This window comes from Mesorhizobium sp. M3A.F.Ca.ET.080.04.2.1 (genome assembly GCF_003952525.1).
Lineage (GTDB): Bacteria > Pseudomonadota > Alphaproteobacteria > Rhizobiales > Rhizobiaceae > Mesorhizobium.
Genome location: NZ_CP034451.1, coordinates 2,195,151 through 2,252,233, shown reverse-complemented (window position 1 = coordinate 2,252,233; position 57,083 = coordinate 2,195,151). Strand labels below are relative to the sequence as shown.

The window sequence follows — 57,083 nt, the reverse complement described above, 5'->3', positions numbered from 1 at the left end:
GGGATCGGGCTGAGCGGCCAGTACGGGATGGATGGCCGCGACCGAAAACAGGCCGAGCGCCAAGAGTTTGCTACGCATGACATGATCCTTTGCTTGCATGCTTCGGATGGCTGGAGGATAGGAGGCGTCTTTTGCCGCTTCGCGTCGCGGCATTGCCGAAGGTTTCCGGAAGAAGGAGATTTGTTTCCGAATGTTTCCAACGGCTTTGCGGAAACGTTCCGTTGCAATTTTCCGTGCCGCTTGGCGGCGTCGCTCCCTATAATCAGGGACGAAAAGGCAAGCGGGCGAAGAATGCAGACACAATCCCACATCCTCGTCGTCGACGACGACCGCGAGATCAGGACGCTGCTCGGGCGCTATCTCGACAGACAGGGATTTCGTGTCTCCGTGGCGGCGGACCGGCGCGAATGCGAGCACAAGCTTGGCTCCGGCCAGTTCGACCTCATCGTGCTCGACGTCATGCTGCCTGACGGCTCCGGTCTCGACATCTGCCGGAGCCTGCGGGACCGCAAGCCGCATATCCCGGTCATCCTGCTGACCGCGCTGAAGGAAGATGTCGACCGCATCATCGGGCTGGAGCTCGGCGCCGACGACTACCTCGGCAAGCCGTTCAATCCGCGCGAGCTTACGGCTCGCATCCGGGCGGTGCTCAGGCGCTCGGCGCCGGACGAAGTCGCCCCACCCAAGGTTCGCGTCTATCATTTCGCCGGTTACCGGCTGGAGCCGGACACGCGCAGTGTGATGAACGCCGACGGAGCCCTGATCGATCTTACCGGCGCCGAGTTCGACCTGCTGCAGGTCTTTCTCGACCGGCCGGGGAGGCTTTTGTCGCGCGACCAGCTGCTCGATCTGACGCAAGGGCGCGAGCGCGACCCGCTCGACCGGTCCGTCGACGTGCTGATGAGCCGGCTGCGCCGGAAGTTCGCCGAGGCGGGCGAGGAGAACCTGTTCAAGACCGTGCGCAATGGTGGCTATCAACTGACCGCGCGCGTCGAGACGGCGGAGACCGGGGCATGACCTCGCTGCGCCGGCGGCTGATCATCCTTCTGGTCGTTTCGATCCTGGGCGTGGTCGGGCTTGCCACCTTCGTCGCCGTCAAGGTCCTCGGTGGGCCGTCGCCGGAGCTGACCATGGGGCCGCTGGCGCAACAGATACAGTACATGGTGCAGCTGGTTCCCGGCCATGTGCCGGGCAGCGGCGATGCGCCGGTGACGATCAGCGATCGTCCGGCGCCGGGTTTCGAGGACCGCAAGCACACGCGAGTGCTGAACGACATGCTGCGCCAGAACGGCCTCGATGTTTCGGCGGTCGTCAGCCGCAACACCGGGCAACCTGGGATGGTCGCGTCGGTCGCGCTGCCCGATCATCGCTTTATGATCGTCAATGTCCCCGACTTGGGCCCGCCGCGCGATGTCTGGTATGTTTTCGCCGGCTGGATGGCGCTGATCGTGCTCGGCGCGACGCCGGTGTCGATCTATTTCACCGGCGTGCTGGTGCGGCCGCTCGAAATGCTCGAAGCCGCCGTCAGCAAGATCGGCTCGGACGGGGTGCTGGCGACCTTGCCGGAAAAAGGCTCGGTCGAGGTGAGGGCCACCGCCCATGCGCTCAACGAACTGTCGGCAAGATTGAGAACGGCGATGGAAAGCCGCATGCGGCTGGTGGCCGCCGCCGGCCACGATCTCAGGACCCCAATGACCAGGATGCGGCTCCGCGCCGAGTTCCTCGAAGAGGACCGCGAGAAGTGGCTGAGCGACCTCGACGAGCTTGACCGCATCTCCGACAGCGCCATCCGCTTGGTGCGCGAGGAGGTCAACCAGGACGCGGTTGAGCCGGTGGCTCTGGAGACGCTGGTTCGCGATATCGAAGTCGAGATGGTCTCGCTCGGTCATGCGGTGACGATCGACCATCTCGACCATGTGTTGGTCAAAGCCGGCGCGCTTGGCTTGCGCCGGGCGCTCCGCAACCTGATCGTCAACGCCGCCACACATGGCAAGAACTGCACGGTCTCGCTATCCGGGCAAGGCAACCGAGCGGTTCTCACCATCGGCGACCGCGGCCCCGGCATTCCGCAGGACCTCTTGAACAAAGCCTTCGAGCCGTTCTTCCGGGTCGACCCGGCGCGCATGCAGTTCATTCCCGGCGCCGGACTGGGGCTGGCGATCGCCAAGGAGATCATCGAGCGTTATGGCGGATCGATAAGGCTTGAGAACAGGCAGGGGGGTGGACTGGTGCAGACAATCATCTTTCCCCGGGAGTAGAACACAAGCCAACGATACCGTCGGCTCCCTCGATAAACATATGATGTCACGTCATCCCGGGCTCGATCTGTCGACAGGGAAAAGGCGCGACTTACGCGCCACGTTCCAGCCCGGACTCGCGCGCGCCGGCGGTGGCAGAGCTGGCGCACCCTATCTGTGCAAGAACGTGGGGCTCTGCTCGCCTCGGAAGTGAAGTCTTCGCTGAAGCCGCAATTTGCCCGCAGTATTTCTCCGCCCATGCGTCCTTTCCAGACATTTTGTGTACCAATGGAAACAGTCGTATCGCGAGAAGAAGGCGAAGGTCTTTGAGACGCTCTCCTATTTCGACTGCGTCAACTTCGCCCGGCAGTGCAAGGCAGCGGCGCTGTTTTTCGGTGGCCCTGATGGACGAAGTCTGCCCGCCCTCTACCGTTTATGGCGCATTCAATGCCTACGATGGCGAAAAGACCATCGTAGAGTACCATTTCAACAACCATGAAGGCGGGCAGGGCTATCAGGAGCGCGAACAGATGGCGTGGCTGAGCGGGCTGTTCGGTGTCGGCCGACGCGAGCGGCCCAGCACTACGTTTCGCCGTCGCAGCGCGCCTCTGCTTGGCGCGCAATCTAAGCTCCAACGGCTATCAGACGCCCCTGTTGCTCTACGCACTTCCATTCTGCAGCAGCACCCCGGCATACGCTTCGAGGGCCTGCCCAACCCAGCCGCTCAACGATGCTGAAGCAGCTTTAACAGCCGCCCTGGCCGAGCCGTGTGGGTTTGGATAGCATCGGCTCCCCTGCTCGGTGTCAGCTTACTCAGTCCTCTGCCCGAGGACCGGACAGGCAGCAAGCGGCCTCAAACCAGTCGCGTTCATACCAGGACAAAGCAATCAGTGCCGCTTTCTTGGCAGGTGACGGCTGACACCGATTGGATTGAATTAGCCCGTCCGGTGACATATTGATTTTCCGTCGCAAACGACTGCCCTCCGGACCAACCAAATCATTATATATCAACACATTACGCTTACTTCTTCAAGAATTAACCGAGCGGTGTCAGATATCATGAGTTATGGATGGAATGATTTTGGGCTCGCTGGTCAATCCGTCTTGTTGACGTCACCTGTGAGACGTAGCGTAAGCCCTTGGATCTCGAAAGCCTCTCCGACGGTGGGTGCGGGGATCGGCGGCAACGGCGTACGAAAGGGGCCGGCGTGACCTATACCGGTCGTGCTCGGCTCAGGAATGACCACTTTGCGCCTGATGTTGCCTTGATGTTTGATTACGATCGACTGAAGGATCAGGCGAGGGTGGTAGGCGAAGCCCTGCAGGCCACGGGTCGACCTCCTCGCGGCAAAGCATTCCTGCATCGGCTATGCCCACGGGCGAGGTTTGTTTTATGGACCTCGTCACAGACCGCGCGTCGAAAATTCCCGCAGGCAACGCTGCACGATGAATCCGAGAATGGCTCAAACTCCTCGGCGTCATGGCAGCATCAACAGGACCGCTTGGCAACATCATAAAGAGGCCGTCTCTCTGTTTCAGCCTCTACGATGTTGACGAGTGTGCATCGGCTCTCGAGGCGGCGTTCTCCAGCTGCCGGAAAGTGAACTCGTCGAAGGATAGTTGCGTCAAGCCCGTCCGGAGAGGCAACGACACCGAGGTCAAACGCCGCTGCAATTGACGTCGAATTCATCCTGTAAGCCGTCGACCGTGCAGCGGCGTGCGACGATGTCCGCTTGGCCGTCCGCCTGCTGGGCTACTCGGGCGGGCCCTTCAAAGTCGGCTAGCAGTAAGTGGTTCGGAAGGAACTGACGATCGTCGGTTCGCGCCTAAACCGCCGGCTGTTGTCGTGCGTCGTCCTCGTACGCGAGGCCTCGGCTGCCGGTCGGGTTGCCGGGCGGCAATGCGCCGTTAAGCAGCCGCTAGAACGGACGGATTTCCTGCCGAAAAGCGCTCGTCTAGCCGCCGCGCGTCTTCCCCAGGCCCAGCCCCCCAATTCGACACGGCTTCTCTCTCTCACAATCTCGACAGGATCGCGCTATCCGCTGCTGGGATTTCCGGTGGTTCCTTGGAAGGCCAACGGCAGATCTAAAACAGGCAACAGGAAAAGCGATGAAAATAGAGGCAGAAGCTTAAAATTTGACATACCCTCCAGCAGAATCGGCCGTTATAACTTGAGTTGAAACTAATTAACCGTCTGTAAACTATCGTTTTTCTGTCCGGCGCTTTGGGCTTTCGGTTTTGGCACGCAGCTTGCACCGATATGTTGCGATGCACAACAACCAGTTTGGGAGCGTGGAACATGAGGGGTAATTTCTCGACAATAACAAAAATGTTTTCGGCCAGCCTAATCGCTGCCGGTCTGTCGATTTCGGCTCCGGCCAAGGCGGCCGACGACACGATCAAAGTCGGCATCCTCCATTCGCTGTCGGGTACTATGGCGATTTCGGAGACAACGCTGAAGGACGTCATGCTGATGCTGATCGAGGAGCAGAACGCCAAGGGCGGCCTGCTCGGAAAGAAGCTCGAGGCGGTCGTCGTCGATCCGGCGTCCAACTGGCCGCTGTTCGCCGAAAAGGCGCGCGAGCTGATCTCTAAGGACAAGGTCGCGGCTGTGTTCGGCTGCTGGACCTCAGTGTCGCGCAAATCGGTGCTGCCGGTGTTCTCGGAACTCGACAACATCCTCTTCTACCCTGTGCAATATGAGGGTGAGGAAAGCGAGCGCAACGTCTTCTACACCGGTGCTGCCCCGAACCAGCAGGCCATCCCGGCCGTCGACTACCTGATGAGCGCCGATGGCGGCTCGGTGAAGCGCTGGGTGCTCGAGGGCACCGACTATGTCTATCCGCGCACGACCAACAAGATCCTCGAGGCCTATCTCAAGGCGAAGGGCGTACCGGCCGACGACATCATGGTCAACTACACGCCGTTCGGCTTCTCCGACTGGCAGACCGAGGTCTCGGCGATTAAGAAGTTCGGCACTGCCGGCAAGAAGACGGCCGTGGTCTCGACCGTCAATGGCGACGCCAACGTTCCGTTCTACAAGGAACTCGGCAACCAGGGCATCCAGGCCGAGGATATCCCGGTCATGGCTTTCTCGGTCGGCGAGGAAGAACTGGCCGGTCTCGACACCGGACCGCTGGTCGGCCACCTCGCCGCCTGGAACTATTTCGAGAGCGTCGATACGCCCGAGAACAAGAAGTTCATCGACGATTGGCACAAGTTCATCAAGAACGACAAGCGCACCACCAACGACCCGATGGAAGCCCACTATATCGGCTTCAACATGTGGGTGAAGGCGGTGGAGAAGGCCGGCACCACCGATCCGGACAAGGTCATCGACGCCATGGTCGGCGTCTCGGTGCCAAACCTGACCGGCGGCTATTCGGCGATGATGCCGAACCATCACATCACCAAGCCCGTGCTGATCGGCGAGATCCAGGCCGACGGCCAGTTCGAGACCGTCTCGCAGACGCCCGGCCTCGTGATGGGCGACGAATGGTCCGACTACCTGCCCGATTCCAAGAACCTGATCTCCGATTGGCGCGCGCCGCTTTCCTGCGGCAACTTCAACGTCGCCACCGGCAAGTGCGGCGGCAAGGGCACCAACTGATCCTCCCAGGTCTGTCCGGTCGCGGCGTGGGACCGCGGCCCGGGCGGGGCCTTCGCGTCCCGCCCGGGCAGAAACTCAAATCTTTGAGATTCGCTGAAGCTGATGATCCTATTGCGCGCAATTGGCTTGACGCTGCTGCTGACGATGGCAGGCCTGCTGCCCTCGAAGGCAGCCGAGGCCGATCTTCGCGCGACCATCGCCAAATTCGCGACGGCAACCAATTTCTCGGCCACGGAAGCGATCGTGCGCGAGCTCGCGGCCAGCGGCGACCCCGCCGTCGAAAAGCCGCTATCGGCGCTCGCTGACGGCAACCTCTATATCCGCAAGGCCGATTCCCAGGTCTTCATCGGCAAGGACGCGGCGAGCGGCGTCGAACTGCTCGATCCGCTGAGCGGCGACAAGTCCGCCGATGCCGCCAAGGCCGATCTCACCAAGATCAAGGTCAATAACGCTCTTCGCCGCGCCATTCGCGACGCGTCGGGCGCGCTGACGCTGCGCGCCAAGGATGCGAGCGTGCGCCTCGCCGCCGCCACGACCATGTTCAAGACGCCTGACGCCGCGAATATCGAGCCGCTCGATGCCGCGATCGCCGCCGAAACCGCCCCTGCCGTCAAGGCGCTGTTCGAGCAGGCGCGCGCGGCGTCGGTTCTGGCTTCCGACAAGCCGGAAGCCGACAAGCTCGCTGCCATCGCGGTCATCGCGGCGCGTGGCAACCGCGATGCGCTTTCGCTGCTGACCTCCGTGGAGACCAGCGCGCAAGGCGCGGTCAAGGACGCGGCGACCGCCGCGATCGGCCATATCAATTCGACGCTGGCGCTGTGGGATGCCGGCCAGAACATCTCGTACGGCATATCGCTCGGATCGGTGCTGCTGCTGGCCGCCATCGGTCTCGCCATCACCTTCGGCGTCATGGGCGTCATCAACATGGCGCATGGCGAAATGGTGATGCTCGGCGCCTACACCACTTTCGTCGTCCAGCAGCTGATCCGCACCTCATTTCCGGGCCTCTTCGACTGGTCGCTGGTGATTGCGCTGCCGCTCGCTTTCCTGGTGTCGGGGCTGGTCGGCCTTGCCATCGAGCGCGGGGTCATCCGCTTCCTCTACGGCCGGCCGCTGGAGACGCTTCTGGCTACTTGGGGCATCTCGCTGATCCTGCAGCAGGCGGTGCGCACCATCTTCGGCCCGACCAACCAGGAGGTCGGCAATCCGTCCTGGATGTCGGGGGCGTTCAACATCGGCCAGTTGGCCGTCACCTGGAACCGGCTGTGGATCCTGGTGTTCGCGCTCCTGGTGTTCGGCGTTCTGCTCTATGTCATGAAGCGAACACCCTGGGGCCTGCAGATGCGCGCCGTCACCGCCAATCGCCGCATGGCCGCATCCATGGGCATCAGGACGCCCTGGGTCGACGCGCTGACCTTCGCGCTCGGCTCCGGCGTCGCCGGGATCGCCGGTGTGGCGCTCAGCCAGATCGACAACGTCTCGCCCAATCTCGGCCGCGGCTACATTATCGACAGTTTCATGGTCGTGGTGTTCGGCGGCGTCGGCAATCTCTGGGGCACGCTGGTCGGCGCCTTCTCGCTCGGCATCGTCAACAAGTTCCTCGAGCCCTATGCCGGCGCGGTGCTCGGCAAGATCGTCGTGCTGGTACTGATCATCCTGTTCATCCAGAAGCGCCCGCGCGGCCTGTTCGCGCTGAAGGGCAGGGCGGTGGAAGCATGATCACGCAGCGCTTCCTCGGCGCCGACCGGCGCGTCGCGATCACGATAGTCATCCTGCTGGCCGCGGCCATCATCGTGCCGCTGCTCAACCTCGCGGTCTCGCCGGCAAGCGCCATTTACATCCCGCCCTATATCGTGGCGCTGGTCGGCAAGTATCTCTGCTACGCGCTGCTGGCGCTGGCGCTCGACCTCGTCTGGGGTTATTGCGGCATCCTCTCGCTCGGCCACGGCGCCTTCTTCGCGCTGGGCGGCTATGCGATGGGCATGTATCTGATGCGCCAGATCGGTTCACGCGGCGGCTACGGCAATCCCATCCTGCCCGACTTCATGGTGTTCCTGAACTACAACGAACTGCCCTGGTTCTGGCATGGCTTCGACCATTTCTGGTTCGCGGTGCTGATGGTGCTGGCGGTGCCCGGCTTGCTCGCCTTCGTGTTCGGCTGGTTCGCTTTCCGCAGCCGCGTCACCGGCGTCTATCTCTCGATCATCACCCAGGCTGTGACCTACGCGCTGCTGCTTGCCTTCTTCCGCAACGACATGGGCTTTGGCGGCAATAACGGCCTGACCGACTTCAAGGATATTCTGGGCTTCAACGTGCAGGCCGACGCGACGCGCTCGGCGCTGTTTTCGGCAAGCGCCGTCACGCTCGCGCTCGCCGTCTTCGTCACCGCGGCGATCGTGCACTCCAAATACGGCAAGCTGCTGATGGCGGTGCGCGACGCGGAGAGCCGCACCCGCTTCCTCGGCTGGCGGGCCGAGAACGTAAAGCTCTTCGCCTTCACCGTCTCGGCCGTCATGGCCGGCATTGCCGGGGCGCTCTACGTGCCGCAGGTCGGCATCATCAATCCCGGCGAGTTCGAGCCAGCCAATTCGATCGAGGTGGTGATCTGGACCGCCGTCGGCGGGCGCGGCACCATCGTCGGCCCGATCATCGGCGCGCTGCTGGTCAATGCGGGCAAATCCTGGTTCACCGGCATGCTGCCGGAATTCTGGCTGTTCGCGCTTGGCGGGCTGTTCATCGCCATTACACTGTTCCTGCCCAAGGGCGTGGTCGGCATGTGGGACGGCTGGCGCGGCAAGGCCAGGGCGCTGCGAGCGGCCTCGCTCGCCGCGGAAGCCGGCACCGATCCGCAGGAAGCGCAGCCGACAATCGTGCGCTCGGCGGCGACGACCCCAGGCGCCTGGTCGCCCCCGGCCCCGAACCGCAGCCGGCGGAGTGAGCGACCATGAGCAAGTCGAACACCATCCTCTATCTCGACGGCGTCTCGGTCTCCTTCGATGGCTTTCGCGCCATCAACAATCTGTCGCTGGTGCTCGACAAGGGCGAGATGCGCGCCATCATCGGGCCTAACGGCGCCGGCAAGACGACGATGATGGACATCGTCACCGGCAAGACGCGGCCGGACGAGGGCGAGGTGTTTTTCGACGGTCAGGTCGACCTCACCCGATATGACGAGGCGGAGATCGCCATGATGGGCATCGGCCGCAAGTTCCAGAAGCCGACCGTCTTCGAGAGCCACAGCGTCGAGGACAATCTGATGCTGGCGCTGAAGGGGCCGCGCTCGATCTTCCCGGCCCTGTTCCATCGCCGCTCGGCCGCCGAGGCGCGGCGCATCGACGATATCCTCGGCATCATCCGCCTCGGCGACAAGCGCGAGGAGCTCGCCGCCAATCTCAGCCATGGCCAGAAGCAGTGGCTGGAGATCGGTATGCTGCTGGCGCAGGACCCCAAGCTTTTGCTCGTAGACGAGCCGGTCGCCGGCATGACCGATGCCGAGACCGAGGAGACCGCGCGCCTGCTCAAGGACATCGCCCGCGACCATTCTGTGATCGTTGTCGAGCACGACATGCATTTCGTGCGCGAGCTCGGCGTCAAGGTCACCTGCCTGCACGAAGGCTCGGTGCTGTCGGAAGGCACGCTTGATTTCGTTTCGGCCGACGAGCGCGTCGTCGAAGTCTATCTGGGGCGCTGAGCATGATCTGGCGGATCTCCTTTCATCGTTTCGACCTTTCCTTCCTTCGGCGCTGGAGAAGGGGCTGAGCATGCTCGAAGTCTCCAACGCCACGCTGCATTACGGCGCTGCCCAGGCGCTGCGCGGTGTTTCGCTGAAAGCCGGCGCGGGCAAGATCACCTGCGTGCTCGGCCGCAACGGCGTCGGCAAGACCAGTTTGATGAGATCCATCGTCGGCCATCACAGGCTGACGAGCGGAAGCGTTGCCTTCGAGGGGAAGGCGCTCGACCGGAGCGCGGCGTATGACCGAGCCCGGTCGGGCATCGCATTCGTGCCGCAGGGCAGGGAGATCTTTCCCCTGCTCACGGTGCGCGAAAATCTGGAATCGGGCTTCGCGCCGCTGAAGCCGGGCGACCGCAACATCCCGTCGCATGTCTTCGAGCTGTTCCCAGTCCTGAACCAGATGCTGTCGCGCCGCGGCGGCGACCTTTCCGGCGGACAGCAGCAGCAACTCGCCATCGGCCGCGCGTTGGTGATGCGGCCGAAGCTCCTGGTGCTCGACGAGCCGACCGAGGGCATCCAGCCTTCGATCATCAAGGATATCGGCCGCGCCATACGCTATCTGCGCGACCAGGCCGGGATCGCGGTGCTGCTGGTCGAGCAGTACCTGGATTTCTGCCGGGAGCTTGCCGACGACGTCAACATCATGGACCGTGGCCAGATAGTGCATACCGGCCCCGCCGAGGATCTGAACAGGCGCGCTGTACGCAAGCTCCTTACTGTCTAGTGATCATCCTTTGACGCGCAGGCGACAGCCGCAAGTGGCGGACCCTACAAAGCCAGCTTAATCGCTCTCTCGCGCGATCAACTCCAGCGGCCAGACCTCGCGGATGACGCGCGCGCCGTCTGGGCCGGCGAAGGTGGGGAGTGCTGCGAGTAGCATTTCGGCGAGCCGCCTTCCCATGGGCTCCAGCGACGGACGGAAGGCGGTTAGCGCCGGGGAGAAGTAGCGGCAAAGCGGCGTGTCGACGATGACGATCACCGCGACGTCGTGGCCCGGCCTGATGCCCATCTCGGCCAGCGCCTTGCAGCCGCCAAGCGCCATCGCGTCATTGTTGAAGATGATTGCGGTCGGCCTTTCCTTGGGGAGCATCACGCGCGGCGTGACCTCGTAGCCACCGGCCTCGTTGATGAAACCGTCGGCGATAAGGTCGGGGTCGATTTCGATGCCGTGCCTCTTCAGCGCCTTACGGTAGCCGTCGAGGAACAGGTAGCCGAAGTTGAGATCAAGCGAAGGGCGGATGGCGGCAATGCGGCGGTGGCCGCGCGCGACCAGCCGGTCGACTGCTTCGTCACCCGCCCTCTCGAAATCGATATCGAGCGAAGGATAGCTGTCGCCCCCGGATTGACTCCGGCCAAGCGTGGCGAATGGAAAGCCGGCCTTGCTGAGATAGTCGATCCGATCGTCTTTCCGCCGTGTGTTAGCCAACACGACCGCATCGGCCCGGCGCGTTTCAACCACGCGGCGCAGCCTCTCCGGTTGGTATTGGCCGGGCTCACCCATGACGACCATCAGATCGAGCCCGCTTTCGGCAAGCCGCGCCTGCAGGCCGGTCAGGAAAGGGATGAAGAAAGGCTCGCCATATTGCTGGTCGCCCGGATGCGGCTGCAGCATGAACGCGATCGACCGGGTAGTGCCTTGCCTCAGACTACGGCCGGACTGGTTCGGCGAATAGTTCAACTCTCTCGCCGCTTCCAGCACGCGCTGGCGCGTATCGGCATTGACGTCGGCGCGGCCGTTCAGCGCCCGCGACACGGTGCCGATCGAAATCTTCAGATGACGCGCAAGGTCATGAATGCTGGACGCCAAGAGCCACTCTCCCTTGCCTTGGCTAGCACCGGCTGTCGCTCAGGCCAAGGCTTCGGGACGATTTTCGCGAACAGCCGGTTGACATTCTACGCCATCGGGTGTGTTCTCGTAAACGTTTACGGAGAAACGTTTACGGTGATGCCGTCGGTGCCGTGACACTCGGCCGGGAGGGGCCGAGAGAGGAGGAGCGCTGGATAATGAAGGTCGTCCTGGTCGGGTGCGGAGCCATGAGCAGGCAGTGGCTCGATGCCGCAAGGCGGATCGAGGGGCTTGCCATTGCCGGCCTTGTCGATCTCGATGCGGAGCGGGCCAAGGCGAGGGCGCGCGAATTCGATCTCGCAAACGCCGTCATCGGCACCAGTCTCGACGCAGTTCTCGATGAGGCGAAGCCCGACGCCGTGTTCGATGTCGTGGTTCCGGCGGCCCGCCGCCAAGTCGCGCTTTCGGCCTTTGCCCATCATTGCCACCTGCTCACCGAAAAGCCGCTGGCCGACAGCCCGGAGAATGCGCGGGCCATCATCGCGGCGGCGCGCCAGGCCGGCCGCGTCCACGCCGTAGTGCAGAACCGGCGCTATGTCGCCAATGTCAGGCGGATCAGGCGGTTCCTGGACTCCGGCGCCATCGGCAAGCCGACCAGCATCCATGCCGACTTCTTCATCGCGCCGCATTTCGGCGGATTTCGCGAGAAGATGCGCCACGTGCTGCTGCTTGACATGGCGATCCATACTTTCGACGCCGCGCGCTACATGGTCGCCGGCGAGCCGGCAAGCGTCTATTGCCAGGAGTGGGAGCCGGCCAGTTCCTGGTACCGGCAGGGATCGTCGGCGAGCGCAGTCTTCGATCTCGGCGGCGGCAAGGTCTTCACCTATGCCGGCTCCTGGTGCGCCGACGGTTTTCGCACGAGTTGGGAAGGCGACTGGCGCATCGTCGCCCAGCGCGGCAGCCTCCTGTGGGATGGCCATGACCGGCTGACGGCGGAGGTGGTTGCGTCCGGCCGCGACGGTATCATCGACAAGACGCAAGCCATCGAGGTGCCACCGCTCGATCCCGCCGACCGGGTCGACGGCCATCTCGGCATCATCCAGGATTTCATGCGCGGCATCGAAACCGGCACCGAGCCGGAGACCCGCGGCGCAGACAACATCAAAAGCCTCGCCATGGTATTCGGCGCGATCGAAAGCGCGGAAACCGGACGGCGCGTAGCGATCGAGATCCAGGAAGGATGACGATGCCAAACCCGCTTCTCGACATCAGGATCGGCACGATGGTGCGGGCCAATCTCGACGATCCGGCGGCCTATATCAGAGAGATAGTGCCGCTTGGCTTCGAGAGCATCCAGCCCTTCTTCTGGCAGACGCTGGGCGGCAAGGACCTGCCCAGGCTGGCCGGCCAGATAAAGGAGGCGATCGGCGATGCCGACGTGGCCGTGTCGTCGATTGGGGTGTTCGGCAATCCGCTCGAAAGCGGCGAGGTCGATCAGGGCGTGCTCCGCGCCTGGGAAGCCGTCATCGATAACGCGCATCTGTTCGGCACTTCGATGGTCTGCGGCTTCACCGGCCGCATCCGCGGCAAGGAGCTGACCGACAGCCTGCCGCGCTTCCGCGAGGTCTGGGGACCACTGGCCAGGCGCGCCGCCGACAAGGGCGTGCGCATCGCCTTCGAGAACTGCGCCATGGACGGCAACTGGGCGAGCGGCGACTGGAACATCGCCCACAACCCGGACGCCTGGGAGCTGATGTTCAACGAATTGCCCAATGACAATCTCGGGCTCGAATGGGAGCCCTGCCACCAGCTCGTATACCTGATCGACCCGATCCCGCAGATCCGCAAATGGGCGCCGCGCATCTTCCACGTCCATGGCAAGGACGCCACCGTGCGTTGGGATGTGATCCGCGAGCATGGCGTGTTCGGTCGCCTGCCTTTCGTGCAGATGCGCACGCCGGGCTTCGGCGACAGCGACTGGACGAGGGTGATCAGCGAATTGCGGCTGGCCGGCTACAAGGGCGCCATCGACATCGAGGGCTGGCACGACCCGGTCTATCGCGGCGACCTGGAGATCACCGGGCAGGCGCGCGCGCTCGACTATCTGAAGCAATGCCGGGGAGGCAATAGCTACCTGCCCAATCCGGTTTGAGCGCCGGCCGGCGGGAGGAGCCGGCCGATCCGAGCAACTGTTGAAAACCCTTGATCGCGAGGGACCAAAAGGGAGGAACGTGCATGAGCATCACGACCAGAAGAACCGTTCTACGCTCGACCGTCGTGGCGGCCGCCACGGCGCTCTGCGCCTCGATTTCCACCTTGCCGGCAAAGGCGCTCGACGCGCAATGGTGCAAGGACGTCCACATCCGCTTCTTCGTCGGCGGCGCCGAGGGCGACGCCTTCGGCACCATCGTCTATAATGGCGCCAAGCAGGCAGCGGCCGATCTCGGGCCGAAGGTCGACTACATCTTTTCCGGTTGGGACGTCGAAAAGATGGTGCAACAGTTGCGTGAAGCGGTCGCCGTCAAGCCCCAGGGCATCGCCATGATGGGCCATCCGGGCGACGCAGCGATCATGCCGCTGGCCGAACAGGCGCATAAGGACGGCATCAAGATGATGTACCAGAACGTTCCGGTGCCGACTGTGGTGGCGGCGTTCGGGGGCGGTTATGTCGGCGCGCAGCAGGAGCAGCAGGGGCGCGCGCTCGGCGCCGAGGCGTTCAAGCTGGCCGGGCTGAAGGCCGGCGACAAGGCGATCATGATCGGTCCGTTCGAGAATGAGAGCCGCGGTGCGCGCGAGCGTGGGACGGTCGCCGCGCTGAAGGAGGCCGGCGTGGATGTCATTCAGATCAATTCACAAACCGAATGGGCAGCCGATCCCAATCTCGCGATCCCGCCGATCACTGCCGCGCTGCTCAACAACCCCGGCGTCAAGGCGGTCGGTTATCCCGGCGGGCAGATGCTCGGCAATGTCGCCACTTATATGCAGGCGGCGGGGAGGAAGCCTGGCGACATTTTCAATTTCGGCTTCGACACCAGCCCACAGATCGTCGAGGCCTTCAAGGGTGGCTGGGTGCAACTGACGGCCGACCAGCAGCCGTTCATGCAGGGCTACATGCCGATCCTCAGCCTTTGCCAGCAGGTGGTGCTGGGGTTGGCTCCCATGAATGTCGACACCGGCGCCGGCTTCGTCACGCCGCAGAACTACGAGATCGTCTCAGAGCTCGCCAAGCAGGCGCTGCGCTGACCTCCCAGGCAGCCGGCCGGGCTTAACCCGGCCGGCGGGACCGCCGGCGAAGAAGCCGCCGAACAGCCATTGCAAGCGAGGATCGCATGGGCGAACGCATCATCGAACTGCGCGACATCAAGAAATCCTACGGCCAGGTCTATGCGCTGGGCGGTGTCAACCTCAGCGTCGATCGCGGCGAGGTGGTCGGCCTGATCGGCGACAACGGCGCCGGCAAGTCGACGCTGATCAAGATCCTGTCCGGCGTGGTCAGGCCGACCAGCGGAGAGATTCTGGTAGGGGAAAAGCCGGTCACGGGATGGAGCGCGGCGCGCTCGCGCGAGGCCGGCATCGAGACCGTGTTCCAGGACCGGGCTCTGGCCGTGCAGCAGACCATCGTGCGCAACATCTTCATGGGTCGAGAGCTAACCGGCTTCATGGGCTGGCTGAAGGTCAACAAGGAGATCGCGGAGGCGAGCCGGCTGATGCGCGAGATCGGCTTCACCTCGAAAGTGTTCACGCCGCATTCGATCGTCGGCCAGCTCTCGGGCGGCGAGCGCCAGGGCGTAGCGATCGCGCGCGCCATCTACAAGCAGGCGGAACTGATCATCCTCGACGAGCCGACGACGGCGCTGTCGCTGACCGAGACGGCAAAAGTTTTCCATTTCGTGCGCCAGGTGCGGGCGAGCGGCCGCTCGATCCTGTTCATCGGCCACAACATCCACCACGTCTTCGACATCGCCGATCGCTTCGTGGTGCTCGACCGCGGCAAGGTCGCGTTGACGGCCGACCGTAGCGAGGTGAAGTCTGCCGAGGACTTGATCAATTTCATGGAAGACGTGGCGCATCCCGGCGGCCTGCCGGGGCTGCACGAGGGCGCGGAGCAGAGAAGGTGATGAGCAAGGCCATGGAACCCGACCTGCAAACTCCCCTCGGAAGAACAAGCGGCCCGGCTGCCAAGGAGTGGAGTCATCCGTCCAACCACTGGCTGCGCGGCTTCGTCCTCGACAACCGCGCATCATTGGGCACGCTTGCCGTGTTCATCGTCATGATGGCGGTTTTCATCATCGCCAACCCGACCGTCTTCACTACCTGGTATCTCTACAGCTCGGTATTGACGACGCTTCCCGTTGCGCTGTTCGTGGTGGTGCCGCTGGTCTTCGTCGTCACCTGCGACGAGATCGACCTGTCGTTCCCGGCAACGATGGGTTTTGCGTCCTGGGTCTTCGCGCTGGTGGTGCAGGCTGGCTACGATCCGTTCCTCGGCATTGCGGCCGCTCTCGTCACCGGCACGCTGCTCGGCTTCCTGGTCGGGTCGCTGGTGGTCTATGGCGGGCTGTCGTCGCTGATCGCCACCCTCGGCATGAACTTCCTGCTGCGCGGCCTGATCCAGATCATCAACGAGGGCAAGTCGACGGCGCTGACCAATCTGGCCGACAGCGCGGCCTACAAGATCCTCTCCAGCCAGATCTGGGGCATTCCGGTGCAGATCTTCTGGGCGATCGCCTTCGTCGTGTTCTCGGCGCTGCTCTACAACCGGCACCGCTTCGGCGCCCAGGTAAGGGTGGTCGGCGACAATCCGGACAGCGCCAGGCAGATGGGCATCGACGTCAAGCTGGTGAAGGTGAAAGTGTTTGTCTTCACCGGCATCGGGGCGGCGATCGCCGGCACGTTCTCGGTGATGATCAACTTCACCTGGTGGCCGACGGCCGGTGACGGCTATCTTTTGCCGGTACTGGCGTCGGTATTCGTCGGCGGCACGCCGACCTGGGGTGGCATCGGCACGGTGGTCGGCGGCGCCATCGGCGCGGTCACCGTGTCGTTCATCCAGACCGGCGTGGTAGCTGCGGGCCTGAGCGGCTTTTACGTGCAGTTCTTCAACGGGCTGATCATCATCCTGTCGCTGCTCGGCCATAAGTGGAACCAGGCGCGATATCGGTGAAGCCACACTGGGGACATCGTTCAGATAGGGCTCATCGATTTTCGTAGTAATCAACCATCTTTCTCGTGAGCGGGGGGCGATATTGCGAGGCCCGGGGCCAGATTGAGTCCTGTGCGTCAGAAGCCTGGCGCGGCATTGTCCGTTGCTGATCGACGCAACGGCCCACTCGTGAAATGAATTCCGTGGTGGATGCCTACCAGTTCGTCATGGACTGGTGTGGGAACACCGGAGCCTGCGATCCGCGCCTGCAAGGCTGCATTGGCGGGTGAGATCGACGCCGAGACGGCGCGAGGCATTTTCGGTCAGTTCGCCAGGAGGAAGGACATCCTGGTCGAAGACGGAATGATGCCCGTTGCCGGCATCTGCCGGAGACGTTCTCTTTGGGTGACGGTCATGGCCGAACTGCTTTAGGGCTGCTGCGAACGCATGCCCCGCCTGATCGCATTTTTTACGCGAGGGGCCATTGCTTTCAATAACCAGATTGCCTGCCTGACCGTTAGTCCATGGTTTGCTGCGAATTCGGCAGGATTGTAGGCTTGATCCCACTGATGTCCTGACCCTGCGTGGAAACTCCCACTTTGATGCTGGCGGCAATGAAACGTGCGGGGGTCGGGAAGGTTTCGGTTTCAGACTTACGGACCTTCACGCCGAGGCAGCTAGGCAGCCAGTGACCTGCTCCCCGTTTTGTCGGCGCCTATAAGTTAGCCCTGTTCACGTTGTGAGGTGCTCCCCGTCTTTGGACCGCCCCGGGCGGGAACTTCCGGGGTGTCTGGCTCAGGCAGCGGAAGCCGCCGATGAGCCTTTCATGAGCGATATCGGCGGCTTGTTCCCGATGGCGCTGTGGGGGCGGACGGTATTGTAGTCCTTACGCCATTCCTCCATTTTCAGGCGGGCGTCGTCAAGCGTCAGGAACCAGTGGGCGTTGAGGCATTCGCTGCGGAACTTGCCGTTGAAGGATTCGATGAAGGCGTTATCCGTTGGCTTGCGACCGGCAGGCTCTCTCAAGTGTCGCCACGACATCTTCTCCCCGATAGCTGAATCTTGGGTCGACCGCGGGGGAGAAGCGCGAGACGACGACGGTGAGCACGCGGATCTTGCGGCCGGTCGCCAGTTGGTCGTGAACGAAGTCCATGGCCCAGACCTGGTTGCTGGCGATCCTCCCGCAGCTTTGCCTTCACTCGTCGCCTCGGCGTCTTGTTGCGGATTTGCAGGCCCAACTCCTTGTAGAGGCGATAGATTCGCTTGGCGTTCACGGACCATCCCTCCCGGCGCAGCAATACATGGACGCGCCGGTAGCCGTAGCGCACCCGCGTCGCCGTGATCTCCCTGATCCTAGCTTTCAAGGCCGCCTGGTCGCCGCGCTTCGACCTGTAGTGATAGAGTGAGGTTATCGATCCGCAGGCAGGCACAGGCCCGCCTGATTGAGACCTTCCAATCCTTTCGGACATCATCGACAAGACGGCGGCGGCGAACAGGCTTCAGAGCTTTTTTGACAGGACATCCTGCAGCATGGCCTTGTCGAGCGTTAGGTCGGCGACGATCTTCTTCAGCCGATTGTTCTCATCCTCGAGCTGGCGCATGCGCTTGACCTCTGATGGCGTCAGCCCGCCATAACGCTTCTTCCAATTATAGAACGTCGCGTCCGAAATGCCGGCCTTGCGGCACACCTCCGCAACCGGCGTTCCTTCATCCGCCTGGCGCAAAATGAACGCGATCTGCGCCTCCGAAAACCTTGACCTCTTCACGGAACTCTCCTTCTCCCATCATCGGGATCATAATTGGAAAATTCCAGCTCTGAACGGTCCGGAAAACCGGGAGCACGTCACCAGCCTCAGTCCGGCGGGTTGTGTAAACACCAGTTGGCCCATAGGCTGACCTCATTCAGCAGGTATCTCGACGATGAACTTGGAAGACCTCTATCGCATTCTCAGAACTGGTCACGTGCAAGCGCAGGGCATTGTTGACACCGTTCCCGACCCCTTGTTGGTGCTCGACGCCGGTCTAACCGTGCAGAGCGCCAACCGGTCGTTTATCAAAACATTCGCCGTCGAGCGCTATGAGACCATCGGCCAGCATCTCTACGAGTTAGGAAACGGCCAATGGGACATTCCCGAGCTTCGGCGTCTGCTGTCGGATGTCATTCCGAGAAGTACGGCCGTCATAGATTACAAGGTCGAGCACGAATTCCCGGACATCGGGAAAAAGACCATGCTTGTCACCGCGCGCACCTTGTTCAGCCCGGACGACGTCAGCCACGTCATGTTGTTGTCGATTGTGGACGCTACCGAGAGAAGCCGCAAAGCCGAAGAGTTCGAAGCGATATTCAGTGAGCTACGACACCGGATGAAGAACCTGCTTGGCTTGGTGCGGGCACTAGCCAATCAAACAAGGGCCGAGGGCATCTCGGGCGAGGAGTATCGCGACGCGTTCCTAGGCCGCCTAGACGCTATTGTGGAGGCGAATGACCTTTCCCTCAAAGATCATGGCGAAGATAGCCTTGAAGCACTCGTGGCGCGTGCGACCAGAGGCTTCCAGTCCAGCCCCGACGCGATCAGAGTTGAGCCCGGAACGCCGGTGACGCTTGCGTCGAAAGAGATCATGTCACTCAGCCTCGTCCTTCACGAGCTGGCCACCAACGCCGTCAAATACGGGGCCTTGTCAGTACCGGCAGGGCAAGTGGACATCCGGTGGCTGCTTGAAGATGGGAATGCGCTGCGGATCACATGGTCTGAGCGTGGCGGACCATCGGTCGCTGAACCGACCTCGACGGGGTATGGAACCCAGCTCATCCAATTTGCAATCGCCTACAATCTGGGCGGTCGGGTGGAACAGACATATCATCCTGATGGTTTGGAGGCCCAAATCGTCATCCCACTCGAAAGGGCGGCTCGCCCGGATTGAGGGCTGGTGCAGAAGACCGCGTTGATCGTTGAGGACGAATTTCTGATCGCGATGGACCTCAAAGCCATGGTTGAGCGTCGCGGCTGGAGAGTTTTGGGTCCAGTTGCGACTGTTGCAAACGCACTGCGCCTGCTGGAAGAGGAACTGCCGTCGGTCGCGCTCCTCGATATCCATCTGGGCAATGAGGTTGTCACTCCTGTCGCGGAAATGTTGAGCAGCCTCGGCATTCCTTTCGCTGTGGCAAGCGCTTATGACCGGCCGGATCTCGCCGGTGGCCCTGTGATGTCAGGAGTGCACAATGTGGGCAAGCCGACCTCGGAGCATCGGCTGGCGGAGGTGTTGAGGTTGCTCAACATTTCGGCGACAGGAGTGCGATCGCAATATCTGACATTTCCTTCGAACCGGTTCGGGCTGCATTCGAGCTAGTTACGGTCGTGCCCCGCTGAGTGGTGTAGCTCGGCGGTAGCGAAGCCGCTCGCGAGCGCGCCCTCAACAGCGCCGTAGCGAGCGAGCGGCGTAGCGGTGGTCATCGATGTTCTTCGGTAGGGTTGGGTTGCTGACACAACCTGATTCGAAGGAAGCACCGATGACCGACGACATGATGGACCTGCGCACGCTCGTGGAGAAGACCCCCGACGCCGATATCTTGCGCGAGATGATCGGCTTTGCCGCTGAGCGGCTGATGGAGCTGGAAGTGGGCGCGGCGACCGGCGCGGCCCATGGCGAGAAGAACCCGCTGCGGCTTGTCCAGCGCAACGGCTATCGCGACAGGGACTGGGAGACGCGGGCCGGCACGGTCGAGCTGCGCATCCCAAAGCTGAGGAAGGGCTCCTACTTCCCCAGCTTCCTGGAGCCGCGACGCATGGCCGAGAAGGCGCTCACCGCGGTCATCCAGGAGGCCTACGTGCAGGGCATCTCGACGCGCTCGGTCGACGACCTGGTCAAGGCGATGGGCGCGAGCGGCGTCTCCAAAAGCCAGGTGAGCCGGCTCTGCGAGGAGATCGACGGCAAGGTGAAGGCCTTTCTCGAGCGGCCGATCGAGGGCGATTGGCCATACCTGTGGATCGACGCCACCTACCTGAAGGTGCGCCGCGGTGGCCGCATCGTCTCGGTCGCCGTCATCATCGCCGTCGGCGTCAACGCGGACGGCCGCCGCGAGGTGCTGGGCATGGAGGTCGGCACCTCCGAGGCCGAGCCGATCTGGACCGAGTTCCTGCGCAAGCTGACCCGTCGCGGCCTGCGCGGCGTCAAGCTTGTCGTCTCCGATGCTCATGAGGGCCTCAAGGCCGCCGTCACCAAGGTGCTCAGCGCCACATGGCAGCGCTGCCGGGTCCACTTCATGCGAAACGTGCTGGCGCACGCCGGCAAGAGCGGCCGCAGGGTCGTCTCGGCCTTCATCGCGACCGCCTTCGCCCAGGAGACGCCCGAGGCTGCCAGCGCCCAATGGCGTGCCGTCGCCGACCAGATCCGGCCGAAGGTGCCGAAGCTGGCGACAATCATGGACGAGGCCGAGCCCGACGTGCTGGCCTACATGACCTTCCCCAAGGAACATCGCACCAAGCTCCACTCGACGAATCCGATCGAGCGTCTCAACGGCGAGATCAAGCGGCGCACCGAGGTCGTCGGCATCTTCCCCAATGACGATGCCATTGTCCGTCTCGTCGGCGCGTTGCTGCTTGAACAGAATGATGAATGGGCCGTGCAGCGGGCGCGCTACATGACTCTTGAGACCATCAGCCAAATGAGCGATGATCCGCTCATCAGCCTGCCGGCAGTGGCGCGCTGATCAATTCCGGCCCATGCCGGAGAGCACGGCGACCAATGCCGTCAGCTACACCACTCCAGTGGGCACGATCCTAGTTACTCCGCGAAATCGGTTGATGATGACTCCCCGGGGTAACTTGCTGGTGCCAGTCACCAGCTGCCGAACGCTGAGTCGATCTGGGGCGCATGGGTTGGGATGGCGCCAATTTATCGCCCAGCTGTCGAGCGCGGACGCAAGTCGATCCGGCGACTACCTGCCGACTTGATCGTAAGCGGTACGAGATGGCCCTCCCGCCAGCTAGCGGCCGGACTTAAAGCGGGTCGGCATCCAAAACTGACGCATGGCCTCGACGGCGGCCGGAATGTCGGACCATGCGTTTCGGCCGGCAATCGAAGAAGGTGGCACTCGCAAGGGGCGACCGTCTTCGGTATAGAAGCCCATGCACCAGGGCCGTGCGTCGACGCCGCCGTTGGCCATCCGCACGAAGAGCGGCTCGAAGCTCTCCGGCCTCGTCGATAGCGTTTCGCTGATCGCGTTGTGCCGCATGAGCGTGGCCGCGATCGCCGAGAACTCCTCCGTGTCGTGATTGAAGGCATCCGGATCGAGGCCCAGGAGGGGGCATACCCATTCTTCGGATGGCATAGAGACCGGTCCGGCGACGACCGCAGCCACGGCGCCGTCGAGCATCGAGAGCGAGCTTGCCCTGGGGCGACGAAGCGTCGCCGACTGCCCTCGCTTATCCAGCCAATGTCCGAGCTTCTCGAAGGACATCGCGTAGTCGGCCATGGTGGTCTTGGCAGGCCTGCGCTCCTGTCGTGGCTTGTGTCTGGTCATGCAGCTGCTCTTTCGACTTCGCGTGCCGCTTTCCAGTTCCAAACCAGGAGCTCGTGGAGTTGATCGTTCGTCGTGGCGCCGCTGACCATGCGCTCGAGAACGTCGGTGAGATAGGCTTCGGGATCGACGCCGTTCAACTTGGCCGAGTTGAGCAGCGAAGCCAGGATCGCCCAAGTCTGTCCGCCGCCTTCGTCACCACTGAACAGACTATTCTTTTTTCCGATTGCTATCGGTCGAATCGATCTCTCCACGGCGTTCGTGTCTGGCTCCAGCCGCCCGTCATTCAGGAACGCCGTTAGTCCGTCCCAGCGTTCGAGCGTATAATCGATCGCCTTGATCAGCGTCGACTGGCGAGAGACACCGTCCTTCACGGCTTCGAGACGCGCCTTCAAAGCCTCCATCAGCGGCTTCGTTTCCGCCTGGCGCACAGCTCGGCGCCTGTCAGCACTCAAGCCGCGGATGCGCTTCTCGATCGCATACACCGCGCCGATGCGCTCGATGACCTCCCTGGCGAAGGGCGAGTTCGTCGTCTTGTGGACCTTCACGAAGTTGCGGCGTGCATGGACCAGACAATACGCCAGGCGGATCTTGCCCGACGATTTGGCTCCTCCCGCCAACGACGTATAGGCAGCATAGCCGTCGACTTGCAGCACGCCCTTGAACCCGGCCAACTGGCCGGCAATCTCCTTTTTGCCACGGCCACCCGCAAAGACGTAAGCGACCGCCGGCGGCGCGGGCCCTTTCCAGGGTCGGTCGTCCGTCGCATGCGCCCAGAACTGGCAGGTCCGTGTTCGACCTCGGCCGGGATCAAGCACCGGCATTGGCGTTTCATCGCAGAACAGACGCTCGAAGCCATGCATCGTCTTCAGCTGCAGTTCATAAAGGCCCTTGGCCATCTGCGCGGCACTCTTCATCCAGCGCGAAAGCGTCTGCCGGTCAACCTCCACGCCCCAGCCCGCCAGTATCCGGGATTGACGATAGAGCGTCGACTGCCAGGCGTATTTCGCCGCGGCGACATGCGCGACCAGCGCCGTGGTCACCATGCCGCCCTCGATGAGCCGAGCCGGTGCTTTCGCCTGGACGACCGCTTCCTCGCAAACTCGGCAAGCGTATTTGGGGCGGATTGTCCGCATCACGCGCAATAGCGCAGGAACCCGGTCAAGTGCTTCGGCGACGTCCTCTCCGATCCGACGCATTCGCGCCGTGCAGCATGGGCACAGCGTCGAGGATGGTTCAATCACCTGCTCGTGGCGGGGCAGATGCGCGGGTAGTGCTCCAATGTTGCGCCGGGCCTTTGTGCGCTTCCTCCCCGCCGTGCCCGGTGCCGTATCGTCGTTGGCCGCAGTCGGCGCAGCAGCGTCCTCGCCTCCCAGGCCAAGCGCCAGTTGCTCGGCACATATCACCACCGCGCGCTCCGAGCGCGTCCCAAAAATCAGCGTTTTCAGCATCGAGATTTCCGCGCGAAGAGCGTCATTCTCACCCTGCAAGGCAAGCGCCATTTCGGTGAGCACAGCTGGATCGCGAGAAAGGTCTTCGGGCCGAAGGGGCATGAGGCAAGCTAACCAAATCACCCCAAAATAACCAGCAAAATCAGATACCTCAGGCAACATTTGTCGGCCGCTTGACTGCGCGCGGCTCGACCCGGTGCCACTCGCTCAGGCCCTCGAACAGCATCGCAAATTGCGTCGCCGTCAAGCGCATCGTTCCTGCCTGGATCGGCGGCCAGGTAAAACGCCCTTCCTCCAGCCATTTCGTCGCCAAAATCATCCCGCTGCCGTCAAAAATCAGAAACCGCAATTTGTCTGCGCGTTTCGACCTGAAGACAAAGACGTCCCCGCTGTATGGATTGCCCGCCAGCCCCTCCGCGACCAATGCGACCAAGCCGTGCACACCCCTGCGGAAGTCGACCGGCTCCGTCGCCACGAACACCCGCGTGTCCGATCCGAACGCGATCACCGTGTCGATCTCAGTGCCGCAACGATACTCCGAAGCGTCGCGGCATCCGCACCCTGAGGCACCCGCACCCGCGCGTCCCCAATCTCGATTTCGATCCTGTCGCTCGACGACGCATTACCCTCCTGCCTGCCGACAATCGAGCCGCCCGAAACGCCTTCCACCTGCATCTGCGCAAACATCGGCGCGCCGCGCAGTGCCTCTCGTGCCTGGCGCCGCCACACCGAAAGCAAACCCCGGTGCACCCCGTTGCGGCGCGCTACCTCGGAGACGCTGACATCCGGATCCGCGCTCTCGGCAACAATCCGTGCCTTCTCCTCGGCGCTCCAATCGCGCCTTCGCCGATCGCCGGTGATTACCTCGATGCGCCGGTAAGTGTCGGCATCATGCCTGTATCCATCCATGGAATTTGCAGCCTCTGTTAATCCGAAGCTGCGAGCCTCGCTCAGCGCGTGCGCGGGCGCCAGATGGGATGCTCGTACCGGTTACACTTGATCAACGTCATCGGCACACAGCGGATGATCACCTTATCCTGCCGGAAACGTCGCTCAAGTGCAGACGGCGATCACGCCACTCGAGTAGGTCGATCTCTCGGTCATGACTTCAAAGATGACGATCTTGTCGGCATTTGGCTCGTCACCTCCACAAACCGTCGGTAGGAGCCTGCAGGTAGGCGGTGACGCCGTCGAAACGAGCGTCAGCTCTCGCTTTACACTCTCAAAGTCTTCTTGGGCGAAAGGCCGGCCGCCGTTGTCCACACAAGGCAACAGAATCTGAACAAGGTACATTGCGGTCAATGGTGGGAGCGTCGGTTTCTGTCGTCAACGGAATTGTGAATGTCGGTGGCCGCGACGACGGCGTGACCGAGGTTAGCGCGATCTGGTCGATCTCGTTCATCACATCACCGCGGCGCCCTTGTCGTTCGCACACATCGGTTTAAGGTCCTATTGGGTCGGATAGGGGGGAGAAAGATTGTCTCGTCGATCGGCACGAGTCCATCTGCTTGGACTAATCGCGGCAGCTGTGTTGCCGGTCTGGCTTTTTGCTGCCTACCTGCTTGGAACCTACGCCCTGCATGAAAGATCACGGATCGAGCAGGAGGCCCTTTGGACGGCTCGCCAGGTGTCACTGGTAGTGGAAGGGGAACTCGCCAGTCTCAAGACAGTTCTGGATGGGCTCTCCAAGTGCCCCGCTCTTGCCAATGGCGATTGGCAGGCCTTTGGAGCCGAGGCACGCCGCCTTGTCGATGGGACCGATGAGGTAATCACGCTGCGAAATATTGACGGTCGTTGGGTGGTAAGTACTGAATCTGAGCCGTCCTCCGATCAGCCTTTCGCAGCAGCGCCTACTCTCGACGAACGCGAGCAACTGAAACTTGCTGGACTCCTCGTTGGCAATGTGTTCGCCGGGCAGAAGCCGAACGAGTATCGCGTAGCCGTCAGCAGGCAGGTCTCGGGTTTCAACGGCGAACCGTTGTTGCTTTCGATATCAGTTCCTACCGAACGCATCCGCCTTGTCATGCTGCCAGCGGTCCCCGAGGGATGGACTGTCGGCATCGGCGACCGCGAGGGAAAATATGTCGCGAGATCCAAAATGCATGACCAGGTCACCGGGAAACCCGGTTTGCCCGAATACATAGCCAAGGTCGTGGGCCGCTCCGGAACCTTCCAATCTCAGAATTTCGAAGGGACCAGATTGCTGGCTGGATACTACCGGTCGCCTTACTCTGGCTGGTTCTACACCGCCAACGTTCCACTATCCCGGGTCCACGCGCCGCTATGGTGGTCTGTCGCGCAGATTGCAGGGATTGGTCTTTCGGCACTGCTTTTCTCGGTTGCCCTGGCCTACTTTGTCGGCAGGACCTTCACAAAGGCGACCGCAGATCTCGTCGAGCGAGCTGATGCGCTGGGCAGCGGGCGGCCAGTGCAGCCGATCGTTTCCTCGGTCTCGGAGTTCGACACGATTGGGCAGGCCATGATCACGGCAGAGCACGCCATCGCGGAGCGCACGCGCGAGTTGGAAACGGTTTTAGAAACCGTTCCCGCCGCGGTATGGTTTACCTATGATCCGCAGGCGCGCCAGGTAATCCGCAACCGGTTTGCTGCAGACCTCATGGGGCTACCGTCGCAGCCTCACAGGTCGTTTGGAAAAGCGGATCTGGTGATCGATACTCTTGCGTACAAGGATGGCCAAGCTGTCAGTCGTGAGGACCGCCCACTCAGCAGGGCAATGCGAGGCGAAGAGACCACCAACGAGGAATTTGCATACACTCTCCCGTCGGGAGCGCAGCGATACCTGCTTTCCAGTGCACGGCCGATCCGCAGCGCGGACGGCTCTGTCGCAGGCGCGGTGCAGATCAGCTTGGATATTTCCGAGCGAAAACGGGGGGAGGAACAGCGCCAGTTGCTCGTCAACGAACTAAACCACAGGGTCAAGAACACGCTGGCTGTGGTTCAGGCCATAGCTGCCCAATCCATGCGCAACGCCAGCAGCCTGGCACAGGCGCGTGAGGCGCTTTCCAGCCGACTGGTGTCTCTGGCAAAGGCGCACGACATCTTGACCCTCGAGAACTGGAGCGGCGCCGACCTCAGCGCCCTGATTGTAGCCGCCGTTGAGGCGCATGCCTCCCTGGATCGTTTCCACATGCACGGCGAACAAATCTGGCTTCCACCCAACATCGCACTCTCCTTCGCCCTCGCGCTTCATGAGCTGACGACAAATGCGATCAAATATGGCGCACTCTCCAACTCAACGGGATCGATCGAGATCAATTGGAAGCTGCAGGAGGCTGAAGGCGGCCGGCTTCTTGAGCTCCATTGGCGTGAGAAGGGCGGCCCACCTGTCACCCCCGGCAAACGCGGATTTGGTACCCAACTGCTCGAGCGGGTATTCGAGGGAAAGAACGCTGGTGGGGCGAAGATCAGCTACGACCGGATTGGACTACGTTGCGTGTTTCGAGTGAACCTCACCGAGGAAAGGTAGTTCAACATTCACGGAACATAAGTTCCGGTGAAGCGTTGTGCTCCGCTCGGGGGTATCCGGAAAGATGGGCAGTGGCGCGGTTCTAGTCGTTGAAGACGAGACGATGATTTTGCTCGATCTGGAATCGGCGCTGGAAGAAGCGGGCTTCGAGGTCGTAGGGGCAAATAACGCGGCAAGCGCGATTGCCGCTTTTGATGCCGACCCGGAAAAATTCAAGGCGCTGGTGACGGATATCCGAATGGGCTCTGGCGAGACGGGATGGGAGTTGGCGAGGCGTTGTCGCCGCGCCAATGCAGTGCTGCCGGTCGTCTACATTAGCGGCGACAGCGCGACCCACTGGGCTCACGAGGGCGTCCCGAATAGCATCATGATTACAAAGCCGTTCTTCATGCCGCAGATAGTCACGGCGGTATCCACGTTGCTCAACCAACTGCCGACGATCGATCCGACCTGACTGCGCTGGCCTGCTTCGAGAATCCATCTCCCTTACGGCCATTACGACGCTCGTCCTAAGCTTTGCCACTTCGCATTTCCCTTTTACCATTGGACCATCTGCGGCGCTGCGTTTCACGTCGGTCCAAATGCTGCCGGTTAAATGCGACTTCGCGTTCCTTGCGGCGCTAGAGAGTGCGAGGTCGCTGCGAATTCAGCCGCCAGCTTCTATAAGGCGGTCTAAAGGGGCTGATTTTCGGCCCTGTCATCCATGATGGCGCCAAGGGGGCATCCTCGATGACCCTGACCCTGCGTGCCCACGTCATGAAGGTCTTTTGCGCGGCCTCGAGAGACTTCCGGCCATCATACGCGGCGTAACAGGTTTCACACGCAGCTGCGTGCGGGAGGCCACGCCTTTCGACGGGCCATTCCTCCAGAAACTCTATCGCATCCATGATACATTCGATCGTTCGAAGAAGGAGGCTGTCGTCCCTCGCGAAAATCGGCCCTTGAACGTTCCGTCTTCCATGGCAACCTCCCTTCAGACCCACTGAGCAAGATTTTGCCTTCAACGCGCCCGGGCTAGTCGGACTATCATCTCCCGCTTGGCGAGTACCCTCGGCACCGGAGAAAAATATTGGAGGGGTCTATTTCCAATCCAAGGGAGTTGGTGGGCCGCGTTGGCGGCCCTCGCGGCTATCAGATTGACGCCTATCTCAACGATCTCTCGATCTGATAAATCCGTGTTGCCAACCGATCCGCTCTGCACTCCCATGAACGTGACGCAGCCCGTCTGCCAAGTTTTGGCGGACGGGCATTTTGCTTCAAAATCGGTAACAGCCCGCTCGGCTGGGCCAAGTGAACGTGTCACTTAAATGCCTCGTTCATCGACACCGGCGGAGTGGCCTGCTGCCGGTTTTTCGGACACCAGGTTAAGCTAGCATAGCTTGCTCCTCGAACTCGACGGGGCTCAGATAGCCCAGTGTCGAGTGCCTGCGCCGCGGGTTGTAGAAGCGCTCGATGTAATCGAACACATCCGCCCTGGCGTCATCTCTCGTCCTGTAGACCTTGCGGGGTGTGCGCTCGGTTTTCAGCCACGAGAAGAAGCTCGGGAGAGCGGCTCGATGATGCGCCATTCGAATTCAGTCAGGTCATACCGGCTCATGCCAAAAATGAATCAGGGCGTGGGCGAATGTGTAAGCCTTAGGTGGGTTCTCGACCCGTTGACGACCTTGGGCGTTGCAGACTTGAACCTCCAAATCGAGGGAACCTGACCTTCAGCGCAAGAGGGTTCGCTCGGTGAGGTCTTTCACCACGTTTGGCGGCGACCCGCAGATGCTTTTTCGTGTTATGATGGGCTTGCAACGCGCGTAATCTCGACCTCGCAATATGGTAGAGGTCGAAAGCTATTGCCTTGGCACAGGAAGCTTTTCACCCCAGCACTTGATCGCCTCCGAAACGCTGGGTGTGCTGCTTTCCCTGCCTGACCCGGGGCGAGGAGGTTGTCGATGTCCACCAGTAGTGTTGATCGCCCGCTGCAGCCGGGCGACCGGGCACCGAATGTTGTGCTCAATGCGATCTCACGCGAAGGCAAGATCGCGCTCGATGATTTTCGAGGCCGTAGCCCGTTGTTGATCGGTTTGTTCCGAGGCCTGCACTGTCCGTTCTGCCGGCGCCATGTCGCGGCGATGGCGCAACTCAAGCCGGCCCTGCGTGAGAAAGGCGTCGAATGCCTGGCGGTGGTCAATACGCCGGTCGAGCGGGCGCGGCTCTATTTCCGTTACCACCCGGCACCCGATCTTCTCGCCGCATCCGACCCGGAGCGGGCCTCGCACCGTGCTTTCGGCTTGCGCGAGGTCGGGATGGACACGGTCATGGCGATACGGATACATCTCCCGGGCGAGTTGCCCAAGCCTATGGACGTCATGGCAATGGACGAGTTCCTTAACAAGAAGGAAGGATATGAGATGACGGAAGCCGATCAGCAGGCGATGGCTTCCGGCTCGGGGCAGCTTGTCGGTCAGTTCCTAATCGACCGGGCGGGCATCGTACGCTGGAACTTCACTGAAGTTCTGGAGGATGGCCTCAACACCTTCAGAGCGCCGAATCCCGAGGAGTTGATGTCGGCAGCTTCCCAAGTTGCACATCAATAGGCTGCGGAAATGGGCTGCTGAAAACTCGCTCGACGGCCACCGTCCTGTGGTTTGGATTTAACAATCATCGAAATGCTCAGCGCGGGAGGCTAAGAGTCTGCCCGTGGGCTTCGTAGCGATTTCGATTCAACGGTCTGCGGACCGCCCCGATGCTAGAGTGAGCAAGCCACATAGGCGGGGCGACGTCCGCTCCTTGCCGCAATCACGTCGTTCCGACAGGGGCGCGCATACGGCAAGTTTCCACCCATTCGAGACGTTGTCAGTTTATGGGTTCACGACGCCTCGCAGCCGAGCGCGAGCCTCGAAGCTGCCAATCCGCTTCTGACCCAAGACAGCCGCGCTCGCACCCTTATGGTCAACACGGGTTCATCGACTCCTTTTGTAGGATGAAGAGACACCATGGAATACTAGTCCTCCTCCTGGTCGTTAGGTTCGCCAGACCATACGAGAGAATACGAAGGAAATGGGTTGGCGAACCAACCGCTAACGATGGGCCGAGGCACCACTGACCCGATCAGAAGCTTGTAACGTTCGCGCGGCGAAATACCGGCGAAATCGATACTCACACGGCTCCGCTGACCCGCCGGCTCGCGCTGGGGATTGAGCATTGTCTCCTCCTGGAATTTGGCTGGGCTTTTTTGGGAGCTGGTTACCCCGTTCGAACATACTTGCTCAAGATTGAGCGAACGTCGGGCTCAGCCTGATCGCTGATTTGCGCCCTGGTCTCGAGTGCCTCGAGGTGATGCTCCATCGCATGCATGGCTCGGCTGGGATCGTGCTGCCGTAGGCCTGAATGATTTCTAGGTGCTCGTCCACGCCACACTGATCGGAATGCGGGCGGCTGTACAAGGCCACGATCAGCGAACACCGCGATACGATTTCGCTGACATAGCGCGTCAGGGGCTTCGAGCCCGTTAGTTCCGCAAGCAGAATGTGGAATTCACCGGCCAGCCGTATCGACAGGGGCTCGTTGCCACCCACAGCCTCCCTGAGCGCGAATGAAATCTTCGGCCGCTGAGGCTTGTCTAAGATGAGCCATCAGCCTCGCGTTAACACATGTTATGGCGCCGTCCCGCACCCGCGAGAAAATGCGATTGTCCTGGCTAGGATCCGTGCGTCGCGAGCATGATCAGAGATTCGGGGCAAGAGCCGTTGTCGTCCAAAATCGCAGAGGCGGCAACGGGCCTTTCGCTATTGGCGGGACCTTGGTCTGCGCCTGCGCTGGAGTCCGGCAACGGGCGACCGGGTGTCGGATCAGGAATGCGGAGTCGACTATTTCGCCAAGCGGCATGGCCTTTCGCCACCTATCCGAGAGTTGATCCGACAGCACGACAGGCCGCGAGGCGCTTGAGCATGAAGTCAGGAAGCTGCGGGGATGACAAAGCTGTCCGACCTGGTCCCAGTAGGGTCGGACAACGAGCGCATAGCGACGCGCCGCCGATCGGAGCGTCTCAGCTCTACATATGCGACCAGTGCGGCCAGGCTGTCGATCGGAGCGAGCTACGTCAGTCATCTGGCACCAACTGCCTTGCCACGAGCCGCTTGAAATGGAGGCGTGAACGAAGAACCCAAGGAACATTCGGGCCAGGGGTCTTCATTATGGAAGGTGAGGACGTGGCGCTGAAGCAAACACCCGGGAGCCAACTCTGGAGACGTGGCGGCTTCTTGTAAGATCGTCAGCGCCGACACTCTGCCGGCGGCAGCCGCAAAGGCGACAGGCCGCGACGGATAGACGTTCGGAAAAACATTGGGTTCGTGTAACCGACTAGGAGGAACGGGCAGTCTTTGACTTCGCGTTCACGTGACGCCCTAATCGGGCCACTGGTGAGGAACGACCGACGGCCGCTTTGATGTTGCTGTGACCTGGCACTCGTCGACGATATCAGAATGGCCGAGCGCAATGTACCGAAGGCGAGCGGCACCTGATTCGTCAGCACCAGCTTATAACGGCCCTCGCCAACGCGGGACCAAGCTCCCTTTGTTTCAAAGGCCGGCGGGCACCTTCCACCTGAACACAGCTCAGGTGGGGCTCGCCTGATCGCCCGCCTCCACGATCTTGTCGAGTACGGCTTCAGGCGCCACATCGCGCTTCAACTCCTGCAGTTCCTCGTCTGCTTCTGACGGGACCTTCAGGTGCTTGGCAATTTCTTCCACCATCTTGATCAACTTCGTCGTCTCGTGTTCGTTCAGCAGGCTGACCTGAAGATCAAGATCCGCCCGTGCATCATCTTCGGCAGCCATTCGGTTCTGGGTGATAAGGACAAAGGTGGAGAGAAAGATCGCTTCGACGGATGCGAACATCGCCAGGATCACCAAGGAAGGATCCCAGGCTTGAACGAAGGGGAAGATCCCGGTGTTCAAAGCGATCCAGCCGCCAAACAAAATAAGATGGATGTAGACGAAAATCATGCTGCCGGCGAACTTGCCGATTGCGGCCGCGGCCCGCTGCTCCAGTGATGCTGCTTTCGCCTCGCGCTTCCTGCGCTCTACCAGAGCGTCGATGTTGCGGGCCAAGGCGGGAGCGAGCCCTTCCGCGGCCGGTGTGGTTGGAGTGGCGTTTCCCGGGTCGCCAGCGGAAGCCCTGGGATGCATCGTTCGTTCCTATCGCTAGCTGCCTGTCCTGCCTAACTGCCAACGTCCGATTTCGCTCCAACACTGCGAAAACTTCGCGGGTCCTGCTCCGCTGGCAGCGCAGCCGATGCGATGCGCGACAGGAACAAAGGCGAGGCCACCGGGTTGGGCAACTCTCGTGATGTGAATCGGCGACGCCATGCGGAATGTGAAACCAGTCAGCATACGCAAAATTCAGGATTGCCGGCCGATTGAGAAAGCAATCGACCGGTTCCTGCCGAGATGCAACAAGCGCCGGAACTCGGACAGCCGATAGCCTCCTCATGCAAAATCATGTTGAAAGCACGGTCACATTCGACAGCTTTTTCATGGCCGGATTCGAGTGCTCTTCGCACCGGCGAAAGGATGGCGTGCGCCTCGATCTGTTGCGGGCGACCAGCCATGACATTCATGCCGAGGACGACTATCGGCGCTGCGCCGCTCTTGGACTGAGAACCATTCGCGACGGGCTGCGCTGGCATCTGATCGAAAAGGCACCGGGGGTCTACGACTGGTCGAATTGGATTTCGATGATCGAAGCGGCCGGTCGGGCCGGTGTTCAGGTCATCTGGGATATCTTTCATTACGGATCCCCCGATCATCTCAACCAGGGCAGCGAAGGGATGATCGAAAGCTATGCATCTTTTGCAGCCGAAGCGGTTCGGCTGCATCGAGCCATGGCCGGCAAAGCCGCGCTGGTTTGTCCCATCAACGAGATATCGTTCTTCGCATGGGCAGTCGAAGTCGGCTATTTTCCGCCGGCCGGCCCAAAAAGGAAGGGATGGTTTAAGCGTCATCTGGTCAAGGCCGCCGTGCAGGGCATCCGGGCAATGCGAGAAGCTGACCCCGAATGCCGCTTCATATGGGCCGAACCGCTCATCCATGTGGCGCCGCGAGATCGAAGCCGTCCCGAGATACGCCGCGCCGAGAATGTCTGCTTGGGACAGTTCGAGGCCTACGACATGCTGATGGGGCGCGTTGAGCCGCAACTCGGAGGCAGCGAGGATCTGATCGACGTGATCGGCCTCAACTTCTACCCGCACAATCAATGGTATCTGCACGGGCCGACCATTCCGATGGGGCATCACGAGTACCGGGCGATGTCGGAAATGCTGGTTGAGGTCGCCCGTCGCTACAGCAAGCCAATATACATCGCCGAGACCGGCGCCGAAGGCTCCGGCGGGCCGGCCTGGCTCCACTATGTATGCGATGAGGTTCGCGCCGCCATTGGCGAGGGCGCAGCGATCGACGGGATCTGCCTCTATCCGGTCACGGCATATCCCGGGTGGGACAATTCGCGCCATGCCGAGGTCGGTCTGTTCTCGGTCATTCACGCAGACGGTTCGCGTCGTCTCCGCCAAGCGATGGCCGAGGAACTGGCCAGGCAACGGAGGCTATTCAACCTGGATTCGCGATAAGCGAGCCCTGGGGCTGTTCGGCGATGGGGTGTCGCTTCGCCGGCACGGCCACAGGTGGCACCAGGATGTCACTTGGAATGGCAAGCGTTCTCTGGATACGCCCGAACGTCGCCAGAGCCTGGCCGACAACCTGATCCATGTTGTAGTAGCGATAGGTGGCAAGGCGCCCGACGAACCACACGTCCGGGCAGCTCGCTGCCAGCGCTTCGTACTGCTTGTACAGCGCTTCGTTTTCCGGCCGCGGCACAGGATAATAGGGATCGCCCACGTCTGTGGGATATTCGTAGGTCAGGCTTGTCCGGGCATTCTTCTGGCCAGTCAAATGCTTGTACTCGGTTATGCGGGTATAAGCCTCCGTTTGCGGGTAGTTGACCACCGCCACCGGCTGGAACTGCTCGCAGTCGACGGTGACATGCTCGAAACGCAGGGAGCGATAAGGCAAACGGCCAAGCCTGCAGTCGAAATATTCGTCGATAGGGCCGGTGTAGATCAAGCGGCGAAATGAGATCCGGTCGCGGATCTCTCGATAGTCGGTCTGCAGCATGATCTTGATGCTGGGATGATTGGTCATGCGCTCGAACATGCGCGCATAGCCGCCGGCCGGCATCATCTGGAAGCGGTCGCCGAAGTAGCGGTCATCACGATTCGTCCTGGTTGGCACCCGCGCCGTCACGGATTTGCTGAGTTGCGACGGATCGACCCCCCATTGCTTTCTGGTATAGCCGCGAAAGAACTTGTCGTAGAGTTCGCGTCCGACCGTGCTGACGACGACTTCTTCGGCCGTACGGACTTCTTCGACGGTTTCGCGGCGCGATGCGAAGAACTCCTCCAATTGGCTCGAACTCAGATCGAGCCCGTAGAGCCGGTTGATCGTGTCAAGATTTATGGGGATTGGGAGTAGCTTGCCGTCGACCGCGGCCAGCACCCGATGTTCGTAGGGCCGCCATGTCGTGAATTGTGAAAGATACTCCACGATCGACTCTGCGTTGGTGTGGAATATGTGCGGCCCGTAACGGTGAATGAGGATGCCGTCTTCGTTGTAGCAATCGAACGCGTTGCCACCGACGTGATTGCGACGGTCGATAAGGAGAACGCTTTCCCCCCGTTGCGATGCGATGCGCTCGGCGAGAACGCTGCCGGCGAAACCGGCGCCGACGATCAGCCAGTCGAACATCATCAGGCGCTCCTGCGGAACGGTAGAACCTTTTTGCTCTCGCTCGCTTCCTCGATGAGTGCGGCCATGGCGTGCCATGTTCGCTCCCAGGACATGTTGGCGAGATAGGCATCAACCTTGCCCAGCCACATGTCGCGCGGGCCAGCGAGGGCGGAGCGAAGCTTCGTCTCGATATCTTCGGCGTCCGCGATCTCGACCAAACCCGCGGCCCCGTAGCTACGCACCACGTCGACGACGGCGGTTGAGACGACAGGCAGGCCCGCAGCCAAGAACTCCGGTGTCTTCGTCGGACTGATGAAGCGCGTTGCTTTGTTGAGCGCAAACGGCATCCAGCCGGCATCCCAGTGCCGCAGGTAGTTAGGCAGCTCGGCGTAGGCCTTCGAACCGAGCCAGTGCAGATTTGCGGCCTTGGGCAAGCTGGCCGGGTCGATCTTGACCACGGGCCCCAGCATGACGAAATGCACATCCGGCATTGCCTCGGAGGCTCGCGCCACAAGATCGATATCAAGCCGCTCGTCCAGAACCCCGAAATAGCCTACCCGCGGATGAGGAATGTCAGTCTGGTCGGCTGGATCCTTTCCGGCTTTCCTTGCCCTGCGAAAATGGCCGGCATCGATGCTGCTCGGGAAAGGATAGATCGCATGATGCAGGCAGCGCTTCGCTTCGAAAAGGCTTACCCCGCCGGTGAAGACAATGTCGGCACGATCGAAAAGCGCCTTTTCCCACTGACACAGATCCGGTGGCGCGTTCTTGAATGCGGAAAGCTCGTCCATGCAGTCATAGACGCAGACGTCGCAGCAGAGATGCCGGCTGAATCGTAGCGCCATGGGAGTGTAATACCAGGCGCCCAGCTTGGCATGCGGCGTGGAAGCCAAGATCCGGTCGAGGTATCGGCGCTGGATGACATCGGCCCTCACGCGAGACGTTCCCAGCGGAAGAATGGGCGTGGCGACCTGAATGTTTGGCGCCACCTTATCCAAACGCAGCTGTGGCTGGATTTGGTCTTCGAATACCGGCTCCTCGAAATAGACAATCTGCTGCTCTCTCGCTGCGAGCGTGAGGAGGTGCTGCGGGCGCTGATGAACGAAGTTCCAGCGGAGATGAGAAAAGCATATTAGTAGTTGTTGTTCTCTATTGATGGTTTTGGTGTTCGCCGTGTCTATCCCCGCGCCCATGTAAATAATTCCCATAGTGTAATCTCAGGTTTAACTGCGATTAACATTTGTTAGCCGCAGGTGCCGGAACCATTTCCGGCTCCCAGCCTAACTTGCAGTGAAATGACTTGTTCCCGCCTCACCCATTCGAACGGCTGACTCCACGTGGGCTGGCGGACCGTCGGCATGAAACTCTTGGGGACAGGCGTTCGAAATTGGTCAGACGGCCTCATTTGGGTTAAGTCAGCGCTATACTGCCGGGCGGCGAGGCAGCGACCGCTGGGGTGACCGAAATGAGGATTGAATTCGAAACGAACGAGTTCCCATTGTTTCATCCGCAATCCGTGGACGATCTCAAGGATCCATGCCCGGTCTTTGACGGCAGCCGTTGGCACGTGTTCGGCTCGAGTGGCACGGTGACCACCGAAACCTGGAAGATCCTGCACGCCACGGCACCCGAACTGCGTGGCCCCTGGACAGAGCATGATGCGATCCAACTTGCCGTCCATGGCTCCGGCGTCGCGGCGCCCGGCGTCATCCATGAAGCCGGCGTCTTTCACATGTTCATACAGACGGAGTTCATGAAATCAGGTGGCCGCTGCGAGCACGCGGTTTCCAATGACGGGTTCCATTGGGTGGTGCTTAACCCGGCGATCCTTTCGATGCCGGGCACCGACGAGGATGGCATCTATGACCCGCACCCAGCTATCGTCGGCGGAAAGCGCTACATCGTCTATTCCGGAATGCCGAAAATCACTCGGGTGCCGCAACCCGATGTCTATCTGGCGCGAAGCCAGTCCGATTCGTGGTTCGGACCCTGGAAGCGCATCGGCAAGATCCTCGACCACAATGACGTCCCGCATCACAATACGCGCGACGACCCGAACTACGAATGGGGGATAGAAGGCGCTCAATTGGTGGAACTGCCGGACGGCCGCGTCCTTCTGAACGCCACCTGCTTTCTGCCTCAGGGGCAAAGAGGCAGCCGGCAGCGCGTTTTTTTCGCCATAGCCGACGATGTGAAGGGACCCTACACGTCAATTGGCCCGGTGCTTGATCCCGGCGGGCCTGGAGAAAACGGGCACTCGACGGTCATGATCGAAGGCCAGCAACTGACGCTGTTCTATCAGAGCCGTGTGGCCGCAACGGACCACCGTTGGCGCTACGGCCTGGCCAGGTGCGACATCGGCCTGCTTTCGAAGGTTGCCTGAGAGGATTTAGAGCTCGCAGGGCCGGCTCTCATCCGGCTTCAGCGCGAAGCGTCGCCCGATCCCGGCGCGCGGACAGGGCGTTGTGGATGTGCGTGGCAGCCAAGGCTGCATGGCCAAATCCCACTGCTATCTGATTGAGCGCTTTGGCGACGTCTCCTATGGCGTAAAGGCCTTGCACGGATGTTTCCGAGTGTGGCCCCACCAAAATGTAGCCGTCTTCGTCGCAGTGTGCGCCAGCGCCTGCGGCGAGTTCGGATCGAACGTCGCACCCCATGGACGCATACAGCACGTCGATCTGGCGGGACGGCGACCCGTCAGCCATCACCACGTCGAGCCCGGAGCCACGAGGGACCAGATCATCCACGACGTCCCATATTTCTATGTCAGCCGCGCCGGCCTCTAGACGCGCGGTCTCGGAAATATCTGCGGGATAGTTTGAGAGTATGCAAACAAATGGGCTGTAGTGTCTCAGGAACAACGCCTCCTTGAGGGCCAGGCGCTCTGGGCCGGCGACCGCAATACGGTGCCCTGCGGCCTCGTACGCATCACATACAGGACATAATCGGACGGTTCGTGCAGCGATCGCCTCTCGCAAGCCCACTATTGTAGGAGCCTTGTCAACAACCCCGGTGGCAAGGACCACATAAGACGCCCTCATAACACCGCCAGCAGTTGTGAGAGTGAAAGCTTCTTCAGTTCTCTCTAGCCGTTCAACCTTGTCTTGGACAATGTCGGTTGCATACGCTTTCACCTGCTCTCTCAACCGAACCAACAGATCCTCTCCGCTGATGCCATCAGGAAAGCCGGGACAATTGTAGGTCTTGGGAATGAGTTTCGCACGCCCGTCACCGGTATCGAAGATAATCACAGAACGCAAAAAGCGGGCAAGATAGACAGCCGCAGCAAGGCCCGCAGGCCCGGCCCCCACAACAGCCACATCGCGAGCCTGATCACCGATGAAATTGTACATCGCCTTTGAACACGTGCAGGAGAGTGTTGTTCCCAAACATCCTGAGGAGCATTCCGGGGTCACAGGGGAGGACGACGGTTTGCGGCCCGCGATATGAGAAGCGCGGCCAGGTCCGTTCACGGCGACGGAGCGCGGTGTGTCGGTCCAGGATTGTCGGTTGGCGAGGTGGAACATTCCTGATGGGGTCGTGTTAGGGGCGCCAACCCTGGAGAGTTCTCATGTTCATGCACAACAAGCGACTGCAATATACCGTCCGAGTTTCAGAACCCAATCCGCGCCTGGCGTGCATGATTATGGAGCAGTTCGGCGGAGCTGATGGCGAACTCGCTGCGGCGATGCGCCATTTCACGCAAGGATTAGGCGAAGACGACATTGGCCGCAAAGACATGTTGCTTGACATCGCCACGGAAGAGCTCAGCCACCTCGAGGTGGTCGGGTAGATCGTGACAATGCTCAACAAAGGCCTGAAGGCACAGCTCGCCGAAGGCCAGATGAAAGAGGCCGAGCTGTACCTGATGGTTGGCGCCAGCGGCACGACTGCCAAAGAATCGATCTTGTTCGGCGGTGGGCCCGCGCTTTGCGACTCGGCCGGCGTCCCGTGGACCGCCGCCTATATCGACTCGCGCGGCGAGCCCACGGTGGATCTGCGTTCCAACATAGCGGCCGAGGCGCGCGCCAAGATCGTTTATGAGCGACTGATCAACATCACCGATGACCCTGGCATCAAAGATGCGCTTGGTTTTCTGATGACCCGCGAAGTCGCGCACCAGAAGTCATTCGAGAAAGCGCTTTATGCGATAGAAAACAACTTCCCCACGGGCAAACTCCCCGGCATCGAGAAATATGCCAGCATGTATGTCAATACTTCGCAGGGCGAAGGGGACACCACGGGACCGTGGAATTCCGGAGACGAATGGGACCGCATCGACAATCTCGAGGAGGTTATGCCGGTTGACGGCGGAGACGGAACGGCAACCGTCAAGCTAGCGGCCAAGGACAAGAAAGTTGCGGCCAAGCTGGCCGAGCGGACACTGTCGGACCCGTCCTCCCACCCCACTACGGGCGCGGACATTGGCGCTGGCCCGGGGGGTGGGCGCACCAAGAAGGGGGATATGGGCGGCGCCGGCAGCATTCGGGAAGCTGCCGCGCGCCCGTCAAAATAGCGCCCATCGGTGTGCGGTGCGGCTCACCCACGCAGGGAGGTGACATGGAAAGTGACAGCGCCGAACGTACCTTTCGCAACCCGAATCGTGTCTCGGCGAATGACCCCTATGAGGTCGGCTACTTTGCTGCTGTGAATGGGCTGACAGAAGAACAGGTGCGCGGCTTGATCAGAACGCACGGCGAGGAAGTTGCTGTACTTGTCAGAGAGGCGCGAAAGCTCAGGGAGTTCCAATAGCAGCGCTCGACCTCGGCTCACGACCGACGCAGAGTCTGGCGTGCGTCCCAGCAGAAAATCACAGTTCATCGGCACGAGATGAGCGGGCTTCAGGAACAATGGACCTCTTCCCCGGTTTGGGGCTCGCTAAGCAACAGGAGACAACAATGCCTGAATCCCGCGAATGGCTCATCCAATGGCTGAGGGACGCGCATGCGATGGAGGAACAAGCAGAGACGATGCTCTCGGGCCAACTGAGCCGGCTCGACAGCTATCCAGAGCTCAGCGCACGCATCCGATCTCACCTGGCCGAAACCAAGGAGCAGGCCAGACGTTTGCAGTCCTGCCTGGATGCGATGGACGAGGGTTCCTCAACACTCAAAGATGCGGGCGGCAAGCTGACTGCAATGGCTCAGTCCATCAGTGGGGTCTTCGCAGGCGACGAGGTGATGAAGGGCTCTCTTGCCAGCTACACATTCGAACATATGGAAATCGCTTCTTATACGATCCTGATAGCGGCAGCCAATGCAGCCGATGAAGCGGAGATTGCCCGCGTGTGCGAGCAGAACCTCCGCGAGGAGGAAGCGATGGCTGAGTGGCTGAAGAACAATCTTCCTCAGGTCACAGAGATCTTCCTGGCACGGGCCGATGCCGACAGCGACAGTGCCAAGCGTTGATGTGGCTTAACATGACGCGCCGGGCGCCTCCCGATGCGCAAACAGTTACTAGGTGAGCGATTCCACCGCAGCCAGATTTCGTCGCCGGCCATTGAACCGTGCCTTGTTGGCACTTGTGTTCGAAGTTGTCGGTCATTCGCCTTTTCATCAACCATCCCTGGACCAACGGTCAAGTCGAGCGGATGAACCGAACCATCAAGGACGCGACCGTCAAGCGCTTCCACTATGACGATCACGATCAGCTGCGCCGACACCTCGCCGCCTTCATCTCAGCCTACAATTTCGCACGCCGGCTCAAGACGACGCCTTTTGAGTTCATCTGCAAAACCATGGAAAAAAGAGCCCGAGCGCTTTCGACTCGACCCGGTCCATCAAATGCCGGACTAAACACCTAGCCACCGCCCGCCCATCGCGAGATTAGCAGGAACTGATTAGCCTTCTGCGGGTTATAGCCCCGAGCGGCCCGTCCCCCGCCGCTCCCTTAAGCAAGAAGCCCGTCGTTCTCTCCCCGAGGCGGCGGGCTTCCGCTTTACAACCCGGCCGCGGGTTCTTGGCGAACACAAGCAGGGCTTTGCCAAATGTATCAAGAAGGGTGGACCTTTTGTGCGAGTTTACAGGCTAGGGCCGCGTGGGCGGCAGTCAGCGTCGAGAACTGAAAAGCCCCGGCGCAGAGGGGTGATTCAGGCGCCGGGGCAGGGATTGGGCATGCAGGCTAGCACCAGCATCTCCGCCGACGAACTTGCGCGAATGTCATGAACGATTGATCAAGGGTGAAAGCTCGTCAGCGACCTTCACATCAGAATTCATGGCACTCCGCATTCATCGCGAAGAACGCCTTTTGGCCACGCTCTTCGCCGGTCGCGGAATTCCGGCCGAGCCCAGCCGCCTTGGCCCGCGTCGACCGCTGGGCGGCGTAGTTCGGCGCGACCATCAGATAGTCCGGCTTCAACCCCCACTTCTCGCGGTACCCTTCGGGCACTGGCGGGCTTGCTCTTCGGCAATGTCTGCCTTCTTGGCCAGTCGCTTCGCCAGAATATCGAGAGCGGCCTCGTGTAAATTCCCATTCTCGCTGGCGTGGTTGCTCATAGCAGCTGAACCTCCTAGCCTTCAACGGTTGAGAGGCCCATATGTTCACATGCGAAGTTTCCTCGCAGCGGCTGCTTTTTACCGGCCTGCATTCGCGCCTACGCGGCTATTTGCGCTTGGGCTTGCCCTTTGGGGTTGTATTGACAATCTCCTGCGCCAACCTGGCCGCCCGAAGCCGCGCCGTCTTTGCCTTCCTCCTGGCCGCTTCGCCCTCAACTATCGTCCGCGCAACCTGTGTGGTCGCTTCGCCTTGGCATGGACAGCCATTTTTTGCCTCTTACCAAAAAGGCCGGGCACAACCGACCTTCTCCAATGCTTGAAGAGCCGGTGCTCATTTCAAGCTGCTTGGATGTTCTCCGCGGAGCTCTTGCCTTTGCGCGCATCCTTTACGATGTCGAAGCTCACCTTCTGGCCCTCCGTCAAGGATCGCGTTCCAGCGCGCTCCACAGCAGAAATGTGGACGAACACGTCTGGCTGTCCATTGCCCTGTTCGATAAAGCCAAAGCCTTTGGTGGCGTTGAAGAACTTCACTGTTCCCGTAGTCATTGCGATTTCCTTTCAACTCGGCGCAAATCATCCACGTCTGGCAGACTGCCAAACGAGCCAGTTTTCGAAATTGAGAGGGAAAATCGTCAGGGCGCCAAGCGCGAAAACAGCGTTCGTTCAACAAGATCGACGCCAGGAGCATAGCGCTCATTTTGGGTGAGACAAGGTGAACCCGACGTGACACGCCTGCTGCCACACTCGGCGCATTTCACCATCGCACGTCCCATCTCGCTGACGCGTCCGGCCCGAGCTTTTGGTCGCGGCAGCAGTCAGGCAGCCGGCCCGTCATGGTCACGCGCCGTAGTGCCGGAGAGCCGCTGGGCCATCCGACTGAAAGCTCTTCAACAACTGCTCGACCTGATCAACTGAAACGTCGATCAGGCTAATTCGGGACTGCACGCTCCCGCCTTCTGCGCGGGGGTGCTCGGCCTGTCAACAGGCGCCCACGATATCGACCGGCATCGCATTGATCCCGCGTTGCCGTCCACGGCTCACTCGTGAAGCGAACCTCGTCCGATAGGCGACTGGGCGGCGTTACCGAACCAAAGCGGCCGGAGACAAAACCCGCTCCGTTCATATTATTCGACGCGCTGATTGCTAGTTAACATAGACGATCCCAAATCATCCAATTGGTGGATAGAAGCATTTTTGGCCGGTGCTACATTGGGTCGCGAGGATGGCAACTTGGTTTTCTGAGGTTAATCATGAGCAAGACCCTCATTGCTATCGCCGTCCTCGCGATATGCGTCGGCTCTGCCGAAGCCAACGGCAGCAAGGTACAAACCGCGACGCGCTGGCCCACCGCCTTCGAAACCCCTCCCGCCTGCACCGCGTCAAGCTCATTATTTGAAGTTCTCGGCGGCTCGTGTTTTCTCGTCAAGGGTTCGATGATCTATGACGACATCGCCGATCTTTCTCAGATAAATACTGTGGGCTGGTAGCCAAGCCACTGGACCGAGGAACCCGGAGCACCCGCCCGGTTCCAGGCAAGCCACCCCTGGGCCTGCCGGCGCATATCAGAGTCAGTCTCGCGAACTGGTTATCGAACGATGATGCGATGGCAGCCATCCGCGATCTTCTGTGGCAACGCTTCGGGCGGCTGGCGTACCATTCACATTGTTAAAGCGGAATTTAATAAAGCAACGCACTATCTGGGCGCCCGGTCACCGAACTCGGGCAAACAGCCCGGTCTGCAAACGTGTCCAACCTAAATGCCAAGCAGGCCCCCATTCGCTTTTCAAACCGGCGGAGATCGGCGGCACGCCGTGAAGCACTCCTTGCCAGTTCAGCAACCGACGGTGAGCTGCTCGCGCGCGTGCAGTAGTGCCGAATGTGCGCATGGGCAGCGTCCGGCTGGGCAGCGGCGCCGCGCTGCAGCTGAGCGAGGACGATGCACTAGCGACAAGTCGGAAAATCCCCGGTGTAGTCGTGGCGGCGGTGCCAGACCAGTGCGAGCCTATCGTGTGGCCTTCTCAAGCGGCCTAGCCCGGCTGTTCATGCCAGATCACTTGCCGCAGATCACGCCAAACAACCGCTTGGCCGCAGATCTGGCACACCCAAACTTACCCTGCAAGGAGCAGTTTAGCGAGCCATTCTAGCCGGACGCTGAAAATCGCGTCGGCATCGTCGCGCCGATGGGCACAAGCTCAATCACGGGAAGCGACAAAGCCCAGTGAGGGCAGGGCAGGTTGACCCTGCGGCCCCTGGTGTCGATCGAGCCTGCCGGGGTGACGGTGTTTTGCCGCTGCAAGGCGACGATGTCCTGACCCGACAGGCCGAGCGTGGCCAGCTTGGCATAGGGGGAACCCGACGAAATCTGTTCGGGTCGTTCACGGAGGATGTTGATCTTCTTGACGCCTGGCACGCGCAGGAGGTCCTGGCGGATTACCTCGGCCTGCCCCTCACTGTGACCGACCACAGCGAGTATACTGGTAGGTCAAAACTGTTTCGGTGGGGATGACCAGCGCGTCCTCGCGCTAACCCTGTATCGTGACCGTCAACGGTCCCGGACCGCCTTGTCACGAACGCGCCTCGGGTTGTAGCCCGGGCCAAAGCATTGCCCGCACTCCGGCCGATCGAACTCGTAACCATTGCGTTTCGCGTAAGACAGCATCGCCAGCTGACCATGGAACAATCGAATAAGGCGTAGCCACCAAGTCAAGGTCGGCTTCAGGTCAAACTCGCTCGGGTAGCGCGTCCGGTGGCATCTTTGGCAAACGTTCGGCAGCATCGTGGGGGCAAAATGAGATTGATTCGAAATCACGGAGAAGCCGGTGATCGACGCAGACTGGCGGGAACTGAACTGTCCGGCCCCCTAGCTCGGGGACCGCCCAAGCGACAATTGCCGTTGTGGATCACACTAGGCGTTCGATGGGCGCCTTCAATGAAAAGGGCGGTTCATAGTGAACGAACTGTCACTATCCACAACACATTTTCTAGCGTCCCGTTAGGGTCAAATATTGCCAGACCAATGGCACCCGTTCCTCCATATGGAGGCGCTCGCCGAGCTGAGCAGGCCTTCACATTGCGACTACCGCCAGCGGCACCAATTTAACGCTCCCATCGACCCTGGATCGGTACCGGTCGATGTCGAGGATGTACCCTAAATCCGCCTCGCGTACTCGGAGATGCGCTCAAAACCAGTAGCTTCGCCGTCCCGGTAATGGGTGGCAGCCCGGTCCATGGTCGCAGCGGCGTTGTTCGACCCCTTCGCCGGCGGCCCGAACGGATTGGCGATAATGACGTCATCCTGCCGCGAGTAGAGATATTTCAAAGGTTCAGGATCGCCCTTTGCGAAGGCATGCCAGGCCAGATGATTTTGTTCGACCAATTCCGCTAGGTGAGAGCTTAACATCTTAGCGCCCTCAGACGATCGGTATGAGAACTTATCCGAAAACTCTGTCCGCCACTCGCGCAATCTCACTTCCTGATAGCGGTGGCTTTCGGAAACTCTGATCCGCTTGGGAATGGGTGCCCGGTCTGTCACGGGAAGCGCAGGGATGCACAGGGCAACAGGCCGGGCCTCACCCCGTTCGTGGGAGCGGGGCTGATACCAATAGTGCGCCGCGATTTAGCCGTCCGCAATCCTGGGCATCAGCACTTACTAATGACCCTTCCTCGACGATTAGGACGGGCACTCAGCCGAAAGGCGAGTCGCGCTCTCGAACCAGAGATGTCAGTTCAGGCCGAGCAGTAGATAAGTTCGGGGGCTTGACCCTCGGTTATGCCCGTATCTTTAACCAGATCCCGACAGATAATTCCGGACTGCACACTGGAATGTCCGCGACAGCCGAAAACCCGATTGCATCGCGTGTCAGCACTGCCAGCGCGCGTTGCGCGCTTCATAACGGATATCAAGCGATCATTTTTCTTCTAGATACCAGTGCCGGCGCGGTACGGGTGCGCTGCGTCACGCATCGCGAGACCTCGCCGCTACGGGTTATGCCTGCTGCGAGCACCCTTCGTCCCCAGAGGCGCCATCCAATGTCGACTCAGCTTACTGAACCACATAGCGCGCTTCTCCATGTCCCCCTTTTTGTGCTTCGAAAGTCGCAGAAAAGGCATCGTCGAATTAATGACTTACGTCGTCTGACCAGTCGATTGGAGCGAGCCTTTGAGTGGCAACAGTCACTGGACGCCACCGTAGCGATCAGGCCGCGGACTTCTGATATCACCGGCGAGCAGCGCTGCGGTTGCGGCGGCCCCAAGGTGATTTGGCCAACCCCATTCACGCGCGCGTCGTCGGAGTCGAGAGCTGGTCGGTGTCGTAGCGGTTTCGAAGATCGGCGAGCGCCGCCTTTGGATCCGGCCCCGCCCTGCGCTGCCAGTCTGGCGAGCTCTTCGAAATAATGCTCGTGGCCAGGCGGAGAAACGGTCATCAGCACGCGTGCCGGTTTGTCGCTGACATTCGTGATGTTGTGCGGCACTCCCGGCGGGATGAACAGAAAGGTTTCAGGCGTCGCGCGGACCATCTTGTCGCCGAAATGCCACTCGCACTCGCCCTCGAGCAGATAGAAAGTCTCTTCCTGCACCCGGTGAACATGCCGCCCGGTGGCGAACTCCGGCGGGATCGTCCAGTCGAACATGCTCGTGTGCCTGGTATTTTCGCCGGTGACGAGGAAAGCCATGGGATGACCACGCAGCATGACGCCCGTCCTCTCGTCGGGCATGCGGATGACGGCACCAGCGCTCATATGATCCTCCTCTGACTGGGCGCCTTCTTCCGTCATAGTCGGCGGTCCATGCCGGAAAGTCGTGAGTCCGTTGCCAAAAATTTGCTAAAAGGCTCGAATGACAGTGAGGGGCGACCTCTATCAGCTCGGCGCCGGGCTGCCAGGATAGCTCCCGCAAGCTGCGCGAGGCCGCTGGTGCACCTCGGGGCAGTTGGGTAAAGTAGCGATCTGACTTCTTCTTTCTGGCGGTCCCATTTCGCTGGCCTATATCGAAGGAAGCCAGCGATTACCGCGCAGGCAAGGGGTCTGTGACGGGGGAGGTGGGCCCGGTCGAGCCCGCCTTGCCCGCCCAACATCACTCCAAGCGCGCTGATCGACTCGCGGATGTCTCCGGAGCGCTGGCGATGGCACCAGGACGATCGCATGTCAAATGCCGCACCGCCTGTGATCACCACCGCGCTCTCGTGCAGGTGCGCCGCCCAGTTGGTTGATCATGCCAGGTTCGATCAGCTCTCACTCGCCTCTCGCCCTGAGACACCGGCGACAGAGATCCGGAAAAAAACATGCGGCAGGTCAGCCGGCGGGGCACCTGGCTTTAAAGCGCCCGGTTGCCACCACTCCGCATGTTTGCTCAGCAGGGCCCAGGCGTGATCGCGCTGGAGCTTGTGTCCGATGCGGTCGGGGAGCTCCTCATAGCGGCCGTCGACGATGACGCTCTTCCAACTTCTGCCCGGACCCCGCTCATCGACCTGGACTGAGACCAGCCGATTGGCGCGCATCCAATCGATCTTCTTGCCCAACATCGAGAACGCATAGAGATGATTGTCCGAATGGGCATAATAGAGCGGCACGACGTAAGGCTGTCCCTCCTTTGCGCAGCCCAGGCGAGCGAAGCGGTTGGCGGCCAGCAACTTTGTACATTCCAGAGTGGAAAGCGTGCGGATGAGCATCGGCGTCTCCTATTCCTTCGGGTTGCTACATGCTGATTCGCAGCACCGTCGCCGGCTCGGGTTGGGTTACGGCATCGACCGGCTTGCTGGCTGGGTGCGGTCTCGTCACAGATGGCGACGACGTCGTCGTCCGAGAGCTGGGGAAACTTGAGGTAATTTGGCCAATCGCCCGCAAATGCGTCGGTTCGCTTAGGCAGACGGTCCAGTCGGCTTCGCCGGCAAGGTCCGTCAACGTCTCTGGCGGCGCCACCGGGAGGGCTAAGACGATTTCCCGAGGTGAACGTCTCTTCAACGCGCGGATCGCGACTTTCATCGGCGTCCCGGTGGCCGCACCGTCGTCAACGATGACCACCGTCTTGCCCCATACCTCCAAAGGGTCGTGCTTACCGCGACATGCGAGGCGGCGTCTCTCGAGCTCAGGACGTTCATTTTGCGACCAGCACCCGAAGTTCATCATCGCCGAGTGAATAGACCTCCACGACGTCACGGTTGAGTACCACGTCCGGCGGATCGCCATCGACGATCGCGGCGGCTCCCAGTTCCGGATTTCTCGGTGCTCCGACCTTCCGCACTATCGCCAGATCAAGTGGCGCCTTAAGGGACTTAGCGACCTCGGCAGCGACCGGAGCCGCCCCTGGCAATGCGAGCACGATCGGGTTCTCGAGCTGAAGCTTTTCCAGCTCGGCGCCTAGCTTTCGTCCCGCCTCCTGGGGATCGCGAAACATTGGCCTTTTCTTCGTCATGATCGTAACCCATCGCCCCCTCGCGCTCGGTGATGCCGCCGCCGCGCGGCCCGTACATGCCGACCGCATGCACCTCGTCGATATAGGTCATGGCGCTCGCAGGCCGAGCGCGAGGCGCAGCAGCGCTTCAGATGCCGGATCGAGGTGGTGGCGGCCGCCGCGATCGCCGGCGGCAGCGCGGTGGTGAAGATGAAGCCCGGCGCATAGGAGCGCACCGCGTCGATGACCGCGCTGCGGCCGCTGATATAGCCGCCCAGCGTGCCGAAGGCCTTGGCCAAGGTGCCCTCGATGACGTCGATGCGCTCGGCCAGCCGCTCGGCCAGCTCGACGATCTGCCGGATCGGCGCGATGTCGCCGTCCATCGAATAGACGCTCTCGAACACGATCAGCTTGGCGCGCTCGCGCCCGGCCGCCTGCAGCAGGCTCTCCAGATGGGCGACGTCGTTGTGGCGGAAGATCTTCTTCTCGGCGCCCGAGCGGCGCACCCCCTCGATCATCGAGGCGTGGTTCAATTCGTCGGAGAAGATCAGGCAGTTGGGCAACAGCCTGGCGATGGTCGAGATCGAGGCCTCGTTGGAAACGAAGCCGGAGGTGAAGACCAGCGCCGCTTCCTTGCCGTGCAGGTCGGCGAGCTCCTGCTCGAGCTCGACCAGCGGGTTGGAGGTGCCGGAGATGTTGCGGGTGCCGCCGGCGCCCGAGCCCATCTTGCCGGCCGCCGACTGAAAGGCGGCGATGACATCGCCGTGCTGGCCCATGCCGAGGTAGTCGTTGGAGCACCAGACGGTGATTTCCTGGGCGCGGCCGTTGGAACGCCAGACGGCGCGCAGAAAGCGGCCGACGATGCGCTCAAGATCGGCGAAGACGCGGTAGCGCCGCTCTGCATGGAGCTGGTCGATCGCTTCCTCGAAGAACCGCTGGTAGTTCATGTGTAAGGGCCTGTTCAAGAGGCGGCGCCGCGGGGTGCGACGGTTCGATCCGCTGGACTCAACCTACGAACGAGGAAAGAGCGCCGCTTTGAGCTGTATCAAATTGCAGGGCGCGTGGTCGTTTGAGGATGCACAGGTTCTAGGCGCAGGCCGCGCCAAAACTGATCCAAATCAAAGCGCCGAGCCACTTTTCGGCCCACGCTGAGCGGATGTGGAACCCAATCGCAAGCGCTCCGTTTGGCCGTAGTCTCGAACTAGCCGTTCTGGACGAGGAGGGCCTGCATGCTCTTGTATTTCCCTGCGAAAAAGGGCGCGAGGGATGGCAGCATGCCGTTACAGGCATCCGAGTCGATATCCGGCCAACACATTGGCGCGCCTGGCAGCTGGAAAGCGGCCGAGAGGATCGTCAGAACCGTGCGTAGAGCAATTCCGGAAAACGCACCAGTTCCCGTCCTGAAGTTCCGTCAGAACAAAGTGCGTTGCCTTTCAGGTTTCAGCGTGTGGGATCGGCGATCAAAGCCATACGCACCAGATGCGAAAGACTGCCGGCGCCCATCTTGCTCATGAGGTTCGCGCGATGGATTTCGACCGTGCGCGGGCTGATCCCAAGATCGTAGGCTATCGTCTTATTGGGCAAACCCGAAACGAGACCGTCAAGCACCTGACGTTCCCGCTCCGACAGCGTGGACAGATTTTTCCGAATGTCGGCGGCTTGCGGGTGTGACGCCGCCCCGTGGTTGCGGTTATCGACCGCCGAGCGAATTGCGTCGATCAGCACCTGGTCGTCGAACGGCTTCTCGATGAAATCGGCCGCTCCTTCCTTCATCGCTTGCACTGCCAGCGCCACGTCCGCGTGCCCCGTCATGACAATGACCGGCACGGTATGGCCGCGAGCCTTCAACTGCCTCAGGAATTCTATGCCGTCGATGCCGGGCATGCGCACGTCGGTGACGATGCAGCCGTCGACCTCTTTTGGCTCTGTTGCCAAGAATGCTGTTGCCGATACATAGAGGCGCACCGCAAAGTCGGCTGTCGCAAGAAGGAAGCCCAGAGACTTGCGGACGTCGACGTCATCATCGACCACGTGCACGACATCACTGGCCATTGGCGACCTCTTCCCTCTCCACGGCGCGCAAAGTGAACCGAAATGCGGTCCCCCGGCCCGCTACCGACTCTGCCCAGATATGACCACCATGGGATTCGACGATGGTCCGGCAAATGGACAGGCCGACGCCCATGCCCTGCTTCTTGGTGGTGACGAAAGGCTGGAAGAGCTGAGCTGAGACCTCCGGGGCCAATCCCGGACCGGTGTCGATGACGCTAACCTCGGTCATGCCGTCGCGCCGCGCTACGGTGACGACACGCAGCTCGCGGTGCGGCTGCCCCTGCATGGCTTCCACGGCATTTCTCATCAGGTTCAGCAGCACCTGCTGGATTTGGATGCGGTCGGTCAAAACAAGCTCGGCCGTCGGATCGAGATCGTAAGTGACGCGCACGTCCGCCTCTCTGGCCCCAACCAAAGCCAGCGACGAGGCATCCTCGATCAGAGCCGGCAGACGTTCGACGTGACGCTCGCTTTCGCCCCTGGCGACGAAATCCCTCAGACGACGGATGACATCGCCGGCGCGCAAGGCCTGCTCGGCAGCCTTTTCGACAGCCTCCTGCAACATCACGGCATTGTCGTCCTTGCTCTTTTCGAGCAGGCGGCGGCTACCTTTGAGATAGTTCGTGATCGCCGTCAGCGGCTGGTTTATCTCGTGCGCCAATGTCGAGGCCATTTCACCGAGTGCGGTGAACCGCGCCATATGAAGCAGTTCCTGCTGCTGCTCCTGTATCCTGGCTTCGGTTCTGTGGCGTTCCGTCAGGTCGCGGCAGAAACCGGTGAAGAAGCGACCCGTTCCGGGATGCATTTCGCCCACGGAGAGCTCCATCGGAAAGGTCGATCCGTCCTTGCGCTTCCCGGTTACCGTACGGCCCAGCCCTATGATGCGGCGCTCCCCCGTCGTCAGGTAACGCTGCATATAGGCGTCATGCTCCTCCCGGTAGGGCGAGGGCATCAGCAACTTGACGTTTTGACCGATGACTTCGCTGGCTTTGTAGCCGAACAATGTCTCGGCCGCCGTGCTAAAAGATTGGATCAGGGCGCTTTCGTCGATGACGACCATTGCATCGGGCACCGTCGCCAGGATCGAACGCAGGTGATCCTCGCGTAGTTGCAGCGAAGCGTTGGCAAACGACAGGTCGCTGACATCCGTGCCCTGTATGAAAATAGCGCTGATGCGGCCATCGCTAGCTCTAATCGGTTGATTGACGAAGTCTAGGATGCGTTCTTCCGCCATACCCGTCTCGGCGTTGCGAAGGACGATTTTGGCATTGCGGCCCACATAGGGCTCGCCGGTTTCGATGACACGATCAAGCAATTCGAAGAAGCCCTGGCCCTCGAGCTCCGGCAACGCCTCGCACACCGACTTGCCGATAACCTGCCGCTGACCGATCAGTCGCTGGTAAGCCGCATTGGTCAACTGGAAAACGTGACCAGGCTCGCTGAGCAAAGTCATGAAACCTGGAGCCTGATCAAACATCAGCGCAAGAAGCTCATGTTCCGGCAAATCGTCGTGTTGCAGTCGACTGCCTGCCAGCTGGGCGGCCACACTTTCGGGCGAAGCTTGCCCCTTCTTGCTCACAAGCGATCTTCGGATCGGGGAACAGTAGTGATCGATGATCTAACACTCATCCGCCTGCTCGCCAAACAGCTGCTTTGACTTTGATCGGCATCAGCCCTTCGCAGAATGCAAATGAGGATGCATTCCGCTTTCAGGCGAGGTGCCCGAATGTCCTACAAAACGATGGTCGTCAACCTAGCCGTTGATGCAAACCCGGTGGCGATCGTCAATCTGGCAACAGAGCTCGCGCAGCGCTTCGATGGTCACCTGATCGGCCTCGCTGCCGCCGACGTTCCGCCGTTGGTCGCTACGGGAGAAGGCTTGGTCCAGTGCGATCCAGCGCCTCGAGATCGAGAAACGTCTCGCCGAACTGCGCGAGACATTCGAGAAGCTTGTCCCGCCCTCGGTCAGCAGCGAATGGAGACAACGCATATGCGGCCCGACGCGCGCTCGTGCGGCCAATGCCGTGTCGCCTGGAAGGACAGCCGGGAAGCACGCAGGGCCTTGTCTGATGCCTTGCCGACCTATTGATCGCGGAGGTTCTCGCTTGCGGTGACTCTCGTCAGAGCCTTGCCGGATCATCAATCTCCGCCGGGTGACTGCCAGCTGGTTCCTGTCCAAGACTTTGCCCGATATCCACGGGACGAAACAGCTTGAACAGTCTGCATTTTCTTGAAGCATTTCTGCTTTTTGCCGCGCCAGGGCCGACCAATTCTCTCTTGACGCCGGGAGCGGTCAAGCGAGAGAAAGCGATCGCCCTTTGATCGCTCAGGAATGCGGGTACGGGGTCGCATCCGCCTGCTGGTGTTCGCTTCGTCCTTTGGGGTCGCCCGGCGCCGTCCTGATGATCGAGCTGGTTGCAGCCGGATGGCTGGTTGTTCTTGGCCTGCGTCTGATGTCTGGCGTTGGCGCCACACATCCAAAAAGGCCGACGCCATTTCAGTTTTGACGACAAGTGCCATCAATCCGAAGGGATTGATTTATTGCCTGGCAATTGTGCCGACGGACGCCGAGCCCCAGGCGCTGGGTGTGTACTGGGTCGTGCTGCTGGCGACCACGGCTGTCACGGGAAACCTTTTGGATCCTGCTTGGCGGCAGGTTCAGCGGGGGCCGTACCACGGTTGACAGGGTTGCTGGCGCAGCGCTGATAGCATTCGCCGTCTTGTCTCTCGGACCACTGATCCCGTTGGCGGCCAGCTAGCCCCGACCGGAACCGCGGTGTGGCTCCGGCAGGCATCCTTCTAGGAGACAAGCACCATCGAAAATGGTTCCGCACAGAACAGGCTGTCCTTGATCGCCTTCACGCCGGCGACGTTTTCGGCCGCCACGACCGCCGCCTTGCGCTGGCGCTCGTCAAAGATCGCGCCATTCAATTCGACAGCCCCGTTGTCCACCGTCACGCCGAGCAAGTCGCCACCACTCCAGCATTGGCTCTGCAATTCAGCGACGACGCTCCTGCGGATCAACTCGTCATCGGCGGTCGTCGCGCCCGTCTTCGGCAGGACACGAACCAGAGCGCGCAAAAGGTCCGAGCGTGTGATGATGCCGAAAAGCTTGCCACGCTCGACGATCGGCACGTTCTTGATGTCGTGGCGGGCCATCAGTTCGACGATCTGGGCAAGCGAGGCACTCGGCGGCGCCGAGACGACATCGGTTGTCATCACCTCCTCGACCCGACGCCCGTTTGCGCGAACATATTCCTCGGCAATCCTGCCGGGGCCGACCAAGAATTCCAGCCAGTGTGCGCGGGTGCGCTGGATGCCGAGCTCGCCTCGACGCAGGAAATCGCCTTCGCTGATGATGCCCGCCAGCGTTCCGTCGGTACCGAGGACCGGCAGGCAGCTTATCTTCTTCGACAGCATCAACTCCACCGCGGCAGCAATCGAGGCGGCCGGGTCGACCGTGACGACGGGTGTTGTCATTATCGTCTGCGCCAGCATCCTTGTCTCCTACTCTTGGCACTGGCCTTTGTCCTATGCCTGGCCGGTCGCGTCATTGATCTGCGTCAGAATCCAGGCGGCGAATTCACTTCAGCCGTTCATCGCGGTCGATCAAAATGCGCTCGGCCGCGCCATCGAGATCCTCATACTGGCCGCTTCTCAGCGCCCATAGAAACCCAGCCAGCCCGAGCCCGCCGAGAAGGAGCGCAACCGGGATGAGATAGACGAGGGTGCTCATTGGGAATGAACCTGGGCGCCGAGCCGTGCGCGCCGGTCATGCGGCGCGCCTCCTGCCGATGCCGCTTTCTTGAAGCCCTGAAGGCGCAGGGCATTTGCGATCACCAGAAGCGAGGAGGCGGACATCGCAATTGCCGCGATGAGTGGGGTGACCAGCCCCATTATGGCAATCGGCACGGCAAAAGCGTTGTAGACGATCGCGATTGCGATGTTTTGCCGGATCAGCCGGCCCGCCTGGCGCGAGACGTCAAGGGCAAGGGGGACTGCCAGGAGGCTTTCGCGCAGGAACACGAAATCGGCGGCATTGCGGCCGACATCGGCGGCGGTAGCGGGAGCCATGGAGACATGCGCGGCACCGAGCGCCGGCGTGTCGTTGAGGCCGTCGCCCACCATCAGCACCTTGTGGCCGGTCCGCGTCAGCACCTCGATGCGCTCGACCTTGCCGGCCGGAAGAAGCGCAGGCACGAAGTCCTCTATCCCCAAGCTCCCGGCTACTTCGGCGCAGGCATTGGCCGTATCGCCGGACAGCATCTCGACCGCTACGCCGACTGCCTTCAATTGTCCGATTGCCGTCGCGGCGTCGGAGCGCGCGGCGTCCTCGAAAGCGAAGGAGGCGACGATCGCTCCGTTCTTCGAAAGCACGGTGCCGCCAAAACCGCCATATCTGCCTTCGCCGCCGGTACGCGCCTTCCACCCGGCCCACCCGCGGCGGCCGAGGCGCCAGGTGGCGTCCTCGGTGACTGCCTCGATGCCGAAACCTGGGTGCTCGCTGATGCAATCGAGCCTGGGTTGGCCAGAAAATCCGCCGAAACCGGCTATGGCCCTGGAGAATGGATGGCGGGAATGCGCTGCTATGTCGGCCGCTATCGCCAGCATGGTCGGATCGATAGATGCGGCATTGACCAGCCGCGGCTGCCCAAGCGTCAGCGTTCCAGTCTTGTCGAACAGTGCCGTGTCGATCGCGGCCAGTCGCTCCATGGCGGAGCCGTCCTTGACCATCACACCGTTCTCGAAAAGCCGCCGCGCCGCGACCACCTGCACGATCGGGACGGCCAGACCCAGGGCACAGGGACAGGTGATGATGAGGACGGCAATGGCGATCGTCATCGCCAAGTGCCAGTCGCCTGTCGCAACCATCCAGCCAAGGAACGTCACCAGGGCCGTCAGATGCACGACCGGCGCATAGAGTGCCGAAACACGATCGGCGATCCTTCGATATTGCGAGCGGCCGCCTTCGGCTGCTTCCATCAGCCGGACCATCTCCGCCAGGAAGGAATCCTTGGCGGCGGCCGTCGTCTGCATCGTCAGCGGTCCGGTCAGATTGAGCGTGCCGGCCTGAATCGGCTCGCCCGAGCTTACCGTCCTCGGCTTGCTCTCACCGGAAACCAGGGCGCAGTCGAGGTCCGACGTTCCGTGAAGAACCACACCGTCGACGGGGATGCGTTCACCGGCAGCGATGATGAGATGCATGTCCGGCTCGATTTCGCCGACCGGCAAATAGTCGCGGCTGCCGTCGCTGCGCAGCACGATGGCACCGCGCGCGGCCATCCGGGACAGGCCATTCACGGCAGTGCGTGCCCGTTCGCGCATCACGTGGTCCAAAGTGCGGCCGATCAGCAGGAAGAACAGCAGCGAAACGGACGCATCGAAATAGGCGTGATCGCCGTGGTTGATGGTCTCGTAAAGGCTCATGGCATAAGCGAGCGAGATGCCGACCGCGATCGGCACGTCCATGTTCATGCGGCCGTGGCGCAACGCATTCCAGGCCGAGCGGAAGTAGATTCCGCCGGCGAAGGCGAGGGCGGGAATTGCGATCAGCGCGGACAGCCAATGGAACAGGTCGCGCGTTGCGCCCCCGGCGCCGGACCAGATTGAGACCGACAGCAGCATGATGTTGCCCGCGGCAAACCCGGATACGGCGACTGCCCGGATCAGCTCCGACAAGGTTCTGTCTTTCGCGCCGCTGTCCGGATCGAAGAGGTGCGCCTGATAGCCAAGGCGCGCCAGCGTCGCGAAGAAGGGCGGGACCGAGGCGCCGCGCCAGCGGATCGACACGCGTCTGGTGGACAAGTTGACGCGAGCGCCTTCGACATGCTCCAGCTTCGCCAGGGCGGTCTCGATCGTCTGTATGCAGAGGGCGCAATGGACCGACGGCACCGAGAGGTCCGTCTGGCAAAGGTTGCCACCCAGCGAGCGACTTGCCAGCCTGATCTCGGCGCTGGATGGCAGCACGGTCGTTGCGTCGCTGAAATCGAGGGCCATTTCGACACCCGGCGCACAGCAGCTCATTTTAGTGCTCCCTTGGAAACGATGACGCGGCGGACGTCGCGATAGGGTTCGGCGAGGCCGGCATCGGCGTCGATCTCGACGATCCAGACGCCGTCCTTGGGCGTGTGACGAGCGGTAAATTCCGCTGTCTTCGCGGGACCGCCTGCGGAAGATGCGGCGAGCGTCACGGCCTTGTCCTCGGTCTCGTAAGCCGGATGCCGAAACAGCACCCTGACGCCGTGCAACGGCACCGGCTTTCCCTGGGCGTCGACGAGGCCATAGCGGACGTCGCCTCCGGCTATCGTCAACGTGCCTTTCCAGCCAAGTGCTGCCTGAGATCGTCCTTCCTTGGCCCGCTCGTTGAACTGCTGGCTGGCAACATAAGTGTTCTCGACGACCAGGCCGGTCCAAGTCCTGCGGGCGAGCGTTGCCATGGTCAGGTTCACTCCGATCACGACCGCGAAGAAGGTGAGAATGGAGATCAGCATGTGTCTGCCGGTGAACTCGCGCGGCTTTTGCGTATCGGTCCTCATTTGGCCTTCTCCGGCGCGTTGAAACTGGCGGTGTATTCGGCGGATTCGGACCCTGCCTTGTCATCGATGCGGAACTCGAAGCTCTGCACCGGCTCCCTGATCAGCTTCGCGGGTTGGCGAACGAAAACCTTGAGCACCTTGAGCCGATCGGGTTCGACCTGAACGGCAAAGGAGCGGCTCGCGGGTTGGTCGATGCCGACGATGCTCATGTCGCCGCCGTCGAGCCCCTGCAAAGTGACCTCGATCGTCCTCGGCTCGGGGATCATGTTGAGCAGCTTGACGGTATAGCCGTTGCGGATCGAACCGTCCGAAAGCGTCACGAACTGCGGATTTCTGTCGTGCAGCACGTTCAGTTCCAGCCGCTCGCGCGTCAGCAGCGAATAAACGAGGGCCAGCCCGATCGCCGACCATGCACCGAGATAGATGAAGGTACGCAGCCGGAAGATCTTGCCCAGATGGAAATGCGCCAGTCCTTCGGCGAAAGCGCCGCTCGGTGTCCTGACAAGCGCCGGAGTGACAGGGCTGCTGCCGCCGGCCGTCGCCACCGCCATGTTGGCATTGTAGTCCGCCAACGTTGCATAGGAGATCAGCCCGCGCTCGCGGCCGAGCTTGTCCATGACGCTGTCGCAGGCGTCGATGCAAAGCGCGCAGGTGATGCACTCCAGCTGCTGGCCGTCGCGGATGTCGATGCCCATAGGACAGACGGCGACGCAGGCGTTGCAGTCGACGCAGTCACCGACCGGTTGTCCCGAGGCGAGCGCCTTCTTGGCATGGCGCGAACGCGGTTCGCCGCGCCAGTCGTTATAGGTCACGGTCAGCGAATTTTCGTCGAGCATGGCGGCCTGAATGCGCGGCCAAGGGCACATGTAGGTGC

50 protein-coding genes and 8 pseudogenes (2 of these 58 cut by a window edge) are annotated in these 57,083 nt (G+C 61.3%); 29 read left to right on the top strand and 29 right to left on the bottom strand.

Annotation, left to right across the window (positions count from 1 at the left end):
• Positions 1–78: the 5' end (the start) of a hypothetical protein gene (locus EJ074_RS10955; protein WP_129553337.1), read on the bottom strand. Its footprint begins 603 nt before the window's first position; 78 of the gene's 681 nt are visible here — the first part of the coding sequence; it begins with the start codon at positions 76–78; its stop codon lies off the left edge, out of view.
• Positions 79–291: 213 nt separating this feature from the next.
• On the opposite strand from EJ074_RS10955, the gene EJ074_RS10950 reads away from it, so the two are divergent.
• The 8 genes from EJ074_RS10950 (at position 292) to urtE (ending at position 10,304) form a co-directional block, all read left to right on the top strand.
• Positions 292–1,017, top strand: coding sequence for a response regulator (locus tag EJ074_RS10950; RefSeq protein WP_129553336.1), 726 nt, complete (start codon positions 292–294; stop codon positions 1,015–1,017).
• On the top strand, positions 1,014–2,258 hold the full coding sequence (locus EJ074_RS10945) for an ATP-binding protein (RefSeq protein WP_129553335.1): 1,245 nt from the start codon (positions 1,014–1,016) through the stop codon (positions 2,256–2,258). Before EJ074_RS10950 ends, EJ074_RS10945 begins: the two co-directional genes overlap by 4 nt.
• A 383-nt stretch (positions 2,259–2,641) precedes the next feature.
• Positions 2,642–2,974, top strand: a complete 333-nt coding sequence (locus EJ074_RS10940) for an acetylxylan esterase (RefSeq protein ID WP_245454833.1) — start codon at positions 2,642–2,644, stop codon at positions 2,972–2,974.
• 1,562 nt (positions 2,975–4,536) lie between these two features.
• On the top strand, positions 4,537–5,847 hold the full coding sequence (gene urtA / locus EJ074_RS10935; protein WP_129553334.1) for an urea ABC transporter substrate-binding protein: 1,311 nt from the start codon (positions 4,537–4,539) through the stop codon (positions 5,845–5,847).
• A gap of 102 nt (positions 5,848–5,949) precedes the next feature.
• Positions 5,950–7,566: an urea ABC transporter permease subunit UrtB gene (gene urtB, locus EJ074_RS10930; RefSeq protein ID WP_129553333.1), complete on the top strand. Its 1,617-nt coding sequence runs from the start codon at positions 5,950–5,952 to the stop codon at positions 7,564–7,566.
• On the top strand, positions 7,563–8,795 hold the full coding sequence (urtC, locus tag EJ074_RS10925; protein WP_207210066.1) for an urea ABC transporter permease subunit UrtC: 1,233 nt from the start codon (positions 7,563–7,565) through the stop codon (positions 8,793–8,795). The genes urtB and urtC overlap by 4 nt, the downstream gene beginning before the upstream one ends.
• Positions 8,792–9,538: an urea ABC transporter ATP-binding protein UrtD gene (urtD, locus tag EJ074_RS10920; RefSeq protein ID WP_129553332.1), complete on the top strand. Its 747-nt coding sequence runs from the start codon at positions 8,792–8,794 to the stop codon at positions 9,536–9,538. The genes urtC and urtD overlap by 4 nt, the downstream gene beginning before the upstream one ends.
• A gap of 70 nt (positions 9,539–9,608) precedes the next feature.
• Positions 9,609–10,304 (top strand): urea ABC transporter ATP-binding subunit UrtE, encoded by a 696-nt coding sequence (urtE, locus tag EJ074_RS10915; RefSeq protein WP_129553331.1) that lies wholly within the window; start codon positions 9,609–9,611, stop codon positions 10,302–10,304.
• 57 nt (positions 10,305–10,361) lie between these two features.
• On the opposite strand, the gene EJ074_RS10910 is transcribed toward urtE, so the two are convergent.
• Entirely contained in the window at positions 10,362–11,387 is a 1,026-nt protein-coding gene (locus EJ074_RS10910) for a LacI family DNA-binding transcriptional regulator (RefSeq protein ID WP_129553330.1), read from the bottom strand.
• Between the two features lie 194 nt (positions 11,388–11,581).
• On the opposite strand from EJ074_RS10910, the gene EJ074_RS10905 reads away from it, so the two are divergent.
• The 6 genes from EJ074_RS10905 (at position 11,582) to EJ074_RS10880 (ending at position 16,944) form a co-directional block, all read left to right on the top strand.
• Positions 11,582–12,613: a Gfo/Idh/MocA family oxidoreductase gene (locus EJ074_RS10905; RefSeq protein WP_129554039.1), complete on the top strand. Its 1,032-nt coding sequence runs from the start codon at positions 11,582–11,584 to the stop codon at positions 12,611–12,613.
• A gap of 2 nt (positions 12,614–12,615) precedes the next feature.
• A complete protein-coding gene (locus tag EJ074_RS10900) occupies positions 12,616–13,521 on the top strand; it encodes a sugar phosphate isomerase/epimerase (RefSeq protein WP_189523853.1) in 906 nt (301 codons plus the stop codon).
• An 83-nt stretch (positions 13,522–13,604) separates the two neighbouring features.
• Positions 13,605–14,612, top strand: a complete 1,008-nt coding sequence (locus EJ074_RS10895) for a substrate-binding domain-containing protein (RefSeq protein ID WP_129553328.1) — start codon at positions 13,605–13,607, stop codon at positions 14,610–14,612.
• A gap of 86 nt (positions 14,613–14,698) precedes the next feature.
• The gene (locus tag EJ074_RS10890; RefSeq protein WP_129553327.1) at positions 14,699–15,487 is read left to right on the top strand and encodes an ATP-binding cassette domain-containing protein; all 789 of its coding nucleotides are present in this window, start codon (positions 14,699–14,701) and stop codon (positions 15,485–15,487) included.
• Positions 15,487–16,533: an ABC transporter permease gene (locus tag EJ074_RS10885; protein ID WP_129553326.1), complete on the top strand. Its 1,047-nt coding sequence runs from the start codon at positions 15,487–15,489 to the stop codon at positions 16,531–16,533. Before EJ074_RS10890 ends, EJ074_RS10885 begins: the two co-directional genes overlap by 1 nt.
• A gap of 189 nt (positions 16,534–16,722) precedes the next feature.
• On the top strand, positions 16,723–16,944 hold the full coding sequence (locus EJ074_RS10880) for a DUF982 domain-containing protein (RefSeq protein ID WP_129553325.1): 222 nt from the start codon (positions 16,723–16,725) through the stop codon (positions 16,942–16,944).
• 363 nt (positions 16,945–17,307) lie between these two features.
• On the opposite strand, the pseudogene EJ074_RS10875 reads toward EJ074_RS10880, so the two are convergent.
• A pseudogene (locus EJ074_RS10875) lies at positions 17,308–18,278 on the bottom strand (IS3 family transposase).
• 154 nt (positions 18,279–18,432) lie between these two features.
• Between EJ074_RS10875 and EJ074_RS10870 the strand changes: the two are divergent.
• The 3 genes from EJ074_RS10870 to EJ074_RS10860 all read left to right on the top strand — a co-directional run bounded on the left by EJ074_RS10870 (position 18,433) and on the right by EJ074_RS10860 (position 21,220).
• Positions 18,433–19,434: an HWE histidine kinase domain-containing protein gene (locus tag EJ074_RS10870; protein ID WP_129553324.1), complete on the top strand. Its 1,002-nt coding sequence runs from the start codon at positions 18,433–18,435 to the stop codon at positions 19,432–19,434.
• Between the two features lie 6 nt (positions 19,435–19,440).
• Positions 19,441–19,860: a response regulator gene (locus EJ074_RS10865; RefSeq protein WP_129553323.1), complete on the top strand. Its 420-nt coding sequence runs from the start codon at positions 19,441–19,443 to the stop codon at positions 19,858–19,860.
• 160 nt (positions 19,861–20,020) lie between these two features.
• Positions 20,021–21,220, top strand: a complete 1,200-nt coding sequence (locus tag EJ074_RS10860) for an IS256 family transposase (protein ID WP_127863054.1) — start codon at positions 20,021–20,023, stop codon at positions 21,218–21,220.
• 276 nt (positions 21,221–21,496) lie between these two features.
• On the opposite strand, the gene EJ074_RS10855 is transcribed toward EJ074_RS10860, so the two are convergent.
• Genes EJ074_RS10855 through EJ074_RS10840 form a run of 4 tightly spaced genes read right to left on the bottom strand, consistent with a single transcriptional unit; the run spans position 21,497 to position 24,390 of the window.
• Positions 21,497–21,985 carry a UPF0149 family protein gene (locus EJ074_RS10855; RefSeq protein ID WP_129552674.1) on the bottom strand — a complete coding sequence of 163 codons (489 nt, stop codon included), beginning with the start codon at positions 21,983–21,985 and terminating at the stop codon, positions 21,497–21,499.
• Positions 21,986–22,029: 44 nt separating this feature from the next.
• Positions 22,030–23,583, bottom strand: a complete 1,554-nt coding sequence (locus EJ074_RS10850; RefSeq protein ID WP_129553972.1) for an IS66 family transposase — start codon at positions 23,581–23,583, stop codon at positions 22,030–22,032.
• Between the two features lie 49 nt (positions 23,584–23,632).
• A complete protein-coding gene (tnpB, locus tag EJ074_RS10845) occupies positions 23,633–23,989 on the bottom strand; it encodes an IS66 family insertion sequence element accessory protein TnpB (protein ID WP_129552673.1) in 357 nt (118 codons plus the stop codon).
• Complete coding sequence (locus tag EJ074_RS10840; RefSeq protein ID WP_129552672.1) at positions 23,986–24,390, bottom strand: transposase; 405 nt, start codon at positions 24,388–24,390, stop codon at positions 23,986–23,988. Before EJ074_RS10840 ends, tnpB begins: the two co-directional genes overlap by 4 nt.
• Positions 24,391–25,009: 619 nt before the next feature.
• Here EJ074_RS10840 and EJ074_RS10830 point away from each other — a divergent pair.
• Entirely contained in the window at positions 25,010–26,968 is a 1,959-nt protein-coding gene (locus tag EJ074_RS10830; RefSeq protein ID WP_245454873.1) for an HWE histidine kinase domain-containing protein, read from the top strand.
• Positions 26,969–27,032: 64 nt separating this feature from the next.
• Positions 27,033–27,422 (top strand): response regulator, encoded by a 390-nt coding sequence (locus EJ074_RS10825; protein ID WP_129553321.1) that lies wholly within the window; start codon positions 27,033–27,035, stop codon positions 27,420–27,422.
• Between the two features lie 166 nt (positions 27,423–27,588).
• Here EJ074_RS10825 and EJ074_RS10820 read toward each other — a convergent pair whose 3' ends face one another.
• Together EJ074_RS10820 and EJ074_RS10815 are read right to left on the bottom strand one after the other, a co-directional pair.
• A complete protein-coding gene (locus EJ074_RS10820) occupies positions 27,589–27,855 on the bottom strand; it encodes a DUF982 domain-containing protein (protein WP_245454831.1) in 267 nt (88 codons plus the stop codon).
• A gap of 477 nt (positions 27,856–28,332) precedes the next feature.
• Positions 28,333–28,521 (bottom strand): annotated as a pseudogene (locus EJ074_RS10815) (IS3 family transposase); the annotation flags it as partial.
• A gap of 387 nt (positions 28,522–28,908) precedes the next feature.
• On the opposite strand from EJ074_RS10815, the gene EJ074_RS10810 reads away from it, so the two are divergent.
• Entirely contained in the window at positions 28,909–29,553 is a 645-nt protein-coding gene (locus tag EJ074_RS10810; protein WP_129553320.1) for a peroxiredoxin-like family protein, read from the top strand.
• A gap of 2,019 nt (positions 29,554–31,572) precedes the next feature.
• Here EJ074_RS10810 and EJ074_RS10795 read toward each other — a convergent pair.
• Positions 31,573–32,145 (bottom strand): DUF1003 domain-containing protein, encoded by a 573-nt coding sequence (locus tag EJ074_RS10795; protein ID WP_129553318.1) that lies wholly within the window; start codon positions 32,143–32,145, stop codon positions 31,573–31,575.
• A 347-nt stretch (positions 32,146–32,492) separates the two neighbouring features.
• Between EJ074_RS10795 and EJ074_RS10790 the strand changes: the two genes are divergently transcribed.
• Complete coding sequence (locus EJ074_RS10790) at positions 32,493–33,581, top strand: beta-glucosidase (protein ID WP_245454830.1); 1,089 nt, start codon at positions 32,493–32,495, stop codon at positions 33,579–33,581.
• Here the strand turns inward: EJ074_RS10790 and glf are convergent.
• Together glf and EJ074_RS10780 are read right to left on the bottom strand one after the other, a co-directional pair.
• Positions 33,562–34,755: a UDP-galactopyranose mutase gene (glf, locus tag EJ074_RS10785; RefSeq protein WP_129554037.1), complete on the bottom strand. Its 1,194-nt coding sequence runs from the start codon at positions 34,753–34,755 to the stop codon at positions 33,562–33,564. The genes EJ074_RS10790 and glf overlap by 20 nt on opposite strands.
• 2 nt (positions 34,756–34,757) lie before the next feature.
• Positions 34,758–35,945, bottom strand: coding sequence for a glycosyltransferase (locus tag EJ074_RS10780; protein ID WP_245420673.1), 1,188 nt, complete (start codon positions 35,943–35,945; stop codon positions 34,758–34,760).
• Between the two features lie 257 nt (positions 35,946–36,202).
• Between EJ074_RS10780 and EJ074_RS10775 the strand changes: the two genes are divergently transcribed.
• Positions 36,203–37,120 carry a hypothetical protein gene (locus tag EJ074_RS10775; protein WP_095809164.1) on the top strand — a complete coding sequence of 306 codons (918 nt, stop codon included), beginning with the start codon at positions 36,203–36,205 and terminating at the stop codon, positions 37,118–37,120.
• A gap of 28 nt (positions 37,121–37,148) precedes the next feature.
• On the opposite strand, the gene EJ074_RS10770 is transcribed toward EJ074_RS10775, so the two are convergent.
• Positions 37,149–38,090 carry an NAD(P)/FAD-dependent oxidoreductase gene (locus EJ074_RS10770; RefSeq protein ID WP_129553316.1) on the bottom strand — a complete coding sequence of 314 codons (942 nt, stop codon included), beginning with the start codon at positions 38,088–38,090 and terminating at the stop codon, positions 37,149–37,151.
• A 218-nt stretch (positions 38,091–38,308) separates the two neighbouring features.
• Between EJ074_RS10770 and EJ074_RS10765 the strand changes: the two are divergent.
• From EJ074_RS10765 to EJ074_RS10750, 4 genes and pseudogenes are all read left to right on the top strand, one after another.
• Positions 38,309–39,253, top strand: a pseudogene (locus EJ074_RS10765) (manganese catalase family protein).
• A 44-nt stretch (positions 39,254–39,297) separates the two neighbouring features.
• Positions 39,298–39,489: a DUF3606 domain-containing protein gene (locus tag EJ074_RS10760; RefSeq protein WP_129553315.1), complete on the top strand. Its 192-nt coding sequence runs from the start codon at positions 39,298–39,300 to the stop codon at positions 39,487–39,489.
• Between the two features lie 146 nt (positions 39,490–39,635).
• Positions 39,636–40,145 carry a DUF892 family protein gene (locus EJ074_RS10755; protein WP_095809224.1) on the top strand — a complete coding sequence of 170 codons (510 nt, stop codon included), beginning with the start codon at positions 39,636–39,638 and terminating at the stop codon, positions 40,143–40,145.
• A 152-nt stretch (positions 40,146–40,297) separates the two neighbouring features.
• A pseudogene (locus EJ074_RS10750) lies at positions 40,298–40,532 on the top strand (integrase core domain-containing protein); the annotation flags it as partial.
• A 409-nt stretch (positions 40,533–40,941) separates the two neighbouring features.
• On the opposite strand, the pseudogene EJ074_RS30210 reads toward EJ074_RS10750, so the two are convergent.
• Both EJ074_RS30210 and EJ074_RS10740 read right to left on the bottom strand, forming a co-directional pair.
• Positions 40,942–41,121, bottom strand: a pseudogene (locus EJ074_RS30210) (MucR family transcriptional regulator); the annotation flags it as partial.
• 446 nt (positions 41,122–41,567) lie between these two features.
• On the bottom strand, positions 41,568–41,777 hold the full coding sequence (locus tag EJ074_RS10740) for a cold-shock protein (RefSeq protein ID WP_129553313.1): 210 nt from the start codon (positions 41,775–41,777) through the stop codon (positions 41,568–41,570).
• A gap of 177 nt (positions 41,778–41,954) precedes the next feature.
• Between EJ074_RS10740 and EJ074_RS10735 the strand changes: the two genes are divergently transcribed.
• Entirely contained in the window at positions 41,955–42,146 is a 192-nt protein-coding gene (locus EJ074_RS10735) for a hypothetical protein (RefSeq protein WP_129553312.1), read from the top strand.
• Between the two features lie 335 nt (positions 42,147–42,481).
• Positions 42,482–42,718: a hypothetical protein gene (locus EJ074_RS10730; protein WP_129553311.1), complete on the top strand. Its 237-nt coding sequence runs from the start codon at positions 42,482–42,484 to the stop codon at positions 42,716–42,718.
• A gap of 749 nt (positions 42,719–43,467) precedes the next feature.
• On the opposite strand, the pseudogene EJ074_RS10725 reads toward EJ074_RS10730, so the two are convergent.
• The 9 genes and pseudogenes from EJ074_RS10725 to EJ074_RS10685 all read right to left on the bottom strand — a co-directional run.
• Positions 43,468–43,674, bottom strand: a pseudogene (locus EJ074_RS10725) (hypothetical protein); the annotation flags it as partial.
• A gap of 705 nt (positions 43,675–44,379) precedes the next feature.
• Positions 44,380–44,694, bottom strand: coding sequence for a hypothetical protein (locus tag EJ074_RS10720; protein ID WP_245454829.1), 315 nt, complete (start codon positions 44,692–44,694; stop codon positions 44,380–44,382).
• Positions 44,695–45,504: 810 nt separating this feature from the next.
• Positions 45,505–45,970 (bottom strand): annotated as a pseudogene (locus tag EJ074_RS10715) (cupin domain-containing protein).
• A 485-nt stretch (positions 45,971–46,455) separates the two neighbouring features.
• Complete coding sequence (locus EJ074_RS10710; RefSeq protein WP_129553310.1) at positions 46,456–46,899, bottom strand: pyridoxamine 5'-phosphate oxidase family protein; 444 nt, start codon at positions 46,897–46,899, stop codon at positions 46,456–46,458.
• Positions 46,900–46,924: 25 nt separating this feature from the next.
• The gene (locus EJ074_RS30205) at positions 46,925–47,353 is read right to left on the bottom strand and encodes a phosphoribosyltransferase family protein (protein ID WP_245454872.1); all 429 of its coding nucleotides are present in this window, start codon (positions 47,351–47,353) and stop codon (positions 46,925–46,927) included.
• Complete coding sequence (locus EJ074_RS30200; protein ID WP_245454828.1) at positions 47,325–47,642, bottom strand: hypothetical protein; 318 nt, start codon at positions 47,640–47,642, stop codon at positions 47,325–47,327. Before EJ074_RS30200 ends, EJ074_RS30205 begins: the two co-directional genes overlap by 29 nt.
• A 125-nt stretch (positions 47,643–47,767) precedes the next feature.
• Positions 47,768–48,568 (bottom strand): annotated as a pseudogene (locus EJ074_RS10700) (aminotransferase class I/II-fold pyridoxal phosphate-dependent enzyme); the annotation flags it as partial.
• A 493-nt stretch (positions 48,569–49,061) separates the two neighbouring features.
• Positions 49,062–49,673, bottom strand: coding sequence for a response regulator FixJ (gene fixJ, locus EJ074_RS10690; RefSeq protein WP_129553308.1), 612 nt, complete (start codon positions 49,671–49,673; stop codon positions 49,062–49,064).
• A complete protein-coding gene (locus EJ074_RS10685) occupies positions 49,663–51,150 on the bottom strand; it encodes a PAS domain S-box protein (RefSeq protein ID WP_129554036.1) in 1,488 nt (495 codons plus the stop codon). The genes fixJ and EJ074_RS10685 overlap by 11 nt, the downstream gene beginning before the upstream one ends.
• 249 nt (positions 51,151–51,399) lie before the next feature.
• Between EJ074_RS10685 and EJ074_RS10680 the strand changes: the two genes are divergently transcribed.
• Positions 51,400–51,762 carry a hypothetical protein gene (locus EJ074_RS10680; RefSeq protein ID WP_207210064.1) on the top strand — a complete coding sequence of 121 codons (363 nt, stop codon included), beginning with the start codon at positions 51,400–51,402 and terminating at the stop codon, positions 51,760–51,762.
• A gap of 710 nt (positions 51,763–52,472) precedes the next feature.
• Here EJ074_RS10680 and EJ074_RS10670 read toward each other — a convergent pair.
• From EJ074_RS10670 to ccoG, 5 genes are all read right to left on the bottom strand, one after another.
• Positions 52,473–53,153 (bottom strand): CBS domain-containing protein, encoded by a 681-nt coding sequence (locus EJ074_RS10670; protein WP_348627005.1) that lies wholly within the window; start codon positions 53,151–53,153, stop codon positions 52,473–52,475.
• A 103-nt stretch (positions 53,154–53,256) separates the two neighbouring features.
• Positions 53,257–53,409, bottom strand: coding sequence for a cbb3-type cytochrome oxidase assembly protein CcoS (gene ccoS, locus EJ074_RS10665; RefSeq protein WP_129553306.1), 153 nt, complete (start codon positions 53,407–53,409; stop codon positions 53,257–53,259).
• Positions 53,406–55,697, bottom strand: a complete 2,292-nt coding sequence (locus tag EJ074_RS10660) for a cation-translocating P-type ATPase (protein ID WP_129553305.1) — start codon at positions 55,695–55,697, stop codon at positions 53,406–53,408. Before EJ074_RS10660 ends, ccoS begins: the two co-directional genes overlap by 4 nt.
• Positions 55,694–56,209 carry a FixH family protein gene (locus EJ074_RS10655; protein ID WP_129553304.1) on the bottom strand — a complete coding sequence of 172 codons (516 nt, stop codon included), beginning with the start codon at positions 56,207–56,209 and terminating at the stop codon, positions 55,694–55,696. The genes EJ074_RS10660 and EJ074_RS10655 overlap by 4 nt, the downstream gene beginning before the upstream one ends.
• A protein-coding gene (gene ccoG, locus EJ074_RS10650) for a cytochrome c oxidase accessory protein CcoG (protein WP_165349907.1) crosses the window boundary here: on the bottom strand, positions 56,206–57,083 show its 3' portion. Its footprint extends 682 nt past the window's final position; the window shows 878 of its 1,560 coding nt (coding positions 683–1,560); its start codon lies off the right edge, out of view; the stop codon is at positions 56,206–56,208. Before ccoG ends, EJ074_RS10655 begins: the two co-directional genes overlap by 4 nt.

Coding starts and splice junctions, on each gene's coding strand:
- EJ074_RS10730 (WP_129553311.1), top strand. CDS start 42,482: ATGAGCAAGACCCTCATTGCTATCGCCGTCCTCGCGATATGCGTCGGC.
- EJ074_RS10810 (WP_129553320.1), top strand. CDS start 28,909: ATGTCCACCAGTAGTGTTGATCGCCCGCTGCAGCCGGGCGACCGGGCA.
- urtC (WP_207210066.1), top strand. CDS start 7,563: ATGATCACGCAGCGCTTCCTCGGCGCCGACCGGCGCGTCGCGATCACG.
- EJ074_RS10740 (WP_129553313.1), bottom strand. CDS start 41,777: ATGACTACGGGAACAGTGAAGTTCTTCAACGCCACCAAAGGCTTTGGC.
- EJ074_RS10885 (WP_129553326.1), top strand. CDS start 15,487: ATGAGCAAGGCCATGGAACCCGACCTGCAAACTCCCCTCGGAAGAACA.
- EJ074_RS10660 (WP_129553305.1), bottom strand. CDS start 55,697: ATGAGCTGCTGTGCGCCGGGTGTCGAAATGGCCCTCGATTTCAGCGAC.
- EJ074_RS10770 (WP_129553316.1), bottom strand. CDS start 38,090: ATGTACAATTTCATCGGTGATCAGGCTCGCGATGTGGCTGTTGTGGGG.
- EJ074_RS10755 (WP_095809224.1), top strand. CDS start 39,636: ATGCCTGAATCCCGCGAATGGCTCATCCAATGGCTGAGGGACGCGCAT.
- EJ074_RS30200 (WP_245454828.1), bottom strand. CDS start 47,642: ATGACGAAGAAAAGGCCAATGTTTCGCGATCCCCAGGAGGCGGGACGA.
- EJ074_RS10820 (WP_245454831.1), bottom strand. CDS start 27,855: ATGGATGCGATAGAGTTTCTGGAGGAATGGCCCGTCGAAAGGCGTGGC.
- urtA (WP_129553334.1), top strand. CDS start 4,537: ATGAGGGGTAATTTCTCGACAATAACAAAAATGTTTTCGGCCAGCCTA.
- EJ074_RS10855 (WP_129552674.1), bottom strand. CDS start 21,985: ATGGCCGACTACGCGATGTCCTTCGAGAAGCTCGGACATTGGCTGGAT.
- EJ074_RS10950 (WP_129553336.1), top strand. CDS start 292: ATGCAGACACAATCCCACATCCTCGTCGTCGACGACGACCGCGAGATC.
- urtE (WP_129553331.1), top strand. CDS start 9,609: ATGCTCGAAGTCTCCAACGCCACGCTGCATTACGGCGCTGCCCAGGCG.
- EJ074_RS10895 (WP_129553328.1), top strand. CDS start 13,605: ATGAGCATCACGACCAGAAGAACCGTTCTACGCTCGACCGTCGTGGCG.
- EJ074_RS10655 (WP_129553304.1), bottom strand. CDS start 56,209: ATGAGGACCGATACGCAAAAGCCGCGCGAGTTCACCGGCAGACACATG.
- EJ074_RS10680 (WP_207210064.1), top strand. CDS start 51,400: ATGTCCTACAAAACGATGGTCGTCAACCTAGCCGTTGATGCAAACCCG.
- EJ074_RS10880 (WP_129553325.1), top strand. CDS start 16,723: ATGCCTACCAGTTCGTCATGGACTGGTGTGGGAACACCGGAGCCTGCG.
- urtD (WP_129553332.1), top strand. CDS start 8,792: ATGAGCAAGTCGAACACCATCCTCTATCTCGACGGCGTCTCGGTCTCC.
- fixJ (WP_129553308.1), bottom strand. CDS start 49,673: ATGGCCAGTGATGTCGTGCACGTGGTCGATGATGACGTCGACGTCCGC.
- EJ074_RS10775 (WP_095809164.1), top strand. CDS start 36,203: ATGAGGATTGAATTCGAAACGAACGAGTTCCCATTGTTTCATCCGCAA.
- EJ074_RS10860 (WP_127863054.1), top strand. CDS start 20,021: ATGACCGACGACATGATGGACCTGCGCACGCTCGTGGAGAAGACCCCC.
- EJ074_RS10940 (WP_245454833.1), top strand. CDS start 2,642: ATGGACGAAGTCTGCCCGCCCTCTACCGTTTATGGCGCATTCAATGCC.
- EJ074_RS10870 (WP_129553324.1), top strand. CDS start 18,433: ATGAACTTGGAAGACCTCTATCGCATTCTCAGAACTGGTCACGTGCAA.
- EJ074_RS10840 (WP_129552672.1), bottom strand. CDS start 24,390: ATGGATGGATACAGGCATGATGCCGACACTTACCGGCGCATCGAGGTA.
- EJ074_RS10670 (WP_348627005.1), bottom strand. CDS start 53,153: ATGACAACACCCGTCGTCACGGTCGACCCGGCCGCCTCGATTGCTGCC.
- EJ074_RS10790 (WP_245454830.1), top strand. CDS start 32,493: ATGGCCGGATTCGAGTGCTCTTCGCACCGGCGAAAGGATGGCGTGCGC.
- EJ074_RS10710 (WP_129553310.1), bottom strand. CDS start 46,899: ATGCTCATCCGCACGCTTTCCACTCTGGAATGTACAAAGTTGCTGGCC.
- EJ074_RS10685 (WP_129554036.1), bottom strand. CDS start 51,150: ATGTTTGATCAGGCTCCAGGTTTCATGACTTTGCTCAGCGAGCCTGGT.
- EJ074_RS10945 (WP_129553335.1), top strand. CDS start 1,014: ATGACCTCGCTGCGCCGGCGGCTGATCATCCTTCTGGTCGTTTCGATC.
- ccoS (WP_129553306.1), bottom strand. CDS start 53,409: ATGAGCACCCTCGTCTATCTCATCCCGGTTGCGCTCCTTCTCGGCGGG.
- EJ074_RS10760 (WP_129553315.1), top strand. CDS start 39,298: ATGGAAAGTGACAGCGCCGAACGTACCTTTCGCAACCCGAATCGTGTC.
- EJ074_RS10795 (WP_129553318.1), bottom strand. CDS start 32,145: ATGCATCCCAGGGCTTCCGCTGGCGACCCGGGAAACGCCACTCCAACC.
- glf (WP_129554037.1), bottom strand. CDS start 34,755: ATGTTCGACTGGCTGATCGTCGGCGCCGGTTTCGCCGGCAGCGTTCTC.
- EJ074_RS10890 (WP_129553327.1), top strand. CDS start 14,699: ATGGGCGAACGCATCATCGAACTGCGCGACATCAAGAAATCCTACGGC.
- urtB (WP_129553333.1), top strand. CDS start 5,950: ATGATCCTATTGCGCGCAATTGGCTTGACGCTGCTGCTGACGATGGCA.
- EJ074_RS10850 (WP_129553972.1), bottom strand. CDS start 23,583: ATGCCCCTTCGGCCCGAAGACCTTTCTCGCGATCCAGCTGTGCTCACC.
- EJ074_RS10900 (WP_189523853.1), top strand. CDS start 12,616: ATGCCAAACCCGCTTCTCGACATCAGGATCGGCACGATGGTGCGGGCC.
- EJ074_RS10825 (WP_129553321.1), top strand. CDS start 27,033: ATGGGCAGTGGCGCGGTTCTAGTCGTTGAAGACGAGACGATGATTTTG.
- EJ074_RS30205 (WP_245454872.1), bottom strand. CDS start 47,353: ATGAACTTCGGGTGCTGGTCGCAAAATGAACGTCCTGAGCTCGAGAGA.
- EJ074_RS10780 (WP_245420673.1), bottom strand. CDS start 35,945: ATGGGAATTATTTACATGGGCGCGGGGATAGACACGGCGAACACCAAA.